The sequence below is a fragment of the Pseudomonas sp. BW7P1 genome (assembly GCF_024981055.1).
Classification (GTDB): domain Bacteria; phylum Pseudomonadota; class Gammaproteobacteria; order Pseudomonadales; family Pseudomonadaceae; genus Aquipseudomonas; species Aquipseudomonas bananamidigenes.
On sequence record NZ_CP103374.1, the window covers coordinates 567,740 to 625,410 of the forward strand.

Consider the following 57,671-nt stretch of genomic DNA (forward strand, 5'->3'; position numbering starts at 1 on the left):
GGTTGATCGACCTGGATATCCAATGCAAGGGCGATCTGCATATCGACGACCACCATACCGTGGAAGACGTCGGTATCACCCTCGGCCAGGCCTTCGCGCAAGCCATCGGCGACAAGAAAGGCATCCGCCGCTACGGCCACGCCTACGTGCCGCTCGATGAGGCGCTGTCGCGTGTCGTGATCGACTTCTCCGGCCGTCCGGGCCTGCAGATGCACGTGCCGTACACCCGCGCCACCGTTGGCGGTTTCGACGTGGATCTGTTCCAGGAGTTCTTCCAGGGCTTCGTCAACCACGCGCTGGTCAGCCTGCACATCGACAACCTGCGCGGTACCAACACTCACCACCAGATCGAAACCGTGTTCAAGGCTTTCGGCCGCGCGCTGCGCATGGCCGTCGAGCTGGATGAGCGCATGGCCGGCCAGATGCCTTCGACCAAGGGCGTGCTGTGATGCAGACGGTAGCAGTCATCGATTACGGCATGGGCAACCTGCACTCGGTGGCCAAGGCCCTCGAGCACGTTGGCGCCGGCAAGGTGCTGATCACCAGCGATGCGGACGTGATCCGCGAAGCCGACCGCGTGGTTTTCCCCGGTGTCGGCGCGATTCGCGATTGCATGGCGGAGATCCGTCGTCTGGGCTTCGACTCGCTGGTACGTGAAGTCAGCCAGGATCGCCCGTTCCTCGGCATCTGTGTCGGCATGCAAGCCTTGCTCGACACCAGCGAAGAAAACGACGGCGTCGACTGCATCGGCCTTTTTCCGGGGGCGGTGAAGTTCTTCGGCAAAGACCTGCATGAAGACGGCGAGCACCTGAAAGTCCCGCACATGGGCTGGAACGAAGTGAAGCAGTCGGTGGATCACCCGCTGTGGCACAACATTCCGGACCTGGCGCGTTTCTACTTCGTGCACAGCTACTACATCGCCGCCGGTAACCCACGCCAAGTGGTCGGCAGCGGTCATTACGGCGTCGATTTCGCTGCGGCGCTGGCTGAAGGTTCGCGTTTCGCCGTGCAGTTCCATCCGGAGAAGAGCCATACCCATGGCCTGCAATTGCTGCAGAACTTCGCAGCGTGGGACGGTCGCTGGTAAATGGCCGCCAGAAAGAAACCGCCGATCCTGACCCTCACGCCGGAGCAGGAAAGCGACGCCAACCGCAAGATCCAGCGGTTCATGGCGGATCGATTCGAACTGGACCTGGGTTCGTTCGAGGCGGCGGAAATTCTTGAGCTGTTTACCCGTGAAATTGCTCCGCACTATTACAACAGGGCGATTTTCGATGTGCAGGCCCAGCTCAAGGAGCGGTTTGAAAGCATCGAAAGCGACCTGTGGGCGCTCGAAAAAAACTGATTTCCGAGCCAAGCTGAACATTCAAATTTGAAGGTTTGCCAGATGCTGATTATTCCCGCTATCGATCTAAAAGACGGTGCCTGCGTTCGTCTGCGCCAGGGCCGCATGGAAGATTCCACAGTGTTCTCCGATGACCCGGTGAGCATGGCTGCCAAGTGGGTGGAAGGCGGTTGCCGTCGTCTGCATCTGGTCGATCTGAATGGCGCTTTCGAAGGTCAGCCGGTCAACGGCGAAGTGGTGACCGCGATTGCCAAGCGCTACCCGACCCTGCCGATCCAGATCGGCGGCGGCATCCGTTCGCTGGAAACCATCGAGCACTACGTCAAGGCGGGCGTGAGCTACGTGATCATCGGTACCAAGGCTGTCAAAGAGCCTGCGTTCGTTGCTGAAGCCTGCCGTGCATTCCCGGGCAAGATCATCGTCGGCCTCGATGCAAAAGACGGTTTTGTCGCCACCGACGGCTGGGCCGAGATCAGCCAGGTGCAGGTCATCGACCTGGCCAAACAGTTCGAAGCCGACGGCGTGTCCTCGATCGTTTATACCGACATCGCCAAAGACGGCATGATGCAGGGCTGCAACGTACCGTTCACCGCCGCACTCGCTGCGGCCACCAAAATCCCGGTGATCGCCTCCGGCGGCATTCACAACCTGGGTGACATCAAGTCGCTGCTCGACGCCAAGGCGCCGGGCATCATCGGCGCCATCACTGGCCGGGCGATCTACGAAGGCACTCTCGACGTCGCCGAAGCGCAAGCTTTCTGCGACTCGTACCAAGGCTGAGGACTGACCATGGCACTGGCCAAACGCATCATCCCTTGCCTGGACGTAGACAACGGCCGGGTCGTCAAGGGCGTGAAGTTCGAAAACATCCGTGATGCCGGCGATCCGGTGGAAATCGCCCGTCGCTACGACGAGCAAGGTGCCGACGAGATTACCTTTCTCGATATCACCGCCAGTGTCGATGGCCGTGACACCACGCTGCATACCGTCGAGCGCATGGCCAGCCAGGTGTTCATTCCACTGACTGTCGGCGGTGGCGTGCGCACCGTGCAGGACATCCGCAACCTGCTCAATGCCGGTGCGGACAAGGTGTCGATCAACACCGCTGCCGTGTTCAACCCCGAGTTCGTCGGCGAGGCGGCGCAGCACTTCGGCTCGCAATGCATCGTCGTCGCCATCGACGCGAAGAAGGTGTCCGGCCCGGGCGAAACCCCGCGCTGGGAAATCTTCACCCACGGTGGCCGCAAGCCGACCGGTCTCGACGCGGTCGAGTGGGCGAAAAAAATGGAAGGCCTGGGGGCCGGTGAAATCCTCCTGACCAGCATGGATCAGGACGGCATGAAAAACGGTTTCGACCTCGGCGTGACCCGCGCCATCAGTGATGCGCTGGGCATTCCGGTGATCGCTTCGGGAGGTGTCGGCAACCTGCAGCATCTGGCCGATGGCATTCTTGAAGGCCACGCCAGCGCGGTGCTGGCAGCGAGTATTTTCCACTTTGGCGAATACACGGTTCAGGAAGCCAAAGCCTACATGGCTCACCGCGGTATCGTAATGCGTTAAACATCCATACAGGCCAGTGGACAGCATGGCGTACCCGAGGCACTCTTGGGCACGCCATGGATTTCGGTAGCCCGACATGATCAAACGCCTGCTTCTCGCCCTCGTCAGTGCCTCCGTGTTGTTGATCGACACTGGCCATGCCGCAGAAAGTCCCGACACCGATCTGGTGCTCCTCACCGAAAACTTCCCGCCATACAACATGGCGAAGAACGGCAAGAATTTCGCCCAGGACGAAAACATCAACGGTATCGCCACGGACATCGTGCGCGAGATGTTCAAGCGTGCGGGCATCACGTACAGCCTGACCCTGCGCTTCCCTTGGGAGCGGGTCTACAAGCTGGCGCTGGAAAACCCCGGTTACGGTGCCTTCGTGATGGCGCGCCTGCCGGATCGCGAGGCCTTGTTCAAGTGGGTCGGCCCGATCGGCCCGGACGACTGGGTCATGCTGGCCAAGGCCGACAGCAAGATCACCCTCGAAACCCTCAATGACGCGCGCAAATACAAGATCGGCGCCTACAAGGGCGATGCGATTGCCGAGACGCTGACCCGGCAGGGCCTGAAGCCGGTGGTGGTACTGCGCGATCAGGACAACGCGAAAAAGCTCGTCAGCGGCCAGATCGATCTGTGGGCCACCGGCGATCCTGCCGGGCGTTATCTTGCCCGGCAGGACGGCGTGACGGGGCTCAAGACCGTACTTCGCTTCAACAGCGCCGAACTGTATCTGGCGCTGAACAAGCAAGTGCCGGATGAGGCGGTTGTCAGGCTTCAGGCAGCGCTCGATCAGATGCGCAAGGACGGTGTGGTCGACGAGATCATGGGGCGCTATCTGTAACTCGAATTTCCTCTCTCATGGGTTGAGAAGCGGTATCGACATCTTCGTTCTCATTGTCTGCCGGGCCTTGGCTGGCGAAGGGTTCTGTCGCCAGTTGTGGAGTGAAGGTGAGCGTACTGTCGGTTTCCGGCGGATATTCGGTCAGGTAAAGGCTTTCGTCATCGGTATAACCAATGCTGATCCCCACCGGAGTGCCGTCCGCCCGCTTGAGCGTATAGAAACTCTGAATCTGATAGATCGCCACGGCCTTGTTTTTGGCAGCCATGGCGACGATGTCCAGTGGGCGGGCGTCTTCCCAGCCACGGGAGGATGTCTCGGTATAGGTAAAGTCCTTGTGCAGATGCGCCGAGAACCTGATGGCCCGGGCGCCGTTCGACGGCTTTGGCGGCCAAGCGGTGGCAACCTCGATGGACGTGAGAATGCTGAAAACCTGCAGCGTCTGCGAGTTCTGGGTCCGCAGTGCCCGCCATTTGAACGGACGAGGCCGCTGGCTGGTGTTGTGGCCATAACCTGCCAGTACATATTGATCAGACCGCTCCAGACGGTAGAACGCAGAGGTGCGCCATTGCTCCTCCGGGAGCAGATGATCGCTCACCGCGAACCAGGGAATCCGGACGGTCTGAGTGACCCCGGCCGGTTCCGGTTCCGGCGGTGCTCCATACCCTGACAGCTTCGGTGTCACGGGAGCGGGTAATGTCTGGCGAGGCATCTGCATCCGTAACGCATAGGCGTTGGACGTCTCGGGCCTGGAGTGGCTTTGGGCACCGAAAAACGTGCCCGGTGAAAAGTAGATTTCGCCTGCGGCAGCCTGAGGAGGATCAATGTTCCAGGCGCTGAAATTCTGTCTGGCGCCGCTGCCCTTATCGTCCCAGATCAGGTCGCTGACGCTGGCCGGGATGACCAGATCCTTGCGTACGCAACGGATCGCGTTGAGCAGGGGTTTGTCACGGCCGTTGGAGCAGACGAATCCCAGCGCCACATAACCGGCGGGAGGAAGCGGGCGCCATACCGTGCAATCGGCGGCGGCGCCGGAGTTGGAGTCACGCCAGACTCTTTCGTAGTCCATGGGTGGACTGAGTGCCTTGCCTTGAGAGGCGCCGTCATTTGATGTCTCGCCTTCGCAGACGACAGCCACGATCCGGTTACCGTTGACGTTGTCGTAGCCGGTCACGGCCAGGTCTCCCAGCGGGAAATATCCCGGCAGGAGATCGGGCGCAGGGGCCGGGCGCCAAAAGCTCCCGACCGCGGCGCCGGAGCCCCGGCTGTCCCAGACCCGGTGGAATTCACTGGTGAAACTGATCAGCAGGTTGCCGCACCTGATCGGTTCAGGTTGCCCGGCAGAGGTATTGCTGTTTTCGGTCGTCATGGTCAGTCCTGATGTTTGAAGGGTGACTTGCAAAGTCACCGACAGTTGCAGGACTGACTATCCAGACTCGGACGAGTCATCGGGCAGTAACTATATGTGGAGGGTGTTTCCAGACATTTATCGGTAGATGCCGTCCTTGCCGTGGGCGGTCGTTGCGCGATTGCTGCGCACACTGATCATCTGCCTGATGTCGATCCACTCGATGCCCTGGGCTTTCAGCTTCGGCAGCTCCCGCTCAAGTACGGCCAGCGTTTGTGGATAAGGATGGCCGATCATCACCGCCGAACCCTGTTTGCGCGCCAGGTTTATCGCGGTCTGCAACTGGGTGTAGATCGCCGCTTCGGTGCGTTCGTCATCGAGAAACACATCCCTTGAAACGCTTGCCAGATCGATTTTCTGTGCCTGCTGCGCCGCGACAGTCTGCGCGCTGGTGCGGCTGTCGACGAAGAACTTGTGGCGACGTTGCAGTTCGCCCATCAACCATGCCATCGCCACCGGTTGTGCCGTCATGCGGCTGCCCATGTGGTTGTTGATGCCGGCGGTGTAGGGGACCATTTTGAACGCGGCGTTCAGCCGTTTTTCGAGTTCTTCGACAGACAGTTCGGGGTGCCAGGCAAACGGGCCGGTGGCCGGGTCCATCGGCATGTGCAGGATCACGATCTTGCCGGCGCGATGGGCTTCGCGGGCGAATTCAGTGGCGTGCGGGGTGTCGGGCATGATCGCCGTGGTCACTGGCCCGGGCAGGGCCAGCACACGACGGTCCCGGGGCAGGTTCTGCCCCAGGTCGTCGATGATCAGCGTCAGATAGGCTTTTTGAGGTGCCGGTCTGGCGGATTCTGCGTAAGCAGCACCCGCCAGACAGCACAGCAGGGCAAGAACAAAACGCAAGGACATCCTCAACGGCCGGATGTGATGCTCAGGCCTTTGAGCAGGCTCAGCGCCTGGGCCAGTTGGTAATCGTCATCCTGTGGCATCGCCTTGGCCTTGCCGCCCGAACCGCTCGGACGATCCGCACCGCCGTTGCCGTTGCCGAGGTGACCCTGCAGGTCGGCTTCCTTGAAGTAGTCGCCGTCCGCTTCGTTGGTGATCTTGGCCTTGCGTACCTCTATGTCGGGGACAATGCCCTGGGCCTGGATCGAGCGGCCGTTCGGTGTGAAGTACAGCGCCGTGGTGATCTTCAGCGCACGATCGTTGTTCAGCGGCAGCACGGTCTGCACCGAGCCCTTGCCGAAACTGGTGGTGCCCATGACCACGGCGCGTTTCTGGTCCTGCAGGGCGCCGGCGACGATTTCCGAGGCCGAGGCACTGCCACCGTTGATCAGCACAACCATCGGCACTGCTTCGCTTTCGTCCTTGCCGGTGGCGGAGAAGCGCAGCTCGGAGTTGGCGATCCGGCCCTTGGTGTAGACGATCAGGCCCTTGGTGATGAAATGGTCGACCACTTCTACCGCCGCCTGCAGCACGCCGCCCGGGTTGTTGCGCAGGTCGAGGATGATGCCGTTGAGCTTCTTGCCGTTGTCCTTGCGCAGTTTGGCCAGGGCCTTGGAGACTTCCTCGCCGGTCTTGACCTGGAACTGGGTGATGCGGATCAGGCCGTAACCCGATTCCAGCAATTGCGCCTTGACGCTCTTCACCTGGATCACGGCGCGGGCCAGGGTCACGTCGAACGGCGTACCGCCGTCACGCACCAGAGTCAGGGTGATTTTCTGACCGATCTTGCCGCGCATTTTGTCCACGGCTTCGGTCATGGTCTGGCCGCGGGTCGGCTGACCGTTGATCTTGACGATGAAGTCACCGGCCTGGATGCCGGCCTTCGAGGCAGGCGTATCGTCGATTGGCGACACAACCTTGATGAAGCCGTCTTCCGAGCCGACTTCGATGCCCAGGCCACCGAACTCGCCGCTGGTGCTTTCCTGCAGTTCGGTGAAGTCTTCCGGACCGAGGTAGGCAGAGTGCGGATCGAGGTTGCTGAGCATGCCCTTGATGGCGTTTTCCAGCAGGGTCTTGTCGTCCACCGGTTCGACATAGGCCGCCTTGATCCGGTCCATCACCTCGGCAAAGGTGCGCAGCTCTTCCAGCGGCAACGGGGCCTTGGAAGTCGCGGCAGTGCCTGCCGGGGCGACAGCCGGAGCCGGTTGCGCGGCGAACGCCAGAGGCGCGCCGATCACCAGGGCGATCGTCAGGGCCAGCGAGGTAAGGCGGGACAAATGCAGCATGTCGAACGAACTCCTAATTTAGGTTGCCCGCGCTTATCCTTGCGCGCGGCACCATTGTGCCGGATCACTCGGGTGACCCTGCTGACGAATTGCGAAATACAGCGCTGGCGTGTCCTGCCCGCCACTGTTACCGACAGTGGAGATGGACTCACCGGCTTTAACCACGTCACCAGCCGACTTCAGCAGCGTCTGGTTATGACCGTAAAGGCTCAGAAAACCGTTGCCATGATCGAGGATCACCAGCAGTCCGGCACCGCGCAACCAGTCGGCAAACACCACGCGTCCGCCGTGTACGGCGTGTACCTGGCTGCCGGCGGAGGCGCTGATCATCACGCCGTCCCATTTGGTGCGGGCATCGTCGCCACGGGTTTCACCGAAACGTGCCAGCAGTCGACCATCAACCGGCCATGGAAGTTTTCCCCGAGTGGCGGCAAAAGGGCCGCCGAATGTCTCGCCGCCGCTGGATACCAGCGCGCCAGGTGTGGGTCTGGCCGGTTTGCGCGGGGCGTCGCTGGTGTCCGAGTCCGCATCGGCGCGGGCCTGGGCCTCACGTAAACGCTTTTTTTCGGCTTCCTGCTGGGCGATCAGCGCTTTCTGCCGCGCTTCTTCTGCCTCACGGGCCTGGCGGGCCAGGGTCTCTTCGATGGTTTTAAGGACTTTAGACAGGTCTGCCTGATCCTGCTCGCGGGCGGCCAGTTTCTGATCGCGGGCCTTCACGTCGTCGTTGAGCCTGGCCAGCACCTGCTGGCGCTCCTTGCGAACCTTGTCGAGGGCGTCACGCTGGGTGTCGAGGTCGGTTTTCTGTACCAGCAACTGGGCTTGTTGCGCGGAAATGTCCTTTTCGACATTGGCCAGCTGGCGCAGGGTTTCGTTGAAATTCTTCAGCTGCTCCAGGCGGGCCTGGCTCAGGTAGTCGTAATAGGTGAGGGTGCGGGCGAATTTCTCGGGATTCTGCTGATTGAGCAGCAGCTTGAGGTATTCCTGCCGACCATTCTGATAGGCCGCGCGAGCCTGGATGGCGATCAGTCGCTGCTGTTCAGTGCGCGCGCTCTGGAGTTTTTTTTTCTCCGCATCGAGCCTTTGCAGCTCGGATTCGCTCTTCTTCAGCTCCTTTTGCAGGGCATCGACCTGCTTTTCGAGCTTGCCCATCTCGGTTTCGGTGCCCTTGAGCTCTTTCTGCACGCCGGACTTTTCTTCCTGGAGCTTGCCCAGCAGCTTTTTCAGCTCGGCGATGTCCTGGCGCGTGGCGTCCAGTTGCTGTTGGGTTTGCGCGCGCTCATCCGCGAAGGCCGGTTGGAGCAGGCATGTCAGAGCGAGAGCGATCAGGACGCGGAGCATAAGGGCGGGCGGCACCAGGGTAAGGGACGGCCTAGTATGCCCGGCCCACGCGGCAAAAAAAACGCCCAATTGGGGCTGTGTGATAACTGGGGCAAGCAATAGGCCCGATTCCATTTCGAAAACTCCATAAACCACTGTGGGAGCTGGCTTGCCAGCGATGGCGCCTGCACATTCAACATAGATGTTGGCTGTCAGATTGCTATCGCTGGCGAGCCAGCTCCCACAGGGTTTTTCAGTGTTTCAGACGGGCGATTACACCAGAATCGAAGTGCCAGTCATTTCTGCCGGTTTTTCCAGGCCCAGCAGCTTGAGCATGGTCGGCGCTACGTCTGCCAGTACGCCGCCTTCTCGGACCTTGAGATCACGTTTGCCGACATAGATGAACGGCACCGGCTCGGTAGTGTGTGCGGTGTGCGCCTGGCCGGTGGCTTCGTCGGCCATTTGCTCGACGTTGCCGTGGTCGGCGGTGATCAGCGCTTCGCCGCCAACCTTTTCCAGGGCGTCGACGATACGGCCGACGCAGGTGTCCAGGCATTCCACGGCTTTCACGGCCGCTTCGAACACGCCGCTGTGGCCGACCATGTCGCCGTTGGCGTAGTTGACCACGATCACGTCGTAACGCTGGTGCTCGATGGCGTCGACGATACGGTCGGTGACTTCCGGTGCGCTCATTTCCGGCTGCAGGTCATAGGTGGCGACTTTCGGCGACGGGATCAGGATGCGCTCTTCGCCCGGAAACGGTTCTTCACGACCGCCGGAGAAGAAGAAGGTCACGTGGGCGTATTTTTCGGTCTCGGCAATGCGCAGCTGGGTCTTGCCGTTTTTTGCCAGGTAGTCGCCGAGCACGTTTTCCAGGCTGCCCGGCGCAAAGGCCGCGGGGGCCGGGATGCTGGCGGCGTACTGGGTCAGGCCGACGTACTGCACTTTTGGCTGGCGTGCGCGCTCGAATTCCTTGAAACCGTCTTCGACAAACACGCGGCTCAGCTCGCGGGCACGGTCGGCGCGGAAGTTCATGAACACCACGGCGTCGCCGTCTTCGACTTTCACCGGCTCACCGATGCAGGTGGCCTTGACGAATTCGTCGCTCTCGCCACGGGCGTACGCGGCTTCAAGGCCTTCCTGGGCGGTGGCGGCGCTGAATTCGGCGTGGCCGTCGACGATCAAATTGTAGGCCTGTGCCACACGGTCCCAACGGTTGTCGCGATCCATGGCGTAGTAACGGCCGATGAGGCTGGCGATGCGGCCCTTGCCCAGGGCCTGGAAGGTCGCGTCGAGCAGTTCGATCGACGAGGCGGCGCTTTTCGGCGGGGTGTCGCGGCCGTCGAGGAAGGCGTGCAGGTAGATTTTTTCGGCGCCACGCTTGAAGGCCAGCTCGGCCATGGCGATCAGGTGATCCTGATGGCTGTGCACGCCGCCGTCCGACAGCAGGCCCATGAAATGCACGGCCTTGCCGGCGGCCACGGCTTTGTCCACGGCGGCGCATATGGTCGGGTTCTCGAAGAACTCGCCGTCGCGGATCGCCTTGGTCACCCGAGTGAAGTCCTGATACACCACACGACCGGCGCCCAGGTTCATGTGACCGACTTCGGAGTTGCCCATCTGGCCGTCCGGCAGGCCGACGTCCATGCCGCTGCCCGAGATCAGGCCGTTCGGCACAGTGGCCCAGAGGCGATCCAGCACAGGCTTTTTGGCTGCGAAGACGGCATTGGATTCGGGGCTGTCGCTGTGACCGAAGCCGTCGAGAATCATCAGGACCAAAGGTTTAGGCGTGGTAGTCATGGAATCCACTCGTGGCTAATAAGAAGAGGGCGATGGAAAAGGGAGTGGCAGTTTAAAGCTAAGTTCCTGCGGCGTCACCGCCGGACGGGGTTTGGCCCACCATAGTGGCTGTGTATACTGGCCGACATTTTAACGCCCTGGATCCTCCTTCGATGGTTGCTCACCTGATTGAATTTGCCACTAACCACTACATTCTTGTCGGTATCTTCGTCGTACTGCTGGCCTTGCTGCTGGCGCACACGGTGCAGGGCGGCGGTAAAAGCCTGAGCACGGGCGAGCTGACCGCACTGGTCAACAAGGAAGCCGGCGTGGTGGTGGACATCCGTCCGAGCAAGGAATACGCCGCCGGTCATATCGTCGGTGCGTTGAACATTCCCCAGGACAAACTGGCCGCCCGTATCGGCGAGCTGGAAAAGCACAAGGCCAAGACCATCATTCTGGTCGACGCCCTGGGTCAGACTGCCGGCACCCATGCCCGCGAGCTGATGAAGTCCGGCTTTACCGCCGCCAAGCTGTCCGGCGGGATCTCCAGCTGGAAAGGCGACAACCTGCCACTGGTGAAGTGATATGAGTAACGTCATCGTCTACTCCAGCGATTACTGCCCCTACTGCTCGCGCGCCAAGCACCTGCTCGCGAACAAAGGCGTGGCCTTCGAAGAGATCAAGGTCGATGGCAAGCCGCAGGTGCGCGCCGCCATGGCCCAGAAGGCCGGACGCACGTCCGTGCCGCAGATCTGGATCGGCGACACCCACGTCGGCGGATGTGACGATTTGTACGCCCTGGAGCGCGCCGGCAAGCTCGACGCGCTGCTCAAGGCCTGAACTGCTGCACCTCACCAAGAACCCAAAAGACCCAAGATCAGAAAGGATCTGAGATGACTGACCAACAGAACACTGCAGCCAGCGAAGAAGAAACCGCACCGCAATTCTCCCTGCAGCGCATCTATGTACGCGACCTGTCCTTCGAAGCTCCGAAAAGCCCGGCGATCTTCCGCCAGCAGTGGGATCCGAGCGTCGGTCTGGATCTGAACACCCGCCAGAAGGCGCTGGAAGGCGATTTCTACGAAGTCGTGCTGACCCTGTCCGTGACCGTGAAAAACGGTGAAGAAGTCGCCTTCATCGCTGAAGTTCAGCAGGCCGGTATCTTCCTGATCAAGAACCTGGACGCGGCTTCGATGAGCCACACGCTGGGTGCGTTCTGCCCGAACATCCTGTTCCCGTACGCTCGCGAAACACTGGACAGCCTGGTGACCCGCGGTTCGTTCCCGGCCCTGATGCTGGCTCCGGTGAACTTCGACGCCCTCTATGCGCAAGAGCTGCAGCGCATGCAGGAAGCTGGCGAGACGCCGACCGTTCAGTAATCGGTCGATGCAACAACGAAAAAAGCGCCGTTACAGGCGCTTTTTTCATGGGCGATGATCGTTACTTGAAACCGTTCTGCCGCCACGCTTCGTACACGGCCACTGCCACGGTGTTGGACAGGTTCAGGCTGCGGCAGCCTTCACGCATCGGCAGGCGCAGGCGTTGTTCGCCGGGCAGGGCGTCCAGCACTTCCGGTGGCAGGCCACGGCTTTCCGGGCCGAAGATAAAGGCATCGCCCGGCACGAACGCGGCATCGTGAAACGGGCGTGAACCTTTGGTGGTGAAGGCGAACAGCCTTGGATGGCCAAGGCTTTCCAGGCAACTGGCGAGGTCGGCATGGCGTTGCAGCGTGGCGTACTCGTGGTAGTCGAGGCCGGCGCGGCGCAGGCGCTTGTCGTCCATCTCGAAGCCCAGCGGTTCGATCAAATGCAGGTGGCAGCCGCTGTTGGCGCACAGCCTGATAACGTTACCGGTGTTCGGTGGAATTTCCGGTTGAAAAAGGATGACGTGAAACATGCACGGCTCCGCAGGTAAAGATGACGCGCATTCTACGCCGCCAGCCGACCCGCGTTCGAAACTATTCCCGCGGGTCATGGGTTCGCTGGCGATTTTCGGCCTGATGGTCGGATTGATGATCGGCCGCTTGACCAACCCTGACCCCAGCGTATTGCAACAGGTCGAGGTGATCGATGGTGGCCTGGCGGTCTGGTTCAACAACGAACCGAAGCTGCACGGCGAGATGGTCGACGGCACCGTCGCATTGCTGTTCCAGGCCGAGGGGCCGGCTCGCAAAGGCCAGTTGAAGCTCAACGGCAAGGATGTGATCTGGCGGACTCGCCCGAGTGATGGCGGGTTGTTGCTGACGGTATTGGCAGCGCGGCCGCTGCAAGGGGAGTGGGCCGGCCAGGCGGTCGATGACCGCTGGCGGCTGGAGATCCATCTCCGGGAGCAATAAAAGAGGGAATCCCCGGCCTGCCTGTACCAAGGTTCCCGAAAGGGGCGGGCTCATCGCAGGGCGTGCTGAGCCGGTGTAAAGAGGGAACCCCTGACCTGCCTGTATCAAGGGCCCCAAAAGGGTGGCTCATCACGTTTGTGGTGTGAGCCGGCGTAAAGAGGGGAATCCCCGGCCTGCCTGTACCAAGGCCCCCGAAAGGGTGGGTGAATCGAATCACCTGAAGGGGATATTGCAGGGGGCGTGCCAGTTTTTGTCATTTTGAAACAAAAAAGCCTTCACCATGACGAAGGCCCCGCAATACGGGGCCTTCGTCTTTTCACCGGATGGTTTTTTCAGTGTGTTGTGACGTCAGATCGAGCCGGCTGCCGTGCCCGATTAAGGGTCACGGTGCCTTGCGGCGGTGCAGTCAGCCTTCTTCACCTTCGTCGTCATCCCCGCCATCGACCTTCATGCCGAGTTCCTTGATCTTGCGGGTCAAGGTGTTGCGGCCCCAGCCCAGCAGCACGGCGGCATCCCGACGACGACCGGCGGTGTGCTTCAGCGCGGTCTCGATCATGATCCGCTCGAACGCTGGCACTGCACTGTCGAGCAGGCTTGACTGACCCCGTGCCAAGGCCTGGTCGGCCCACTGGCGCAGCGCCTGTTCCCAGTTGGTCACCGGTGCCGAGTCCTGCGGCAGGCTCAGCAGTTCCGGTGGCAGGTCGCCGATGTGCACCTCACGTCCGGACGCCATCACGGTGATCCAGCGACAGGTGTTTTCCAGCTGTCGCACGTTGCCCGGCCACGGCAGGTTCTTCAGGTATTCCTCGGTCTCGCTTTTCAGCAGTTTCGGCTCGACCGCCAGTTCCTGTGCGGCGCGGCTGAGGAAATGTCTGGCCAGCGTCGGGATGTCTTCGCGTCGGTCCGACAGGCGCGGAATATGGATGCGGATCACGTTGAGGCGGTGGAACAGGTCTTCACGGAATTTACCGGCGTGAACCAGGGTTTCCAGATTCTGGTGGGTCGCGGCAATGATCCGCACATCGACCTTGACCGGCACATGCCCGCCGACGCGATAGAACTCGCCGTCGGCCAGCACCCGCAACAGTCGGGTCTGGGTATCCGCCGGCATGTCGCCGATTTCATCGAGGAACAGCGTGCCGCCATCCGCCTGTTCGAAACGACCGCGCCGCAGGTTGGCCGCGCCGGTAAATGCGCCTTTCTCATGACCGAACAGCTCGGACTCCATCAGGTCCTTCGGGATCGCCGCCATGTTCAGCGCAATGAATGGCGAGGCGGCACGCGGGCTGTGGCGGTGCAGGGCATGGGCCACCAGCTCTTTACCGGTGCCGGATTCGCCGTTGATCAGCACGGTGATGTTGGAGTGGCTCAGGCGCCCGATGGCGCGAAACACTTCCTGCATCGCCGGCGCTTCGCCGATGATTTCCGGGGTGCGGGTCAGGGCCGGCACCACTTCCAGACCTTGCTGTTCCTGGGCGTGCTGGTTGGCGCGCTTGACCAGCGAAACCGCTTCGTCGACGTCGAACGGCTTGGGCAGGTATTCGAACGCGCCGCCCTGATAGGAGGCGACAGCGCTGTCCAGATCGGAGTGAGCGGTCATGATGATGACCGGCAGTCGAGGGTGCTGCTCGCGAATCCGCGCCAGAAGGTCAAGACCGCTGGCACCCGGCATGCGGATGTCGGAGATGATCACGTCCGGTTGCTGGCGGGCCAGGCGGCTCATCACGCCATCGGCACTGTCGAAGCTCTGGGTGGTCATGCCTTCCTGTTGCAGGGCTTTTTCCAGGACCCAACGGATAGAACGGTCGTCATCGACGATCCACACGGTTTCACTACGGCTCATGTCGATGTGGCTCCTTGTTCCAGTGGCAGAAAGATCGAGAACGTGGTGTGGCCTGGATGGCTCTCGCACTCGATCAGGCCCTGGTGCTGGCTGATGATGTTCTGGGTGATGGCCAGGCCGAGTCCGGTACCGTCCGGACGTCCGCTGACCATGGGAAAGAAAATGGTTTCCTGGAGTTCCGCTGGAATCCCCGGGCCGTTGTCGATGATCTCGATCTTGGTCACCAGACGATGGCGGACATGGCCGATGGTGAACTGGCGCATGGTGCGGGTGCGCAGGCTGATGCGGCCCAGGCGCAGCTCGTTCTGGCTGCTGATCGCCTGCATCGCGTTACGGACGATGTTCAATACCGCCTGAATCATTTGCTCGCGGTCGATCAGCACGTCGGGAATGCTCGGGTCGTAATCGCGCACCAGCGTGATGCAACCCTGGCTTTCGGCCTCGACCAGTTGGCAGACACGCTCCAGTACTTCGTGAACGTTGCACAAGGCCAGCGACGGCAGTTTGTTCGAACCCAGCATGCGGTCGACCAGATTGCGCAGGCGGTCGGCCTCTTCGATGATCACGTTGGTGTAGTCGCGCAGGCTGTCTTCCGGCAGTTCCCGGGCCAGCAGTTGCGCGGCGCCACGGATGCCCCCCAGCGGGTTTTTGATCTCGTGGGCAAGGCCGCGAACCAGCATCTTGCTGGTTTCCTGTTTGGACAGTTGCGCCTCTTCCTTGGTGATTCGCAGCAAGCGATCGCGCGGGTGAACTTCCAGCAACAGTAGAGTCGCGCCGTTGCTGAGGATCGGTGTCACCGCGTAGTCCACGGTCAGGGTCTGGCCGGTGAGGGCGGTGAGCATCGCTTCGCGCTTGGTGAAGGGGTGCGCCTGTTCCACCGCCTGGCGCAATGAATTGAGCGCTTCGGTGGATTCGGTGAACAGCTCGCTGATGAACTGGCCATGGCTGCGCTGTCCGCTGATGGCCAGCAGCATCTCCGCCGCCGGGTTCATGTACTCGAGGCGCAATTCGGCGTCGAGCAGGATGGTGGCGGTGGTCAGGTTGTCGAGCAGCAATCGGTGGAGTGCGTCGCTTATGGTCATCAGGACCTCTTTTGGAGCAAGGCGTGCGCAAGAAACGAAGCGCCGGTGCGAGGAAAATGCAAAAACCAAACCAAGGCTCCGAAAAGAAGCGTTCATCCCCTGAAACAGGCGTTTGACGCTCGTTTGCGTGGCGACAGGCCGCCCCTGGCGGGTACTTTCGAACCAAAATGGGATGTTGTGTGGGTACGGTGCAATCTGTTGCACCAATATAGTGCGCAAAGCTGAACGGCGTTAGAAGAAACGCAGGAAGGGATTTTTGGGTTCGGCGGGTTTGTCTTTCAGCGGGCATTCCGGGCGCACGCCGTAGTCGTCGGTCGTGCAGGGTTTGACCTGACGTTTTTGCGCCAGCGAAATGCGTTGCATGTGGAACGGCTGATTGGCGGTGCGCTCGACGATGCGATCCTGTTCGTCAAGGATCTCCACCGACAGGTTATGGCTGCCACGATCGATATTGCTCAGCGGGAATACCGGGCTCAGACCGGGTTCGCCGGTGGCCTGGCCATCCAGCAGCAGGCGATAGCGATGGCCCTTCTGCAGGCCGGGTTCACTGGTGACACTGACGATCAGCTCGCCGGCGCTGCTGCGAAGGGTCGCGTCCGGTTCGGGCACCAGCACCCGCAGCATGTCGTAGCGAAACAGCGGTTGTTCCGGGGTTTTTTTCACCGGAGTGACGGGCGCCGCCCCGGTCGGGTTCGAGGCCATGCGATTGCTGGTGGCCAATGGCACACGCTTGGCGTTGCCACGCGGTTGATCGGTGTAGACCCGATTGCCCTGCGCGTCGACATAAGTAAAGACCTCGGCAGAGGCGCCACACGCGAGCAACGCCAGACATGCAGCGATCAACCCGCGAGTCATGGTTTGTGTACCCGCTGCACGGTAAAGACCACTGCAGGACTTTGCTGAATGATCGCCGCGCCATCGATCACCTGCACCGCCAGCCGATGCTCGCCCCGGTCGACGTTCACCAGTTGCAGGATCGGCACGTTGCTCGGTTGGCCATAAGGCGCGTCGTCGAGCAGCAGGCGCAATTGATGAGGTGCCTGCAGGCGCGGTTTGATCAGCACGCTGACGGTGAACGTGCCGTTGTTGGCGCGCAAGGCTTCTTCGGTGGGCAGGCCGGTCAGCTCCAGCACTTCGTAGGCATTGCGCACAGGTGTGCGGCCGTCTGTGTTCGACGACGGCGCACCCGGAGCCTGGGGCTGGACGCTGTTGAGTGGCGGCAGCTCAACCGGCTGCGCTTTCACGCCATCCGGCGAATGGTCGCTGTACACCGTGTTGCCGTTGGCGTCGGTGTACTTGTAGATCTGCGCGGAGGCGGTGTACGCGCAAATCAACGACAGAATCATCAGCAGTGGCCGCATTCGAACGTCCTGTGAGCAGCGGATATCACTCCGACAATGGAATGCCCTCGCCGCCAGCATAGAACACAACCAGCTCCACGGGTTCGTTTCCAGTGATGCCGCGATGACTGCGGTTGACCATTTCGGCGACGGCTTCTCCCTGTTTGAATCGTTTGCGGCGGCCATCTTCCCTGCGTTCGATGGTCAGTTCGCCGGAGAGAATATAGGCGGCGTTGGGAATGGGGTGGGTATGCCATTGGAGCGGCGTGTTGGCAGGGATGTTGAGCTTGAGCACCGACAGTCGGGGAGCGGCATCGGGGTAGTTCGTGTAGGCGGTCCCGTCCCACGATGTGCGGCTTTCAAGCAAAAGATTGCGCTCTATCTGTCCGGGTTCCCGGGGGGAGGTGCAGCCTTGCATGGACAGCGTCGCCAGAATGGCAAGCAGTATCTGGAAAAGGCATTGTTTCATCGTCTGATTCCTTGAGTGGCCGTAAGGGGGAAAAGGCTACGGGTCGCTCAAAGGGGTTGATGCCGGACGATGCTTCAGTTGCTTTCGGATATCTGGATGAAAGTTGTCGGAAATTTCCAAAAAAAAGGCCTCCCGAAGGAGGCCTCTCTTTTGTCACGCTGCGTAGCGCAGCGCTACCGGATCAGCAGCTGTAGTACAGCTCATATTCCAGTGGGTGTACGAAGGTGCGGACCTTGATTTCTTCTTCGGATTTCAGCGCGATGTAGGCATCGATGAAGTCATCGGAGAACACGCCGCCCTTGGTCAGGAACGCACGGCCCTTGTCCAGCTCTTCCAGGGCTTCTTTCAGGCTGCCGCAAACCTGCGGAATCTCTTTCGCCTCTTCAGGCGGCAGGTCGTACAGGTTTTTGTCTGCTGCGTCGCCTGGGTGGATCTTGTTCTGGATGCCGTCCAGACCGGCCATCAGCAGCGCTGCGAAAGCCAGGTACGGGTTGGCGGCCGGATCCGGGAAACGTGCTTCGATACGACGGCCGCGCGGGCTGTTGACGTAAGGAATACGGATCGAGGCGGAACGGTTGCGAGCCGAGTAGGCCAGCATCACCGGAGCTTCGAAACCTGGCACCAGACGCTTGTAGGAGTTGGTGGCCGGGTTGGTGAAGCCGTTCAGGGCCTTACCGTGCTTGATGATGCCGCCGATGAAGTACAGGGCGGTTTCGGACAGACCGGCATAGCCTTCGCCAGCGAAGGTGTTCTTGCCGTCTTTGGCGATGGACATGTGCACGTGCATACCCGAACCGTTGTCACCGTACAGTGGCTTCGGCATGAAGGTCGCAGTGCGGCCGTAGGCATCGGCCACGTTGTGTACAACGTATTTCAGAGTCTGAACTTCGTCAGCTTTCTTCACCAGGGTGTTGAACTTGACACCAATTTCGTTTTGACCGGCGGTTGCCACTTCGTGGTGGTGAACTTCAACGGTCTGACCCATCTCTTCCAGTGCGTTGCACATGGCGGTACGGATTTCGTGGTCGTGGTCGAACGGCGGAACCGGGAAGTAGCCGCCCTTGATACCTGGACGGTGGCCCTTGTTGCCGCCTTCCACGTCCTGGTCGGACATCCACGAGCCTTGCTCGGAGTAGATCTTGAACATCGAGCCGGAGATGTCGGACTTGAACTTCACTTCGTCGAAGATGAAGAACTCAGGCTCGGGACCGGCGAATACGGTGTCACCGATACCGGTGGTCTTCAGGTATTCCTCGGCGCGACGGGCGATGGCGCGTGGGTCGCGGTCGTAGCCCTGCATGGTCGAAGGCTCGATGATGTCGCACACCAGGATCAGGGTCGGTTCTTCGGTGAACGGGTCCAGAACGGCGGTTTCGTCGTCCGGCATCAGGATCATGTCGGAGGCTTCGATGCCTTTCCAGCCAGAGATGGAGGAACCGTCGAACATCTTGCCCGCTTCGAAGAAGTCGTCTTCCAGCGCATCGCGAGCCGGCATGGTCACGTGGTGCTGAGTGCCTTTGGTGTCCGTGAAGCGCAGATCAATCCACTTGACGTCATGATCTTTGATGAGTTGAACCGACTTCGACATAGTGTCCTCCGGGTGGCTTAGGGCTGGTAGTGGATGCCCTTAAATGTTGGTGATGCCGGCGCGAATATCTGCCAAGGCAACCTGCCTCACAAGGGAGCAAATTGCATGCCAGTGCCCCAGCATGGGTTTTCTGCCCCAAATTCACGCTTATAAGGGTGCAAAATGCACAAACGGTAAAAATCTCGCCCTTTAATGTAGCGCCTTGATTCGAAAATGACCTGTTTTGGTGCATGAAAAACCTTCTGCACATTAACTGGTTAAACCTTGAGCAATTTCCGCTATAATCCGCGCCCCCCTTTTTCGGCTGGCCCAGCGCGCGCTGTTTTCATGAAACTAATCGTTAAAGTCTTCCCCGAGATCACCATCAAAAGCCGACCTGTCCGGACGAAGTTCATCCGCCAGCTGGCCAAGAACATTCGCACCGTGCTCCGTGACCTGGATCCGGCCGTGGTGGTGAACGGCGTATGGGACAATCTCGAGCTGGAAACCCGCGTCACCGATCCCAGGGCCCTGAAAGAAATGGGTGAGCGCCTGACCTGCATGCCGGGCATCGCGCACTTTCTGCAGATCGACGAGTACCCGCTAGGTGACTTCGACGACATCACCGAAAAGTGCAAGCAGCACTTCGGTGACTTGCTGGCCGGGAAGATTTTCTCGGTGCGCTGCAAGCGTGCGGGCAAGCATTCGTTCAGCTCGATGGATGTCGAAAAATACGTCGGCAGCAAGCTGCGCCGTGAATGCGGAGCCGCCGGGATCGACCTGAAAGCGCCGGAAATCGAAGTCCGTATCGAAGTTCGCGACAAACGGTTGTTCGTGATCCACAGCCAGCACAATGGCATCGGCGGCTACCCGCTCGGTGCGCTGGAGCAGACGCTGGTATTGATGTCCGGCGGCTTTGACTCGACGGTTGCTGCGTACCAGATCCTGCGCCGCGGCCTGATGACGCACTTCTGCTTCTTCAATCTGGGCGGTCGTGCCCACGAGCTGGGCGTGATGGAAGTCGCGCATTTCATCTGGAAGAAGTACGGCAGCTCGCAACGCGTGCTATTTGTCAGTGTCCCGTTCGAAGAAGTGCTGGGCGAAATTCTCGGCAAGGTCGACGACAGTCATATGGGCGTCGTATTGAAGCGTATGATGTTGCGCGCAGCGTCGAGCATTGCCGAACGCCTGCACATTGATGCGCTGGTCACCGGTGAAGCGATTTCCCAGGTGTCGAGCCAGACGTTGCCGAACCTGTCGGTCATCGATTGCGTCACGGACAAGCTGGTCCTGCGTCCGCTGATCGTCGCCCACAAGCAGGACATCATCGACACGGCCGACCGGATTGGTACCGGTGACTTCGCCCGGCACATGCCGGAGTACTGCGGCGTCATCTCGGTCAACCCGAAGACCGCCGCCAAGCGTGGCCGGGTCGAGCACGAAGAGCAGGAATTCGATATGGCGGTGCTCGAGCGTGCGCTCGCAAACGCCAGACTGGTGCCGATCGATCGGGTGATCGACGAATTGGGCCAGGATTTGCAAATCGAAGAAGTCAGCGAGGCGCTGGCCGGTCAGATCGTCATCGACATCCGTCACCCGGATGCTGCCGAGGATGATCCGCTGGAACTCGCCGGCATAGAGGTACAGACGATGCCGTTCTACGCAGTGAACGCTCGTTTCAAGGAACTGGATCCGACTCGCCAGTACCTGCTGTATTGCGACAAAGGCGTGATGAGTCGCCTGCATGCCCATCATCTGCTCAGTGAGGGGCATGCCAATGTGCGCGTTTATCGACCGAGCTAAGTGCCCGGGGCTGTTTGCCTGTGGCCTGCGTCACCGGCCCCCCGACACTGCCGTCAAGCTGTAACGGCCATGCCGGACACTACTGCCAATCGCTGCCATGACTTGTCAGCAAACCGAATCCTCTGATCGAGATACACAAGTGATCGAAAATCTACGTAACATCGCCATCATTGCCCACGTTGACCACGGTAAAACCACCCTGGTAGACAAACTCCTGCGTCAATCCGGCACCCTGGAGCGCAACGAGCTCAACGACGAGCGCGTGATGGACTCCAACGACCAGGAAAAAGAGCGCGGCATTACCATTCTGGCGAAAAACACCGCCATCAACTGGAACGGCTACCACATCAACATCGTGGACACCCCGGGCCACGCCGACTTCGGCGGCGAAGTAGAGCGCGTCATGTCCATGGTCGACTCCGTGCTGCTGCTGGTCGACGCCCAGGACGGCCCTATGCCGCAAACCCGTTTCGTGACCAAGAAGGCGTTCGAAGCCGGTCTGAAGCCGATCGTCGTGATCAACAAGGTCGACCGTCCGGGCGCGCGTCCTGACTGGGTTCTGGACCAGATCTTCGACCTGTTCGACAACCTGGGTGCCACCGACGAACAGCTGGACTTCAAAGTCGTCTACGCCTCGGCCCTGAACGGCATCGCCGGTCTGGACCACACCGACATGGCCGAAGACATGACCCCGCTGTACCAGTCGATCATCGACAACGTTCCAGCGCCGGCCGTTGACCGTGACGGTCCGTTCCAGATGCAGATCTCCGCACTGGACTACAACAGCTTCCTGGGTGTGATCGGTGTTGGCCGTATCGCCCGTGGTCGCATCAAGCCGAACACTCCGGTCGTCGCCATCGACACCGAAGGCAAGCGCCGCAACGGTCGTATCCTGAAGCTGATGGGTCACCACGGTCTGCACCGCGTTGACGTCGAAGAAGCCCAGGCCGGCGACATCGTCTGCATCAGCGGTTTCGACGAGCTGTTCATCTCCGACACCCTGTGCGACATGAACACTGTCGAAGCGATGAAGCCGTTGACCGTCGACGAGCCGACCGTTTCCATGACCTTCCAGGTCAACGACTCGCCGTTCTGCGGTAAAGAAGGCAAGTTCGTGACTTCCCGCAACATCAAGGAACGTCTGGACAAAGAGCTGCTGTACAACGTTGCCCTGAAAGTCGAAGAAGGCGACTCCGCCGACAAGTTCAAGGTATCCGGTCGTGGTGAGCTGCACCTGTCGGTACTGATCGAAACCATGCGTCGCGAAGGCTTCGAGATGGCTGTGGGCCGTCCTGAAGTGATCATCCGCGAAGTGGGCGGCGTGAAGCAGGAACCGTTCGAAAACGTGACCATCGACATCCCTGAAGAATCCCAGGGCAAGGTCATGGAAGAGATGGGTCTGCGTAAAGGCGACCTGACCAACATGTCCCCGGATGGCAAGGGCCGTGTGCGCCTGGAGTACAACATCCCGGCTCGCGGTCTGATCGGTTTCCGTAACCAGTTCCTGACTCTGACCAACGGCGCAGGCATCCTGACCTCGATCTTCGATCGTTACGACACCATGAAGTCCGGCCACATGTCCGGCCGTCAGAACGGTGTTCTGGTATCGGTTGAAACCGGCAAGGCGCTGACCTACTCCCTGGAAACCCTGCAGGCGCGTGGCAAGCTGTTCGTGGAACACGGCCAGGAGATCTACAACGGTCAGATCGTGGGTCTGAACAGCCGTGACAACGACCTGGGCGTCAACCCTACCAAGGGCAAGAAGCTCGACAACATGCGTGCTTCGGGTAAAGACGAAACCATCGCCCTGGTTCCACCTGTCCGCTTCACCCTGGAACAGGCTCTGGAATTCATCCAGGATGACGAGCTGTGCGAAGTGACGCCGAAGTCCATCCGTCTGCGCAAGAAGATCCTGGACGAAGGCGAGCGCACCCGCGCTGCCAAGAAAGCCAAGGCATAAGCTTTAGCCAGGCATGAAAAAAACGCCCCCGGTCGAGAGACCGGGGGCGTTTTTGTTTGTCCGGGCTTTGCGTGGTATGTGTCCCGGCGCTATCGCGGGCAAGCCCGCTCCCACAGTGTCATGAGTCGTATCTGAAGTTTGCGTACAGCAAAAATCACTGTGGGAGCTGGCTTGCCAGCGAAGGCGGCCGATCAGTCGCCGGACATCTCAGGGCCGATCAGAACTTCTCGATCGACCGCGAATTCTGCACCCGCTCCACTTCCTTCGGCTTGTACGCGCAATACCCCGGGCGCGGGCCGATTTTCGGGTGGTTGCGGCAGGTATCCGGGCGCTTGTCATAAATGGTGCACAGCCGGCTCTTGCGATCCAGGTAGTAGCAATCGTTGTTGCTCATGCGCTGCAGGGTGAAGATCCCCGACTTCTGGTTGAAGCGCTCCACCAGACCTTCCTTTTGCAGGCGTTTGGCGATGTTTTTCGGCGGCTCGCCCAGTTCGAACTCGTCGACCACGCCGATGCGCACCAGGTCCTTTATCTTGACCTCGACCGGCAGTGTGCAGCAGCTGGAAACGCACGAGCCGCACATCGGGGCCGAGTATTTGGCCCAGGTTTCGAGGCGGTCGATCTCGGCGGCGGCGATCAGGTTGGGCTTCATCATCGGGGTTTACCAGGCGTGTGCGTCAGGGCGCGCGATCATACCGGGACGGGTGGATTTTTGAACAACCTTTCGCCGGTTTTTTCTTTCTGTCATCACCGAAGCCGACAATTCGGCATGGCCCCTGCATTCATTCAGGCATTCGCCAGGGTATTGCCGGACGAACGCTCACTCTCAGGAAAAACTGCCGAACCAGAGCCGCTACCGTCGGTCAGACCGTCTAGGCTCTGACAATTCCCCGCTTGCTCGAGGTCCTATCGATGACTCAAGAACCACTAGTTCGCGAAGCAGAGGTGGCCGCATTCCGCGACGCCGTCCTGACCAAGCTCACCTACGCGGTGGGCAAAGACCCGGATCACGCCTTCGACCATGACTGGTTCGAAGCCATCGCCCTGGCGGCGCGCGATCACATGGTCGAGCACTGGATGGATCACACCCGACAGATCTACCGCAAAGGGCAGAAGCGGGTGTATTACCTCTCGCTGGAGTTTCTCATCGGCCGTTTGCTGTACGACAGCCTGAGCAATCTGGGCTTGCTTGACGTCGCTCGCGAGGCGCTGACCGAGCTGGGCGTGGATCTGGAGCGCATCCGCCTGCTGGAGCCCGACGCCGCGCTGGGCAACGGCGGCCTGGGACGGCTGGCGGCGTGCTTCATGGAAAGCATGTCGACTCTCGGCATCGCCGGCCACGGCTACGGCATTCGGTATGAGCACGGCCTGTTCCGCCAGGCCATCGTCGACGGCTGGCAGCAGGAGCAGACCGAGCACTGGCTGGATTTCGGCAACCCGTGGGAGTTCGAACGGCCGGAGGTCGTCTATACCATTGGCTTCGGCGGCAGCGTCGAAACCGTCACCGATGTCACCGGCAAGAGCAAACAGGTCTGGCAGCCGGCCGAAACCGTGCGGGCGATTGCCTACGACACCCCGGTGGTCGGCTGGCGCGGGGCGAGCGTCAACACCTTGCGCCTGTGGCGGGCCCGGGCGATGGAAGATCTGCACCTGGAGCGCTTCAACGCCGGTGACCATTTGGGTGCCGTGGCCGAGGTGGCGCGCGCCGAAAGCATCTCCCGCGTGCTTTATCCGGCGGACAGCACCGAGGCCGGGCAGGAGCTGCGCCTGCGTCAGGAATACTTTTTCGTCGCCGCGTCGCTTCAGGATCTGCTGCGCCGTCATCGCAACATGCACACCTCGGTGCTGACCCTTGGCGATCACGCGTCGATCCAGCTCAACGACACTCACCCTTCGATTGCCGTCGCCGAACTGATGCGGCTGCTGGTGGATGTCTACGACGTGGCCTGGGATGCGGCGTGGCAAGTCACCGTCGATACGCTGTCGTACACCAACCACACGCTGCTGCCAGAAGCACTGGAAACCTGGCCGGTAGGGCTGATGGAGCGCATGCTGCCGCGGCACATGCAGATCATTTATTTGATCAACGCCCAGCACATCGATTCGCTGCGGGCCAAAGGCATTCACGATTTCGACGTGTTGCGGGCGGTTTCGCTGATCGAGGAAGACAACGGCCGTCGGGTGCGCATGGGCAACCTCGCGTTCCTCGGTTCCCACAGCGTCAACGGCGTGTCGGGCCTGCACACGCAACTGATGCGCAAGACCGTGTTTGCCGAACTGCACAAGCTGTATCCGGAGCGGATCAACAACAAGACCAACGGCATCACCTTCCGCCGCTGGCTGTACCAGGCCAACCCGGAGCTGACGTCGATGCTGGTCGATGCCCTCGGCCCGGATGTGCTGGACAACCCCGAAGAGCGTTTGCTGGATCTTGAACCGTTCGCCGAAAAAGCGGCCTTCCGCAAGGCCTTCGCCGAGCAACGGCTGCACAGCAAAAAAGCGCTGGCCTATCTGATTCACGAACGGCTGGGGATCGCAGTCAATCCGGCGGCGATGTTCGACGTGCAGGTCAAGCGGATCCACGAATACAAGCGTCAGTTGCTCAACCTGATGCATACGGTCGCGCTGTATCAGGCGATTCGCGCCCAGCCGGAAACCGACTGGGTGCCGCGGGTGAAAATCTTCGCCGGCAAGGCGGCGGCCAGTTATCACCAGGCCAAGCTGATCATCAAACTGACCAACGACATTGCCCGGGTGGTGAACAACGACCCGACCGTGCGCGGCCTGCTGAAGGTGGTGTTCCTGCCCAACTACAACGTCAGCCTGGCGGAGAGCATCATTCCGGCGGCGGATCTCTCGGAGCAGATCTCCACCGCCGGTTTCGAGGCGTCGGGTACCAGCAACATGAAGTTCGGCCTCAACGGCGCGCTGACCATCGGCACCCTCGACGGTGCCAACGTGGAAATGTGCGAGCGCATCGGTGCCGAGCACATGTTCATTTTCGGCCTGAGTGCCCAGCAGGTCGAAGCGCGCAAGCAGAACCACGAGTTCAGTGCCGCGCCGGACATCGCCGCCTCTCACCGTCTGAGCGATGTATTGCAGGCGATTCGCAGTGGTGTGTTCTCGCCGGATGACACCTCGCGCTACACCGGGCTGATCGATTCGCTGATGGACTACGACCGCTTCCTGGTCTGCGCCGACTTCGATGCGTACTGGGAAGCGCAGATGCGCGTCGATGCGCTCTGGCACGACTCGAACAACTGGTGGCGTTCGGCTGTGCTGAACACCGCGCGGATGGGCTGGTTCTCGTCGGACCGGACGATTCGCGAGTACGCCACGGATATCTGGAAGGCACTGGAGTAACTTTTAGCGACAAATGTGCGCCCGGCCCCACGCTCGTTGGGCCGGGCCGATATACTGAGCCCTGATTTCGCCCCGTTCCGGGGCTGCTCAGGGATATCGACCATGCAATGGATGTTCATGTTGATCGGGCTGCTGCTCGGTTGGCTGCTCGACGAGTCGTTCAGTTCTGCGCTGTTGGGCGCGCTGCTGGGCCTGGTGATCGGCCAGACGATCCGGATCGCCCGGCTTGGTTCGCAGAGTGCCGAACACAAGGTTCAACTTGAACAGGCGAAAATCGCCTTGCAGGCTGTCGAGCAGCGTTTGTTTCTGCTCGAAGGCGCCGGCGTGCGGGACACCTCACCGGGCGTCGAGCCCGCTCCAGAGACCGCTGTCGAACCGCTCCGGGTGACCGAAGAAGCCCCCGCCGCAGTACCCGAGCTGGTCTGGGAACTGCCGCCCGAACTCGAACCGGTCGCTGCCGAGGCCCGCGAAACCCATCAACCGTTGCCGGCCGATGTCTGGCAACTCGACGCCGTCACGCCTGAACCACAACCGCCCGCCGAACCCCGTGGCCCGAACCTCATCGAGCGTGGCATCAGCGCTGCGCGCAACTGGCTGTTCGGTGGCAACACCGTGCTGCGGGTGGGTGTGGTGCTGTTGTTCTTCGGCTTGGCGTTCCTGCTGCGTTACGCCACCGAAGGCATGGTGGTGCCGATCGAAATGCGCTACGCCGGAGTTGCCGCAGCCGCACTGGGACTGCTGGCGTTGGGCTGGTGGCTGCGCCATCGCAACAGCAGTTATGCACTGATGTTGCAGGGCACCGGGATTGCGGTGTTGTACCTGACGGTCTTCGCAGCGATGCGCCTGCATCCGCTGCTCGATCCATCCGCCGCCCTGGGTTTGCTGGTGGCCGTGACGGTGTTTTCGGCGATCCTGGCGATCACCCAGGATTCTCTGGCCCTGGCCTGCGCCGCCGCATTGGGCGGTTTCGCCGCACCGATCCTGACCTCCACCGGCGCCGGCAACCATGTCGCGCTGTTCAGCTATTTCGCGTTGCTCAATGCCGGCATTCTCGCCATCGCCTGGTTCAAGGCCTGGCGTCTGCTCAACCTGATCGGTTTCGCCGGCACTTTCGGCATCGGTTTCGCCTGGGGGGTGCGTTCGTATGCGCCGGAGCTGTTGTGGAGCACCGAGCCGTTCCTGATTCTGTTCTTCCTGATGTACTTGGCCATCGGCTTGTTGTTCGCCCGACGCAAGTTGCTGGACATGCCGGACGCCCCGGCAGACGGCGACCGTGAGGCGCTGCTGCATTGGTCGGCGCGCAAGGGCGACTACGTCGACGGCACCCTGCTGTTCGGTCCGCCGCTGGTGGGTTTCGGCCTGCAATTCGCGCTGGTGCAGCATCTGGAATTTGCCGCCGCGTTCAGCGCATTGGCGCTGGGCATGATTTACATGACCCTGGCTCGATTGTTGATGGGCGGTCGCGCCTTGTTGCTGGGCGAAACCTGCCTGGCGCTCGGGGTGATTTTCGCCAGCCTGGCGATTCCGCTGGGGCTGGATGCGCGCTGGACCTCTGCGGCCTGGGCGGTGGAGGGCGCGGGGATTTTCTGGCTTGGCTTGCGTCAACATCGCCCGTTCGCCCGAGTCTTTGCTTTGTTACTGCAACTGGGCTCGGCGCTTGCGTTTCTCGGTCAATTGCGCGTCGGCGAAAGCAGCCTGCTCGACGGAGCACCGCTGGGCGCGCTGATGCTTGGTATCGCGCTGCTGTTCAGTTTCCATCAGTTGCGCAAAGCCTCGGTGGACCACACCGCGGCGTGGGAGCGCCAGGGCCTGCCGGTGTTGGCGAGTCTTGGTCTGACTTTCCTCTATCTGTTGGCGCCGCTGTTTTTCTTCACCCATGGCACGGCAATCAGTTGGGCCTTGGCCGGTCTGGTGACGCTGTTCGCCGGCTTGCGCCTGCAATCGCGCACGTTCCTGTTCACCGCATTTGCCGTGCAACTGCTGGGTGGTGCGTTGTTCCTGTTGCGCCTGCAAGGGGCGGGCGAGGATTCGGCGGCGGTGTTCAGCGCCGGCTGGAGTGGTTTGCTCAGCGCATCGCTGATCGGTCTGGCACTGATCGCCGGCATGTTGCTGGCGGCGCGTGACGAGATGGTGCGCAGCGATGTGCGGCTGCTGCGCGGCTTGTCGGTGGTGCTGCTGGCGGGGCTGGTGCTGATCAATCTGGCGGTGTTGTTCGTGCTGCCGTGGCAGACGGCGAGTGCGGTGTGGGCAGCCAGTGGCTTGCTGATTATCTGGCTCAGTCTGTACCTCAAGCAGCGCGTGAGTTTTGTCTTCGGTCTGTTGTTGCAGTTGATCGGCGGCGCGGCGTTCTTGCTGGCCGGGCCCGAACTGCTCGGGCCTTTGTCCAGTGAAGGTCTGCGGCCGCTGGGTCATGGTGGATTCTGGACGCCATTGGTGCTTGGGCTGGCAGCGATGATCGGTGCGTGGCGCCTGCAACTGGGCAATCATGCTTCGGCGTTCGATGTGCTGAGTTTGCAGCGACTGTCCGAAGTGCTGCTGGTGTGGGGTGCCGGTTGGTGGGCGCTGGCGTGGGTCAGTGAGGTGCTGCGTTTTGCGCCGCTGAATCTGCAGGCGACGTTATTGCTGCTGGTCGCCGCGCTGAGTGTCGCCTTGTGGACGCTGTTGGCATCGCGCCTGAAATGGCCGTCGCTCGGGTTGCTCTGCACCTTGCTGATTCCGGCGGCCGGGCTGGTGTTGCTCGCCGCGTGGCACTCGCGTTATCACCCGGCGGCCAACGTCGGCTGGCTGGCGTGGGCGGCAGTGTTCGCGGTGCATTTCTTCAGCCTGCGGCGTCTGGCGTCGATGTTGCCGGCGCGGGCCTTGAGCACAGCCCATGTGCTCGGCTGCTGGTTGCTGATCGGCGTGCTGGCGCTGGAGTTGCGCTATGGCCTGCTGCTGTTGTCCGAGCAATACAACGCCTGGCGCTGGCTGGGCTGGGCGATTCTGCCGAGCGTGTATCTGTTGCTGATGGCCGCGCCGCGCAACTGGCCGTGGCCGGTGGCGGCGTTCGCTCGCGAGTACCGCTTGTACGCGGCGGCGCCGCTGGCGCTGTTGATGCTGATCTGGTTCTGGCTGGCGAACGGTGTCAGCGACGGCAATGCCGAGCCGCTGCCCTACGTGCCGCTGATCAACCCCCTGGAGCTGGGGCTGCTGATCGCGTTGTTCAGCGTTTATGTCTGGTCACGCAGCGCGGTGACCGAGCTGTCGATCCGCAAGAATTACGCCGCTCATGCCTCGCAACTGATCGCCGGTGTTTCGCTGTTCGCCTTCTGCACCGCGCTGGTGACCCGCGCCGCGCATCATTGGGCGGGAATCCCGTTCGAGCTGGATCTGTTGCTCGAATCGATGCTGGTACAGGCCGGATTGTCCATCGTCTGGACGCTGATGGCGCTGGGGCTGATGATCGGCGGGCACCTGCGCCATCGCCGCGAAGTGTGGCTGATCGGTGCGGCGCTGATTGCGCTGGTGGTGGCCAAACTGATTTTTGTCGAGTTGAGCAACCGTGGCGGTCTGGCCCGGATCGTCTCGTTTATCGGCGTCGGCGTGTTGCTGCTGGTGGTGGGTTATTTCGCGCCGCTGCCGCCCAAACGCGTCGAAGCTGCACCGGAGGCGGACAAACCGGCCCCGGAAACCGAAGGAGTGTCGTCTTGAGTCGCTTATTGAATCTGGGGTGGCTGTTGCTGAGTGTGGCCATGACGGCCGTCGGCCAGGAAAAACCGGCGGACTTTGCGGCGCAGGTGCCGTTGTCGGTCACTGGCGCGGGTCCGTGGTATCGCCTCGAACTGCCGCTGAACGTGCAGTTGCAGGCGCGTCAGACCGATCTCAGCGATCTGCGGGTGTTCAACGCCGCAGGTGAACCGCAGGCCTATGCGCTGGCCCGAGAATCGGCGCAGATCCGCGACGACGGTCGCTTGAACGCGGTGAAGTGGTTCCCGCTGTACAACTCGGCGGATGCCACAGAACGTGCTCCGAGTGTGCGGGTTCAGTCGACCACCACCGGCACGCTGGTGGAAGTGCAGCCATCCAGCCAGCTGGAAGCGGGGGAAGAGGTGCTGCGCGGCTGGTTGCTGGATGCCAGTGCAATCAAGGCGCCGTTGCAGCAACTGATCCTCGACTGGACCAGCGAGCGGGATGGCTTCCAGCGATTCAGCATCGAGGCCAGCGACGACTTGCAGCACTGGCAACCATGGGGTGAAGGCCAGATTGCACGCCTGACCTTTTCCGATGAGCGCATCGAACAGCATGAAGTCGCGCTGCCGGGGCAATCGGCGCGTTATCTGCGCCTGCTGTGGGATTCGCCCAATGCGGCACCAACGCTGACCTCGGCGCAACTGAAAAGCAGCGACCCGCAAAACCTGCCGTTGCCGCTGGTCTGGTCACCGGCGCTGGCCGGCAGCAGCACCAGGACCGGTGAATACACCTGGCAGCTGCCGATGGGGCTGAATGTCGAACGGGTTCAGGTCGAGTTGAAACAGCCCAACAGCCTGGCGCCGGTGACGCTGTCGGGACGCCGCGAAACCAGTCTGCCGTGGCAGACGATGAGCAGTGGTCTGCTTTATCGCCTGACCCAGAATGGCCAGGACGTGGTGCAGAACGAATTGCAGCTCTACGGGCAGACCGTACAGCAGTTGAAAATGACGGTCGACGAACGCGGCGGCGGTCTCGGCGAACAGGCCCCGAGCCTCAGGTACGCGGTGCGCGCCACTCAGGTGATCTTCCTCGCCCGCGGTGACGGGCCTTACAGCCTGGCCTTGGGCAATCCGACGGTGAGAACGGCGAATTTGCCGCTGAGCACGCTGATCCCCGATTTCAAACCGGAGAAACTGGCCACATTGGGCAAGGCCACGGTGCAAGGTGAAGCGGTGGCAACCCGGACAACGACGACTACCACCTCGGCCACGACGGACACCAACTGGAAGAAATTCGGCCTGTGGGCGGTGCTGCTCCTCAGCGTGCTGTTTCTGGCGGCGATGGCGTTCAGTCTGCTGCGCAAACCACCGGCCAAATCCTGAATCGGACGGGTGTGGCCGCTACACCCGTCGGGTTTGCGACTACGCTGAAAACCGTGCCTGAACTCTCCCGGTCCGATCACGTCTGATAGCAGGAATTGCACTCGACGCACGTTACCGGGCGTCATTGCTCGCTACGTTTTCAGACTCCCTGTAAACTGCGCGGGTTTTCAGCCCCCCATTCCACCGGAGCCGTCCATGTCCCGCGTTACCCTGAGTCGCTATTTGATTGAGCAGACCCGCAGCAACAACACTCCTGCCGATCTGCGCTTCCTGATCGAAGTGGTGGCGCGTGCCTGCAAAGAGATCAGCCACGCCGTGTCCAAAGGCGCCCTGGGCGGCGTGCTGGGCAGCATGGGCACCGAGAACGTCCAGGGCGAAGTGCAGAAGAAGCTGGACGTGCTGTCCAACGAAATTCTGCTCGAAGCCAACGAGTGGGGCGGTCACCTGGCCGGCATGGCGTCCGAAGAAATGGACAACGCCTACCAGATCCCGGGCAAATACCCGAAAGGTGCCTACCTGCTGGTGTTCGACCCGCTGGACGGTTCCTCGAACATCGACATCAACGCCCCGGTCGGTACCATTTTCTCGGTACTGCGCTGCCCGAACGAATACCTGAGCCAGAACGAAGCCCTGAACGAAAAGGCCTTCCTGCAGCCAGGCACCCAGCAGGTCGCTGCCGGTTATGCGATCTACGGTCCGCAGACCATGCTGATCCTGACCCTGGGCAACGGCGTGAAGGGCTTCACCCTGGACCGCGAAATGGGCAGCTTCGTCCTGACCCACGAAGACATCACCATTCCTGAAAGCACCCAGGAATTTGCGATCAACATGTCCAACCAGCGTCACTGGGAAGCCCCGGTACAGCGCTACGTTTCCGAACTGCTGGCCGGTGAAGAAGGCCCGCTGAAAAAAAACTACAACATGCGCTGGGTCGCGGCGATGGTGGCCGACGTACACCGCATCCTGACCCGTGGCGGTCTGTTCATGTACCCGCGCGACAGCCGTGAGCCGTCCAAGCCGGGCAAGCTGCGTCTGATGTACGAAGCCAATCCGATGTCGTTCCTGGTGGAACAGGCGGGTGGCGCTTCCACCGACGGTCACCAGCGCATCCTCGACATCCAGCCTGAAGGCCTGCATCAGCGCGTAGCGGTGTTCCTCGGCTCGAAAGAAGAAGTCGCCCGCGCCACGGCTTACCACAAGGAATAAACCATGACCGCGCCCTGGCAGCCGTTGCTCGATTGGTGGTTCGGCCATGCCGAGTCGGCTACTGAAGTGACGGCGCAACAGGGCAAGTTGTGGTTCGGCAAGAAAGACCGCCAGGACCTCGAAGCGCGTGAGCGTTTCGGGGTCCTTGTCGATCAGGCTCTCGCCGGCGGATTGACCGAGTGGACGCAACGTCCCGAAGGCTGGCTGGCGGTGGTGCTGCTGCTCGATCAGCTTCCTCGCATGATTTTTCGCGATACCCCCAAGGCTTTTTCCGGCGATCTGCGGGCGCAGAAGCTGGTTGCCCAAGGCATCGCGGCGGATTTCGACCGGCAGTTGAAACCGATTCAGCGACTCTTCATCTACCTCGTCTTCGAACACTGCGAAAACCTCGCGGTGCAGAACGAAGCAGTTTCGCGGTTCATCGAACTGGTGGCCGAACAGCCGGAAGCGGAGCGCGGGGTGTTTGCCGACAATCTGGATTATGCCGAGCGGCATCAGAAGGTGATTGCGCGATTTGGACGGTTTCCGCATCGCAATGCGGTGTTGGGAAGGGAGTCTACGGTGGAGGAGTTGGTGTTTCTTTCCGAGCCCGGGTCCAGATTCTGAATCTCCGTTGTTGCTGGGGCCGCTTTCGCGAGCAGGCTCGCTCCCACATTTGAAATACTTTTCAGTGTGGGAGCGAGCCTGCTCGCGAAGAGGCCTGCGGCAGTGCCTTAAATCCTGAAACTACCCACCAACTGCTTCAACCGCGCAGCCTGCTGCTCCAGATCCGCACAAGCGCGCAACGTCGCCTGCAGGTTCTCCACGCCTTCCTGGTTCAGCGTGTTGATCTCATTGATGTCGACGTTGATCGACTCGACCACCGCCGTCTGCTCTTCGGTCGCGGTCGCCACCGACTGGTTCATCCCGTCGATCTCGCCGATGCGCTGGGTCACGCTTTCCAGGCGTTCGCCGGCCTGGTTGGCGATGCCGACGCTGCTTTCGCTCTCGCGCTGGCTCTCGATCATGATGCCGACCGCCTGACGTGCGCCCACCTGCAATTCTTCGATCATGCTCTGCACTTGCTGCGCCGAATCCTGGGTGCGGTGCGCCAGATTGCGCACTTCGTCGGCGACCACGGCGAACCCACGACCGGCCTCACCGGCGCGGGCCGCTTCGATGGCGGCGTTGAGCGCCAGCAGGTTGGTCTGCTGGGAGATGCTGGTGATCACTTCCAGAATCTGCCCGATGTTCACGGTGTTGCTGTTCAGGGTTTCGATGTTGCCACAGGAGTCGCTGATCTTTGCCGACAGTTGCTGCATCGCATGGATGGTTTTATCCACAACCTGCTGGCCGTCGACCGCCAGGCTGCGTGCATCGCTCGAGTGTTGCGAAGCGAGGGCGGCGTTCTGGGCGATTTCCTGGGCGGCGGCGCCGAGTTGATTGATAGCCGCGGCGACGCTGTTGGTGCGCGAGGCCTGCTGATCGGAATTGAACATCGACGAGTTGGATGCTGCGACCACGCGCAGGGCGACTTCGTTGACCTGCCCGGTGGCCGAAGACACTTCGCGGATCGAAGTGTGAATACGCTCGACAAAACGGTTGAACGACAGACCCAGCGCGCCGAATTCGTCGTGGCCATGGATGGTCAGGCGTTTGGTCAGGTCGCCTTCGCCTTCGGCGATGTCATGCATGGCGCGGCCCATGGTCAGCAGCGGTTGCATCAGCACGCGGATCAGCATGCCGAGCAACGCGATGATGATCACCACGGCAATGACCATGGCGATCAATGCCGAGGTGCGGAACTCGCTGAGCATCGAGAACGCCGTGTCCTTGTCCAGCACCAGGGCCACGTACCAGTCGGCCGATGGCACGCCATTGACCCGGGTGAAGGAGATCAGTTGGGTCTTGCCGTCGAACTCGACTTCCTTCAGGCCCGGGCTGACTTTTGGCGCACCGTTGGGATAGGCCTCGGTCAGGGTCTTGAGCACCAGCTTGCTGTCCGGGTGGATCAGGATCTTGCCGTCGGCACTGACGATGAAGGCGTGGCCGTGGCCGCCGAAATTCAGCGAGTTGATGATCGCGCTGACGCTGGTCAGGTCGATGTCGGCGCCGGCCACACCGATCATCTGGCCTTGACGCTGCACCGGGGTGGCGATGGTGATCACCAGTTTGCCCGACGAGGCGGCGATGTAGGGCTCGGTGACGATGGTCTGCTGGGCGCTGTTCGCAGCCTTGTACCAGCCACGGGCGCGCGGGTCATAGTCCGGTGCGCGGTTGCCGGCCGGAATCGAGAACATCACGCCATCGGCGCCGCCGAAATAGCTCAGCTGGAAATTGCCGGTGTAGGCAGGCAGGTCGATGATGCGTTTCAGGCTGGCCGGAGCACTGCCATCGGCGACCACCTGCTGCGACATCGATTGCAGCAGCTGGATTCGGCTTTCCAGCCAGGTCTGGATGTTGCTGGTGGTCAGGCTGCCCAGTTCCTGCATCGAGGATTCGGTGCTGTTGCTCAGGGCTTCGCGTTGTCGATAGTCGTTGAACAAAATGAAACAGGCGAACGCAACGGCCACCACGAGGGCGGCAGCCAACAAGATCTTGTGGCTGAATTTCATGTTTCTGGTCATTAAGTGAGCTACCGCGAAGGGGCTGGTCAAGAAAGGGCGGCAATTTGCCACACTCTCGGGCTTTGCGCTGCTCTTATTTCGACCGCTGCGCGTCAAAGATGAGAACGCTTTCGTTAAAGGCGACGAAATGCTCAATAGCCCTACAAAGTGTCTGATTTATCGATGAAAGCCGGACGAGCGGGTCAATAAATAGCCGCCTGCCGAGGGAACCAGACAGGGGTTTTCTCTTCTAAGCTTCTGGTTGGCGCCAGGCCATCCCCCTTCCGTTCCAGGAGTTACACCATGTCGCTGCGATCTATCGCCCTTCTGTCGTTTTGCGTGCTGTTGGCCGCCTGCAGCAAGGTCAATCAGGAAAACTATTCGAAGCTCTCGACCGGCATGGCCAAGGCGGAAGTGGAAACGCTGCTCGGCAAACCCACCGATTGCTCGGGCGCGCTCGGCATGTCCAGTTGCACCTGGGGCGACAAGAACAGCTTTATCAGCGTGCAGTACGCCGGTGACAAAGTGCTGATGTTTTCCGGCCAAGGCCTGAAGTAAACCGGGGCTACGCGCCCACGGGAGAAAAACAATGAAGCGGTTATTGCTTATCCTTTTTGCCGGCCTGGTATTGGCCGGCTGCGCCACGACCGGTGAAGATCCGCTGGCGCCGAAGACAGTTCACAGCGTCAACCTCAAGCGTTACCAGGGCACCTGGTATGAGCTGGCGCGGCTGCCGATGTATTTCCAGCGCAACTGCGCCCAATCCGAAGCCCGGTATACCCTCGAGCCTGACGGCAACCTGGGGGTGTTCAACCGTTGCCTGACCAAGGACTGGCAATGGGAAGAGGTCAAGGGCAAGGCTTATCCACAGGTGCCGGGCAAGACCGACAAATTGTGGGTCGAGTTCGATACCTGGTTTTCGCGGCTGATTCCGGGTTTGGCCAAGGGCCAATACTGGGTGCTGTACGTCAGTGACGACTACAAGACCGCCATCGTTGGCGACCCGAGCCGACGTTACCTGTGGCTTTTGTCGCGCACGCCGACCGTCAATGGTGTCGTGCGTGAGGACCTGCTGAGCAAGGCGCGGCAGCAGGGGTACGACACCACGCGGTTGATCTGGCGGACGTCGGATCAGCAGATGGCCAGGACGTCCAACTGACGCATAACAAAAAACCTGTGGAGGATGTCCTCCACAGGTTTTTTTATGTCAGCCCAACAACTCTCGCAGCACCTGGGTGAAGGCGCGATCACTGTCTTCTTCCCCGGCATGCCGGCCTTCACGTACGACCCACTGACCGTTGACCAGCACATCGCGAACCTGACGGTCACTACCGGCAAACAGCCAGCGGTTGAGGATCCCGTCGCCGCTGGTGGTGGCCAGATACGGATCGTTGCCATCGAGCACGATCCAGTCGGCGCGTTTGCCGACCTCCAGCGCGCCGATCGGCTGGCCCAGTGCCTGAGCGCCACCGTCCAGGGCGGCGTCATACAGCGTGCGCCCGACCATCGGTTGATCCGCGCCATACAAGCGGTTGCGTCGCTGGTCGCGCAGACGCTGGCCGTATTCCAGCCAGCGCAATTCTTCCACCACGCTCAACGACACATGGCTGTCGGAACCGATGCCCATGCGTCCACCCTGAGCGAGGAAATCCACCGCCGGGAAAATTCCGTCGCCTAAATTGGCTTCGGTGGTCAGGCACAGGCCGGCAATGGCGCGACTCTTGGCCATCAGCGTGACTTCGTCCGGATTGGCGTGGGTGGCGTGCACCAGGCACCAGCGCTGATCGACTTCGGTGTTTTCGTACAGCCATTGCAACGGACGGCGACCGCTCCAGCTCAGGCAATCGTCGACTTCCTTCTGCTGTTCGGCGATGTGGATGTGCACCGGGCAATGCTTGTCGCTGGCCGCCAGCACTTCGCTGATCTGCTGCGGCGTGACCGCGCGCAATGAGTGGAAACACAATCCCAGCGACTGCGCCTTCTGCCGAGCGAGCAACGGCTGCAGGCGCGATTGCAGTTTCAGGTAGTTTTCGGTGCTGTTGATAAAGCGGCGCTGACCGTCGTTGGGCGTCTGGCCACCGAAACCGCTGTGGCTGTAGAGCACCGGCAGCAGCGTCAGACCGATGCCGGCGGAGCTGGCGGCCTGGCTGATGCGCAACGCGAGCTCCGCCGGGTCGGCGTACGGCTGGCCGCTTTGATCGTGATGAACGTAATGGAATTCGGCCACCGAGGTGTAACCGGACTTGAGCATTTCGATGTACAGCTGACGGGCGATCACGCCGAGCTGGTCCGGGCTGATTTTTCCGACGAGCCGGTACATCAAGTCGCGCCAGGTCCAGAAACTGTCGTTGGGATTGCCGGCCACTTCCGCCAGTCCCGCCATCGCTCGCTGGAATGCGTGGGAGTGCAGATTCGGCATGCCCGGCAGCAGCGGACCGCTCAGCCGTTCGGCGCCCTCTGCGGTGGAATCGGCCTGGATTCGGGTCAACACGCCATCGGCACTGACCTCGAGACGTACATTGTTGGCCCATCCGTTAGGCAGCAGTGCGCGTTCGGCAAAGAAGGCGGACATGGTTCAGCACCCCATCGTGTGTTATTTGTATATACATATACAGACGTTTGCCTGCCCGGTAAACTCCGGCAAGCTAGCAACCTTATCCAATGAACAGGGATCCATCGTGCCGACTCCGCCTCCAGTCTCTCCGTTGGCCGCGAACATGGGCGACAGTCCGGCGCCCTTGTACGCCCGCGTCAAACAGATGATCACCCAGCAGATCGACAGTGGTAACTGGCCGCCGCATTACCGCGTACCGTCGGAAAGCGAACTGGTCAGCCAGTTGGGCTTCAGCCGCATGACCATCAACCGCGCGTTGCGCGAGATGACCGCCGACGGTCTGCTGGTGCGCATGCAGGGCGTCGGTACCTTCGTCGCCGAGCCGAAGAGCCAGTCCGCGCTGTTCGAAGTGCACAACATTGCCGACGAAATCGCCTCCCGTGGCCATCGCCACACCTGCCAGGTGATCACCCTGGAAGAAGAAGCCGCCGGCTCCGAGCGCGCCCTGGCGCTGGACATGCGTGAAGGGCAAAAGGTGTTCCACTCGCTGATCGTGCATTACGAAAACGACATACCGGTGCAGATCGAAGATCGCTTCGTCAACGCGCTGGTCGCGCCGGAATACCTCAAGCAGGATTTCACCCTGCAAACGCCATATGCCTATCTGAACCAGGTTGCGCCGCTGACCGAAGGCGAACATGTGGTCGAAGCGATCCTCGCCGAGCCGTCCGAATGCAAATTGCTGCAGATCGAAAAGGGTGAGCCGTGCCTGCTGATCCGCCGCCGCACCTGGTCGGGCCGTCAGCCGGTGACCGCTGCGCGTCTGATCCACCCCGGTTCCCGTCATCGTCTGGAAGGTCGGTTTCATAAATAAAAAGCATAAACAGAGAGCATAAATGAGCGAGTTGAAGGTTCTACGCGCCGAAGGCTACCCGCGCATGCCGTGGAAAAACGGCGGCGGCAGCACCGAGGAAATCACCCGAGACGCCGGTGCCGGTCTCGACGGTTTCGGCTGGCGCCTGTCGATTGCCGACATCGCCGAATCCGGCGGTTTCTCGACGTTCAGCGGTTATCAGCGGGTGATCACGGTGTTGCAGGGCGACGGCATGACCTTGTGTGTCGACGGTGACGACACACGACCGCTGTTACCCCTTGACCCGTTCGCCTTCAGCGGCGAAAGCCAAGTGTCCTGTACGTTGCTCGGCGGAGCGATCCGCGACTTCAACCTGATCTACTCGCCGCAGCGTTACAGCGCGCGCTTGCAGTGGTTGGAGGGCGAGCAGCGGTTTTTCAGCTCCGCCGGCACGGTTCTCGTGTTCAGCGTCAGCGAGTCGTTGCAAGTGCAGACCGGTGACAGCGCTGCGCAACTTGGCCGACATGATTGCCTGCAACTGGACGGCAACACCGGTCTGGTGGAGATTGCTGTCAATGCCGGATGCTGCGTGATCGAGCTGACGACACGCTGATACATCTGCGCATGTAAAACACATTGTGGCGAGGGAGCTTGCTCCCGCTGGGCTGCGAAGCGGCCCCGGTCTGGAATTCGCCAGAACCGGGCGCCCTTCGGTCTTCAGCGGAAGCAAGCTCCCTCGCCACTTTTGCATTTCAAATCCTGTTTCCCCCGGCGCACCAACTTGTTACCGAACGCCCCAGCGTGGCGCAAAACCACACTTGTGTAACAGTCCCTCACTTGCACCAATCAACTCCGCAAAAAAAATCACACACGTCCCGGCCCTTGATTCAGGCGTCCTCCAGCGGTGCCTGGCGATTTTCTTGAACGATCCTTCAAAGAGTTGGCCGCTCGATTGCATATGCTTGTATGTACAAGTAAAGACGTATGCGTATGAGTCGTCAGCGATTCTCCGCAGCGTCCCTGATTCGCTTGTCGCGCATCGAAGCGCACAAGCCGCTTGCCCATCGCCAGGGTTGGTTTGAATTGATCGCTGAGGAGCCTTTTTCGTGACTGACGCAAAAACTACCAAATTCCGTGACGTCGAAATCCGCGCTGCCCGCGGCAACCAGCTGACCGCCAAGAGCTGGCTGAGCGAAGCGCCGCTGCGCATGCTGATGAACAACCTCGACCCGGAAGTGGCCGAGAACCCGAAAGAGCTGGTGGTCTATGGCGGCATCGGCCGCGCTGCGCGCAACTGGGAGTGCTACGACAAGATCGTCGAAAGCCTGACCAACCTGAATGACGACGAGACTCTGCTGGTGCAGTCCGGCAAGCCGGTCGGCGTGTTCAAGACCCACAGCAACGCGCCGCGCGTGCTGATCGCCAACTCCAACCTGGTGCCGCACTGGGCGACCTGGGAACACTTCAACGAACTCGATGCCAAGGGGCTGGCCATGTACGGCCAGATGACCGCCGGCAGCTGGATCTACATCGGCAGCCAGGGCATCGTCCAGGGCACCTACGAAACCTTCGTCGAGGCCGGTCGCCAGCATTACGACTCCAACCTCAAGGGCCGCTGGGTCCTGACCGCCGGCCTCGGCGGCATGGGCGGCGCCCAGCCGCTGGCCGCGACCCTGGCCGGTGCCTGCTCGCTGAACATCGAATGCCAGCAGACCAGCATCGATTTCCGCCTCAAGACCCGTTACGTCGACGAGCAGGCCAAGGACCTCGACGACGCCCTGGCGCGCATTGAGAAGTACACCCAAGAAGGCAAGGCGATCTCCATCGCCCTGTGTGGCAACGCCGCCGAAATCCTCCCGGAACTGGTCCGTCGTGGCGTGCGTCCGGACATGGTCACCGACCAGACCAGCGCCCACGATCCGCTCAACGGCTACCTGCCGGCCGGCTGGACCTGGGAGCAATACCGCGCCCGCGCCAAGACCGAACCGGCCGCAGTGATCAAGGCCGCCAAGCAGTCGATGGCGGTGCACGTCAAAGCCATGCTCGACTTCCAGAAGCAAGGCATCCCGACCTTCGACTACGGCAACAACATCCGTCAGATGGCCCAGGAAGAGGGCGTGGAAAACGCTTTCGACTTCCCGGGTTTCGTGCCGGCCTACATCCGTCCGCTGTTCTGCCGTGGCATCGGCCCGTTCCGCTGGGCGGCGCTGTCGGGTGATCCACAGGACATCTACAAGACCGACGCCAAGGTCAAGGAACTGATCCCGGACGACGCCCACCTGCACAACTGGCTGGACATGGCTCGCGAGCGCATCAGCTTCCAGGGTCTGCCGGCGCGGATCTGCTGGGTCGGCCTGGGTCTGCGCGCCAAACTGGGTCTGGCGTTCAACGAAATGGTCCGTCGCGGCGAGCTGTCGGCACCGATCGTGATCGGCCGCGACCACCTCGACTCCGGCTCGGTGTCCAGCCCGAACCGCGAAACCGAATCGATGCAGGATGGCTCCGACGCCGTCTCCGACTGGCCGCTGCTCAATGCCTTGCTCAACACCGCGAGCGGCGCGACCTGGGTCTCGCTGCATCACGGTGGCGGCGTCGGCATGGGCTTCTCCCAGCACTCGGGCATGGTGATCGTCTGCGACGGTACCGATGAGGCGGCCGAGCGCATCGCTCGCGTGCTGCACAACGACCCGGGCACCGGTGTGATGCGTCATGCCGATGCCGGTTACCAGATCGCCATCGACTGCGCCAGGGAGCAGGGGCTGAACCTGCCGATGATCACCGGCAAATAAAAATGCGGGAGCGAGCGTGCTCGTTCCCGCGCAAGCCAACACAACAACAAAACCCGGAACAATCCACAGAGGTTGAATCATGGCTGGCAACACCGATCGTGCAAGCAACAAACCGTTGATCGAAAGGCGTTCGATCGACTACATCCCGGAAGCGGAAAGACACGGTCGTCTATTCAGTCAGTTCACTCTGTGGATGGGTGCCAACCTGCAAATCACCGCGATTGTCACCGGGGCTCTGGCCGTGGTGCTGGGCGGCGATGTGTTCTGGTCGTTGATCGGTTTGCTGATCGGTCAACTGCTGGGCGGCGGCGTGATGGCGCTGCACGCGGCGCAAGGGCCGAAGCTGGGTCTGCCGCAGATGATCTCCAGCCGTGTGCAGTTCGGGGTTTATGGTGCGGCGATTCCCATCGTGCTGGTGTGCCTGATGTACCTGGGTTTCACCGCCACCGGCACTGTGCTGTCGGGGCAGGCGCTGGGCCAGTTGTTCGGGGTCAGCGACACGGTCGGCATCCTGCTTTTCGCCAGCGTCATCGTCGTGGTCACGGTGCTCGGCTATCGGGTGATCCACTGGATCGGCCGTATCGCCAGTGCCATCGGCGTGATCGCTTTCGTTTATCTGTTCAGCCGTCTGATGAGTCAGGTGGATGTCGGTGCACTCCTGCAGATCCGCCACTTCAGCTGGAGCAGTTTCCTGCTGGCGGTGTCGCTGGCGGCGTCCTGGCAGATCGCTTTCGGCCCCTACGTGGCGGACTACTCCCGCTACCTGCCGAGCCAGGTGTCCTCGGTGAAAACCTTCTTTGCTGCCGGTGCCGGCTCGGTGATCGGCGCGCAGGTGGCGATGATTCTCGGTGTGTTCGCGGCGGCTTCGGCGAACGGCCAGTTTGCCGGTCATGAAGTGGCTTACATCGTCGGTCTGGGCGGCACCGGGGCTACCGCAGCGTTGCTGTATTTCAGCATCGCGTTCGGCAAGGTCACCATCTCCACTCTGAACTCCTACGGCAGCTTCATGTGCATCGCGACCATCATCAGTGGCTTCCGTGGCCACCTGACGGTCAGCCGCATGCAGCGTCTGGTGTTCGTGCTGGTGATCGTCGGTGCCGCGACCCTGATCGCCCTGCTCGGCCAGCACTCGTTCCTCGGGGCGTTCAAGTCTTTCATTCTGTTCCTGCTGGCGTTCTTCACACCGTGGAGCGCGATCAACCTCGTGGACTACTACTGCATCACCCGTGAGCACTACGACGTCCCGGCGCTGGCCGATCCGAACGGTCGCTACGGCCGCTGGAACCTCCTCGGGATCAGCGTCTATGTGTTCGGTGTGCTGGTGCAGCTGCCGTTCATCTCCACCAAGTTCTACACCGGTCCGCTGGTGGCCGCGCTGGGGGATGTGGATATCTCGTGGATCATCGGTCTGGTGTTGCCTGCTGCGCTTTACTACGTATGCGCAAAAAAATGGCATGGCAGCGTACCCGACAAACTGATTCTGCCGGTCGAGCAGAACAGCGTTGCATCAACTGAAACAAGCGGGACCGGCCGCGCTGCGGCGCAGGCCTGACTGGACGTGGACAGGGCTGGATGCCTCTTGAACTGCCGTAAGCCAATTCATGATTAGGAGCGTCGCAACAATGAAATCGAACAAGACCCTGCTGACCACATTGCTGTCCATGGGCCTGCTGGCCAGTGCCGGCGCCACCCAGGCCGCCGGTTGGTGCGAATCCGGCAAACCGGTGAAATTCGCCGGCCTGAACTGGGAAAGCGCGATGTTGCTGACCGACGTGCTGCAGGTCGTGCTGGAGAAAGGTTATGACTGCAAGACCGACAGCCTGCCGGGCAACTCCATCACCATGGAAAACGCCCTGAGCAGCAACGATATTCAAGTGTTCGCCGAAGAGTGGGTCGGCCGCAGCGAGGTCTGGAACAAGGCCGAGAAGGCCGGCAAGGTCGTCGGAGTCGGCGCCCCGGTGGTCGGTGCGGTGGAAGGCTGGTACGTGCCGCGTTATGTGATCGAAGGTGATGCCAAGCGCAAGATCGAAGCCAAGGCGCCGGACCTGAAAAACATTGCGGACCTGGGCAAATACTCGGCGATCTTCAAGGATGCCGAAGAACCGTCCAAGGGCCGTTTCTACAACTGCCCGGCCGGCTGGACCTGCGAGCTGGACAACAGCGAAATGCTGAAAAGCTACGGCCTGGAAAACAGCTATACCAACTTCCGCCCGGGCACCGGCCCGGCGCTGGATGCGGCAGTGCTGTCGAGTTACAAGCGCGGCGAGCCGATCCTGTTCTACTACTGGTCGCCAACCCCGCTGATGGGCCAGATCGACGCGGTCAAACTGGAAGAGAAACCCGGCGTCGACAAGCGTGTGACCATCAAAGTGGGCCTTTCCAAGACCTTCCATGACGAAGCGCCCGAGCTGGTGGCCGTGCTGGAAAAGGTCAACCTGCCGATCGACCTGCTGAACCAGAACCTGGGTCGCATGACCAAGGAGCGGATCGAGTCGCCGAAACTGGCGAAAATCTTCCTCAAGGAACATCCTGAGGTCTGGCATGCGTGGGTCAGCGACGACGCTGCCAAGAAAATCGACGCGGCGCTGTAGGTCGATACCTCCCGGTCAACCGTGAGGCTGGCCGGGAGATTTGCCGTACTCGCTTGATTGAGATTTCTGATTGAGAGCCGCTTATGTTTCCCGAACGCTTTACGTTTTCCATCGCCGACTGGGTCAACGGTTGGGTCGATGCACTGGTCACCAACTACGGCGACGTGTTCCGCCATATCTCCGACACCCTGCTGTGGGCCATCGTCAACCTTGAAGGCCTGCTGCGCGCCGCGCCGTGGTGGTTGATGCTGGCCATCGTCGCGGGTGTGGCCTGGCACGCCACCCGCAAGGTCGTGACCACCGCCGTGATTGTCGGCCTGCTGTTCCTGGTCGGTGCCGTCGGCCTGTGGGACAAGCTCATGCAGACGCTGGCGCTGATGATGGTCGCCACGGTCATCTCGGTGCTGATCGGGGTGCCGCTGGGGATTCTCTCGGCCCGCAGCAACCGCCTGCGTTCGTTCCTGATGCCGTTGCTCGACATCATGCAGACCATGCCCAGCTTCGTGTACCTGATCCCGGTGCTGATGCTGTTCGGCCTGGGCAAGGTGCCGGCGATTTTCGCCACCGTGATTTACGCTGCGCCACCGCTGATCCGTCTGACCGATCTGGGCATCCGCCAGGTCGACGGTGAAGTGATGGAAGCGATCAACGCTTTCGGCGCCAACCGCTGGCAACAGCTGTTCGGCGTGCAACTGCCGCTGGCCCTGCCGAGCATCATGGCCGGGATCAACCAGACCACCATGATGGCCCTGTCGATGGTGGTGATCGCCTCGATGATCGGCGCCCGTGGCCTGGGTGAAGACGTGCTGGTAGGCATCCAGACCCTCAACGTCGGACGTGGCCTGGAAGCCGGTCTGGCGATCGTGATTCTCGCAGTGGTCATCGACCGCATTACCCAGGCATATGGTCGGCCACGGCACGAGGTGAGCAAATGAGCAACGCAACCGTGAGCAAGATTGAAGTCAGAAACGTCTTCAAGATTTTCGGCAACCGCGCCAAGGACGCCCTGGCGATGGTCGGTCAGGGCAAGACCAAGGAACAGGTGCTGAACGAGACCGGGTGTGTGGTGGGGGTCAATGACTTGTCCCTGAGCATCGGCACCGGCGAGATCTTCGTGATCATGGGCCTGTCCGGCTCCGGCAAATCCACGCTGGTGCGCCACTTCAACCGCCTGATCGATCCGACCAGCGGCGCGATCCTGGTGGACGGCGTGGACATCCTGCAATACGACATGGACGCCCTGCGTGAATTTCGCCGGCACAAGATCAGCATGGTGTTCCAGAGCTTCGGCCTGCTGCCCCACAGGACCGTGCTCGACAACGTCGCCTACGGCCTGAAGGTGCGCGGCGAGAGCAAGCAACTGTGTGCCGAACGCGCGCTGCACTGGATCAACACCGTGGGCCTCAAAGGCTACGAAAACAAATACCCGCACCAGCTCTCCGGCGGCATGCGCCAGCGTGTCGGCCTGGCCCGCGCCCTGGCGGCGGACACCGACATCATTCTGATGGACGAGGCGTTCAGCGCCCTCGACCCGTTGATCCGCGCCGAGATGCAGGATCAGTTGCTGGAGCTGCAAAAGACCCTGCACAAGACCATCGTCTTCATCACCCACGACCTCGACGAGGCCGTGCGCATCGGCAACCGCATCGCGATTCTCAAGGACGGTCGCCTGATTCAGGTCGGCACGCCCAAAGAGATCCTGCACTCGCCGGCGGACGAATATGTCGACCGGTTCGTGCAGCGGCGGGCGGCGGTGGTTTAACAGCACCGCTTGTGTGGCGAGGGAGCTTGCTCCCGTCGCAGGTTTTTTGGGTCTGCTCCGCAGCCCGGCGGGAGCAAGCTCCCTCGCCACAGGGTTACCTGCATCAACAGAATTGGTATGAGGTTCCAGATGTCCCAGGCTGAAAAAATCGTTATCGCCGACGCCCCGATGCGTTGGCAGGATGTGGTCGCGGTAGCCCGGCACGGTGCGCAGCTGGAGCTGTCGGCCCAGACCTGGGCACGCATCGAAAATGCTCAGGCCATCGTCCAGCGCATTGTCGCCAGCGGCGAGCGCGCCTATGGCGTCAACACCGGGCTGGGCGGTCTGTCCAACGTCTCGCTGAAAGACCAACAGCTGAGCCAGCTGTCGCGCAACACCTTGCTCAGCCATGCCTGTGGCGTCGGCCCGGTACTGGCCGACGAGCAGACCCGCGCCATCCTGTGCGCTGCGATCCGCAACTACAGCCACGGCAAATCCGGGATTCATCGGCAAGTGGTCGAAGCGCTGCTGGCGTTGCTCAATCGCGGTATCACCCCGCAAGTGCCGTCCCAGGGTTCGGTGGGTTACCTGACCCACATGGCCCACATCGGCATCGCGCTGCTGGGCGTGGGCAATGTCAGCTATCGCGGGCAAGTGATTTCCGCGCAGCAGGCGCTGGCTGAAGAAGGTTTGCAACCGGTGCAACTTGGGGCGAAGGACGGGTTGTGTCTGGTCAACGGCACGCCATGCATGACCGGCCTCGGCTGCCTGGCGATTGCCGATGCCACGCGTCTGGTGCAATGGGCCGACGTGGTCGGTGCCATGAGTTTCGAAGCCCAGCGCGGCCAGATCGCCGCGTTCGACGCCGAGATCATCGCGCTCAAGCCGCACCCGGGCATGCAACAGGTCGGCGTCAATCTGCGCGCGCTGCTCGATGGCAGTGAAGTGATTGCGTCGAGCAAAGGCATTCGCACCCAGGATGCGCTGAGCATCCGCTCGATCCCGCAGGTGCACGGCGCCGCCCGCGATCAACTGGCGCATGCAATCAAACAGATCGAAACCGAACTCAACGGCTGCACCGACAACCCGTTGCTGCTGGGCACACCGGACGAATTCCGGGTCATGTCCCAGGCCAACCCGCATGGGCAATCGGTGGCGCTGGCGGCGGATTTGCTGGCCATCGCGATGGCCGAAATCGGCTCGATTGCCGAACGGCGTCTGGATCGTCTGATCAATCCCCACGTCAGCGGCCTGCCGGCGTTTCTGGTGGCCAATCCGGGGGTGAACTCCGGGATGATGATCGTGCAATACGTCGCCGCGTCGCTGTGTGCGGAAAACCGCCAGCTGGCGCAACCGGCGGTGCTTGACAACTACGTCACTTCCGGCCTGCAGGAAGACCACCTGAGCATGGGCACCAGCGCCGCGCTGAAGCTGCATCGTGCACTGGAAAACTGCACGCAGATCCTTGCCATCGAGTACCTGCTGGCGGCCCAGGCGTTTGAGTTTCTCAAGGAACAGCGCTTCGGCGCGGGCACCGATGTGGCGTGGCGACTGCTGCGCGAGAAGGTCCCTGCCTATGATCAGGACCGCTGGCTGGCGCCCGATATTGCGGCGGCTGCGAGTGTGTTGAAAGACCCGGAACTGCTGCACAAGGCTCTGCCGGACCTGCACTGAAAACTACCCACGCCAGCGTGCCAAGGCGCGGCTCCCCAAAAGGGCAGACGCGACGGACAACGGACATCTCCGGAGCGTCTGGCGAGTTAACAAGAAACTCTCAAAAGGAGCACAAGATGACTGCGCTGAACCTGATCCCCGGCCAACTGAGCCTGTCGCAACTGCGTGACGTCTACCAGAACCCGGTCAAACTGACGCTCGACTACAGCGCCGCCGCGCAGATCGAAGCCAGCGTCGCCTGCGTCGAGCAGATCCTCGCCGAGAACCGCACCGCCTACGGCATCAACACCGGGTTCGGTCTGCTGGCCTCGACCCGCATCGCCAGCGCCGACCTGGAAAACCTGCAGCGCTCGCTGGTGCTGTCCCACGCCGCCGGCATCGGCGAGCCGATCAGTGATGAGCTGGTGCGCCTGATCATGGTGCTCAAGGTCAACAGCCTCAGCCGTGGTTTCTCCGGCATTCGTCGGGTGGTGATCGACGCGCTGATCGCGCTGATCAATGCCGAGGTTTATCCGCACATTCCGTTGAAAGGTTCGGTGGGGGCGTCCGGCGACCTCGCGCCATTGGCGCACATGTCGCTGGTGCTGCTGGGCGAGGGCAAGGCCCGTTACAAGGGCGAGTGGATGGAAGCCACCGAAGCGCTGAAAGTGGCCGGTCTGACCCCGCTGACTTTGGCCGCGAAAGAAGGCCTGGCGCTGCTCAACGGTACGCAGGTGTCCACCGCATTCGCCCTGCGCGGTCTGTTCGAAGGTGAAGACCTGTTTGCCGGCGCGCTGGCCATCGGCGGCCTGAGCGTGGAAGCGGTGCTCGGTTCGCGCTCGCCATTCGATGCGCGTATTCACGCAGCCCGTGGCCAGAAAGGCCAGATCGACACCGCCGCCGCTTACCGCGATCTGCTGGGCGAGCGCAGCGAGGTCTCCGATTCGCACCAGAACTGCGAGAAGGTTCAGGATCCGTACTCGCTGCGCTGCCAGCCGCAAGTCATGGGCGCGTGCCTGACCCAGTTCCGTCAGGCCGCCGAGGTGCTGGTGATCGAAGCCAACGCCGTCTCCGACAACCCGTTGGTGTTCGCCGCCGAAGGCGACGTGATTTCCGGCGGCAACTTCCATGCTGAACCCGTGGCCATGGCCGCTGACAACATGGCCTTGGCCATCGCCGAAATCGGTTCCCTGAGCGAACGCCGCATCTCGCTGATGATGGACAAGCACATGTCGCAACTGCCGCCGTTCCTGGTGGCCAATGGCGGCGTGAACTCGGGCTTCATGATCGCTCAGGTGACTGCGGCGGCGCTGGCCAGCGATAACAAGGCGCTGGCCCATCCGCATTCGGTGGACAGTCTGCCGACCTCCGCCAACCAGGAAGACCACGTGTCGATGGCCCCGGCCGCCGGCAAGCGCCTGTGGGAAATGGCCGAGAACACCCGCGGCATTCTCGCGGTGGAATGGCTGGCGGCGGTGCAGGGTCTGGACCTGCGCAACGGCCTGAAGACCTCGGCCAAACTGGAAAAGGCCCGGGGCATTCTGCGTCGCGAAGTGCCGTTCTATGAGAAGGACCGCTTCTTTGCGCCGGACATCAATGCGGCGATCGAGTTGCTGGCTTCTCGCACGCTGAATGAGCTGGTTCCGGCGAAGTTGCTGCCTAGCCTGTGATGGCCTCTTCGCGAGCAGGCTCGCTCCCACAGTTGAAATGCAATCCTCTGTGGGAGCGAGCCTGCTCGCGAAATCGATTTTGAATACTGTGGAGACTAAGGGATGAAAACCCTCTGGCAACACTGCCACGTCGCAACCATGGCGCAAGGCGTCTACTCGATCATCGAGGACGCGGCCATCGTGACGTCCGGTGCGCTGATCGAGTGGATCGGTCCGCGCAGCCAATTGCCGTCCGGCGAATACCCGGCGGTCAACGATCTGCAAGGCGCGTGGGTGACCCCCGGCCTGATCGACTGTCACACCCACACCGTGTTCGGCGGTAACCGCAGCGGCGAGTTCGAGAAACGCCTGCAAGGCGTCAGTTACGCCGAGATCGCAGCGGCCGGTGGCGGCATCGCCAGCACCGTGCGCGCCACCCGCGAAGCGTCGGAAGACGAGCTGTTCGCCAGCGCCGCCAAACGCCTGAAAAGCCTGATGCGCGATGGCGTGACCACGGTCGAAATGAAATCCGGCTACGGTCTCGATCTGGCCAGCGAGCGCAAGATCCTGCGGGTCATCCGCCGCCTCGCCGCCGAGCTGCCGATCAGCGTGCGCAGCACCTGCCTGGCCGCCCATGCGATGCCGCCGGAATACAAGGATCGCGCCGACGATTACATCGATCACATCTGTGCCGAAATGCTGCCGGCACTGGCCGCCGAAGGGCTGGTGGATGCAGTGGATGCGTTCTGCGAATACCTGGCGTTCTCGCCGGAGCAGGTCGAGCGGGTGTTCATCAGTGCGCAAAAACTCGGTCTGCCGGTGAAGCTGCACGCCGAACAATTGTCGTCGCTGCATGGTTCCAGCCTTGCGGCCCGCTACAAGGCGTTGTCCGCCGATCACCTGGAATTCATGGATGAAGACGACGCCATTGCCATGGCCAAGTCCGATACTGTCGCGGTGTTGTTGCCGGGCGCGTTCTACTTCCTGCGTGAAACCCAATTGCCGCCGATGGAAGCCTTGCGCAAACACAAGGTGAAAATCGCCATCGCCAGCGACCTCAACCCCGGCACTTCGCCGGCGCTGTCGTTGCGCCTGATGCTGAACATGGCCTGCACCTGCTTCCGCATGACCCCGGAAGAAGCCCTGGCCGGCGCCACAATTCATGCGGCGCAAGCCTTGGGCATGGCCGATACCCACGGCTCGCTGGAAGTCGGCAAGGTCGCGGATTTCGTTGCCTGGCAGATCGACCGGCCAGCGGATCTGGCGTACTGGCTGGGCGGTGAGCTCGACAAGCGCGTCGTGCGTCACGGCGTTGAATCAAGTCTGTAGGAGAGCGGTTGTGGAAAAGGTTCTGAACTTCAAACAAGGCCGCGTGCCGCTGCTGATCAGCATGCCGCATGCCGGCGTGCGCCTGACCCCGGCGGTCGAGGCCGGATTGATCCCGGACGCGAAAAGCCTGCCGGACACCGACTGGCACATTCCGCAGCTCTACGATTTTGCTGCCGAACTGGGCGCCAGCACCCTGGCAGCGGAATACTCGCGGTTCGTCATCGACCTGAACCGGCCTTCCGACGACAAACCGCTGTACGCGGGCGCGACCACCGGGCTGTATCCGGCGACGCTGTTCGATGGCATTGCGTTGTTCAAGGAAGGCAAGGAACCTTCGAAAGAAGAACGGGCGACGTACCTGGAGCAGATCTGGGCGCCCTACCACCGTACCTTGCAGGAAGAACTGGCGCGGCTGAAGGCCGAGTTCGGTTACGCACTGCTGTTCGATGCGCACTCGATCCGTTCGATCATCCCGCACCTGTTCGACGGCAAGCTGCCGGACTTCAACCTCGGCACCTTCAACGGCGCCAGTTGCGATCCTCAACTGGCTTCGCAACTGGAAGCGATCTGCGCCCGTCACGGCAATTACAGCCATGTGCTCAACGGTCGCTTCAAGGGCGGTCACATCACCCGTCACTACGGCAATCCGGCCGAGAATATCCACGCCGTGCAACTGGAACTGGGCCAGTGTACGTATATGGAAGAGTTCGAACCCTTCCGCTACCGCGCCGATCTGGCGGAGCCGACGCGGGTGGTGCTCAAGGAGTTGCTGCAGGGGCTGCTCGCCTGGGGCGAAAAGCACTATCAGCGCTGAAATACCTTGTGGCGAGGGAGTTTGCTCGCGCCGGGCTGCGAAGCGGCCCCGAAACCGGGATTCATCGGCTAAATCCGGCCACCCGGTTTTGCGACGGCTTCGCCGCCGAGCGGGAGCAAGCTCCCTCGCCACAGGTTCGCTTCATTCCGGGTAGAGGGTCGCCACCGTGCAAATCCCGGTCGCCACAGTTCGCTTTTCCGTCTCGCCTGCTGCGTAATGTTTCGGCCACGGTGCAAGAAGACACCGATCCGAACAATAAACCGCTGCCGCACGAGACGACCCCACATGAAAAGACTGTTCACTCGTTGTGCGTTAATCCTCACCGGCAGTGCGCTGCTCAGCGCCGGCGCCATGGCTTCCGACGATGCCTCCTGCAAAACCGTGCGCATGGGCGTGGTCAACTGGACCGACGTGATCGCCACCAGCGGCGTGGCCGACGTGCTGCTCAACGGTCTCGGCTACGAAAGCAAACAGACCAGCGCCGTGCAGCAAATCATCTTCGCCGGCATCCGCGACAAGCGTCTGGATATTTTCCTCGGCTACTGGAAACCGGCGATGGACAAGAACATTGCGCCGTTCCTCGCCGCCAATCAGGTCAAGGTCATGGACAAGCCCAGCCTGGCGGATGCCCAGGCAACGCTGGCAGTGCCGGACTACGTCGCGGCGGCAGGGCTGAAAACCTTTGGCGACATCGCAAAATTCAAGGATCAGCTCGGCGGCAAGATTTACGGCATCGAGCCCGGCAGCGGCGCCAACACCACGATCAAGACCATGATCGAGACCAACCATTTCGACCTGAAGGATTTCAAGATCATCGAGTCCGGTGAGGCCGGCATGCTTGCCGCCGTACAGCGGGCGATGAATCGCAAGGAGTTCGTGGTATTCGTCGGCTGGACCCCGCACCCGATGAACATCAACATGAAAATCACCTACCTGACCGGCAGCGAAGACGTCTACGGCCCCAACGAAGGCGCTGCCACCGTTTCCACCGTCACCGCGCCGGACTACGCCGAACGTTGCCCGAATGTCCATCGCTTGCTGGAAAACCTGACCTTCACCGCCGCCCAGGAAAGCCAGTTGATGGTGCCGATCATGGAGCGCAAGACACCTCAGGACGTGGCGAAGACCTGGTTGCGTGAGCATCCCGAAGACCTGCAACGCTGGCTGGCGGGGGTCAGCAGTTTCGACGGCAAGGACGGAGTGGCCACGGTTCAGGCCAGTCTGAAAAACTGATGAGCACTTATCCACTGTCGCCGGCGATGGCCGCGTTCGTCGTCAGGACCGAAAGCTTTGCCAGCGATGACAGCAGTCTCGCGGGGTTGCGCAGGTCCTACGACGAGATGTGCCGGGCTTTCACGCCTTCGAGGCCGGCAGGGCTGGATGTCGTGGATTTTCAGTTGAGCGGGGTGGCGGTGCGCTCGTATCGCCCGCCCGTCAAACCAGCGTCCGGCGGCTGGCCGTGCGTGTTGTACCTGCACGGCGGTGGCTGGGTGGTGGGCGGGCTGGATTCTCACGACTTCATTTGCAGCGAACTGGCCATGACACTGGGGGCGATGGTGGTGGCGGTGGATTACCGGTTGGCCCCGGAACATCCGTTCCCGGCCGGGTTCGACGATTGCCTGAGTGTCTGGCGTGCATTGCGCAGCGGGCCGTTCTGGTTCGATCCCGAACGCATGCTGGTGGCCGGCGACAGCGCCGGAGGCAATCTGGCGGCCGCGTTGTGCGTGGCCTTGCGTGATGCCGGCGAGCCGCTGCCCACGGCCCAGGTGTTGATCTATCCCGGGTTGGGTGGTGGTGAAACGCTGCCGTCGCGCAGCGAATGCGCCGATGCGCCGCTGCTGTCCAGCAGTGACGTGGATTGTTATCACGCGTTGTACCTGCGCGGCACGCCACAATCCAATGCCCGTGCCATGCCGTTGCTCGCCGATGATTTCAGCGGACTGCCCCCGGCCTGGATCGCCGTGGCGCAGTTCGATCCGTTGCGCGACGACGGTGTGCTTTACGCCGAACGATTGGCCGCCGCCGGGTGCGAAGCCACGCTGTATTACGGTGAAGGGCTGGTTCACGGCTGCCTGCGGGCCCGCCATCAGGTGGCCGAAGTCGATCGTCTTTACGAAAACCTGCTGGGGTTCATGGCTGACAAAATGTGACAGCGCGCGGGCATGCTCATTGACGTAAATCGGGTTTATGATGCCGGACGGCAGAATAATAGAAGTCCCCCCAGGGATGACCTCGACCCTTACGGAGCGCGCAATGCAGACTTTGTTTCCGCAGATCAAACCTCACGCACGGCACGATCTGGCCGTCGACGACACCCACACGCTGTATGTCGACGAAAGCGGTTCACCGGAAGGTTTGCCGGTGGTGTTCATCCATGGTGGTCCCGGTGCCGGGTGCGATGCCCAGAGCCGTCGCTACTTCGATCCGAATCTGTATCGCATCGTCACCTTCGACCAGCGCGGCTGCGGACGCTCCACCCCGCATGCCAGCCTGGAAAACAACACCACCTGGGATCTGGTCGAAGACCTCGAGCGCATCCGCAAACACCTGGGCATCGATAAATGGGTGCTGTTCGGCGGCTCCTGGGGTTCGACCCTGGCGCTGGCTTACGCGCAGACCCACCCGGAGCGTGTGCATGGTCTGATCCTGCGCGGGATCTTTCTCTGCCGTCCGCAGGAAATCGAATGGTTCTACCAGGCCGGTGCCAGCCGTCTGTTCCCCGATTACTGGCAGGACTACATTGCGCCTATCCCGCTGGACGAGCGCGACGACCTGCTCGGCGCGTTCCACAAACGCCTGACCGGCAATGACCAGATCGCCCAGATGCATGCCGCCAAGGCCTGGTCGATCTGGGAAGGACGCACCGCGACCCTGCGCCCGAACCCGCTGGTGGTCGACCGTTTCTCCGAGCCGCAGCGCGCCCTGTCGATTGCGCGGATCGAGTGCCACTATTTCACCAACAACGCCTTCCTCGAACCGGACCAGTTGATCCGCGACATGGGCAAGATCGCCCATCTGCCGGGCGTGATCATCCATGGCCGCTACGACGTGATCTGCCCGCTCGACAATGCCTGGGAGCTGCATCAGGCCTGGCCGAACAGCGAGCTGCAGGTCATCCGCGATGCCGGGCACGCCGCGTCCGAACCGGGTATCACCGATGCGCTGGTGCGCGCCGCCAGCAAAATGGCCCGGCGCCTGCTCGACCTGCCGCCCGAAGAAGCATGAAGGGGCTTTTGCAGCGCGTGAAGGGCGCGCGGGTCGAAGTGGCGGGAGAGGTGGTCGGCAGTGTCGATCAGGGGCTGCTGGTGCTGGTGGCGGTCGAACCCGACGACACGCAGGCCAGCGCCGACAAACTTCTGCATAAGCTGCTTAACTATCGTGTATTCAGTGACGCCGAAGGCAAGATGAATCTGTCTTTGGCGGATGTGGGCGGCGGGCTGCTGCTGGTCTCTCAGTTCACCCTGGCTGCCGACACCAAAAGCGGGTTGCGCCCGAGTTTCTCGACCGCCGCCCCTCCGGCACTGGGCGAGGAATTGTTCGACTATCTATTAAGTAAAGCGAAACAGATGCATGGCACTGTGGCATCAGGTAGATTCGGCGCGGATATGCAGGTGCACCTGGTCAACGACGGCCCGGTAACCTTCCTGTTACAGACATGAAAGTGCTTGAAACAAGTTTTTAAGGGCTTTTCGACTGAAAACAGGGAATTTTCGCGATAAATACTTTGTTACCCCTGATGCGTTGTCACGCGGGCTGCTAGATAATCGCGCGCTACGGGGATCAGCGTTCGTTGGTCCATTTTGACTTAGGTAGAGACTTGTCCGGATCCGATTGGGGAATCATTTTGCCCCAGCGGAGTCGGAACAATGCTCGCCAACTTGGCAAGGGTGTTCTGCAGGAGCGGTTTTTTTGTACCGGATCCCTGACAGACACTTCATCTGGCCGTTGGTTTTTTGATCTGTTTTCGGCGAGGGTTGCTCGTGATTGTTAGTCCCTGTAATGCAGCAAAATTGTCTGCCAAACGCTTGCGAAGCGCTCTGGTAGCGGGCTCGGCACTCGTCTGCCTGCTCAGCGCCGGTCAGCTTTGGGCATTCAATCTTGACGATGTGTCGGCCAAGGCCAAAGAGCTGGCCGGGCAGAAATTCGAAGCCCCGCGCAGCAACCTGCCAAACGAATTCCGCGACATGAAATTCGCGGACTACCAGAAAATTCGTTTCCGCACCGAAAAAGCCGAATGGGCCGACCAGAAGACGCCGTTCAAGCTGTCCTTCTATCATCAGGGCATGCACTTCGATACGCCGGTGAAAATCAACGAAATCACGGCAAACACCGTCGAAGAGATCAAATACGATCCGTCCCGTTTCGATTTCGGCGATCTGCAGTTCGATCCGAAGGCCACTGAACAACTGGGCTACGCCGGTTTCCGTGTCCTGTACCCGATCAACAAGGCCGACAAGCAAGACGAAATCATGACCATGCTGGGCGCGAGCTACTTCCGCGTCGTCGGCAAGGGTCACACCTATGGTCTGTCTGCCCGTGGCCTGGCCATCGATACCGCTTTGCCGTCCGGCGAAGAATTCCCGCGTTTTCGCGAGTTCTGGGTGCAGCAGCCAAAACCGGGCGACAAGCACCTGGTGATCTTCGCCCTGCTGGACTCCCCGCGTGCCACCGGTGCGTACCGTCTGATCGTGCGTCCGGGCAGCGACACCATCGTCGACGTCAAAGGCCAGATGTTCCTGCGTGACAAGGTCGGCAAGCTCGGTATCGCGCCGCTGACCAGCATGTTCCTGTTCGGCGCCAACCAGCCGTCGAAAGTGCTCAACTACCGTCGCGAACTGCACGACTCCAGCGGTCTGTCGATCCATGCCGGCAACGGTGAGTGGATCTGGCGTCCATTGAACAACCCGAAACACCTGTCCGTGAGCCAGTTCAGCGTCGAGAACCCGCGTGGTTTCGGTCTGCTGCAGCGTGGCCGCGACTTCAGCCACTACGAAGACCTCGACGACCGCTACGACAAGCGTCCGAGCGCCTGGATCGAGCCGAAGGGCGAGTGGGGCAAGGGTACTGTCGATCTGGTAGAGATCCCGACTGCCGACGAAACCAACGACAACATCGTTGCCTTCTGGAACCCGGAAAAACAGCCGGAGCCGGGCCAGCCGCTGGACTTCGCCTACCGCATGCACTGGACCAACGACGAATCCAAAATTCACGCCATCGACAGTGCCTGGGTCGAGCAGACCCTGCGTTCGACCGGTGACGTCAAGCAATCGAACCTGATCCGTCAGCCGGATGGCACCGTGGCCTACCTGGTGGACTTCGCAGGTCCGTCCTTGGCGGCGTTGTCGCCGGATGCCGATGTGCGTAGCCAGGTCAGCGTCGGCGACAACGCCGAGCTGGTCGAGAACAGCGTGCGTTACAACCCGGAAACCAAAGGCTGGCGCCTGACCCTGCGTCTGAAGGTCAAGGACGCGAGCAAGGCCACCGAAATGCGTGCGGCGCTGGTGCAGCACGTAATTCCTGTGGATCTGGCCAAGACCTCGTTGCCGGCGTCGAACTCCTCCGTTGCCAAGGCTGACAAGGTTGCCGCCAAGCAGCAGGAAAAAACCGACAAGGACGCCCAGGCGGCCGAAGCCAAACAGGCCGAAGCCAAACAGGCCGACGCCAAGCCGGCGGCACAAGCCAAGGACAAGGCCAACAAAGACGCCAAGCAGCCAGCCGCTGCAGAAGCGGCCCCAGCCACACCGGAACCGGCCGCGACTGAACAAGTCCTGACCGAGACCTGGAGCTATCAGTTGCCTGCCGATGAGTAATTCTCAAGTACAGCCAGAGTCTCTGTCCGAGTACCTGGCGCATCTGCCGATGACCGACGAGCAGCGCGCGGAACTCGCGGGCTGCCAGTCCTTCAGCGAATTGCATCAACGCCTGTCGTCCTCGACGTTCGACGCCCCGACCGAAGCCGCCCAGGCTTCGGTGGGCAAGCGCCTGACCCTGAGCACTGCCGAAGAGCTGGAAGACGCGGAAATGCTGGTGCTCGATGCCAGCGGCCGGGTCAGCCTCAAGGCCACGCCGCCGATTCGTCGGACCAAGGTCGTGCCGGAGCCGTGGCGCACCAACATCCTGGTGCGTGGCTGGCGTCGCCTGACCGGCCGGACCAATCCGCCGCAGCCGCCCAAGGACCAGAACGTGCTGCCGGCCGCCCGCTGGCGCACCGTCGGTTCGATCCGTCGCTACATCCTGCTGCTCCTGATGCTCGGCCAGACCATTGTCGCCGGCTGGTACATGAAAGGCATCATGCCGTATCAGGGCTGGTCGTTCGTCGACCTGGAAGAAGTCCTGCATCAACCGTTGCTGCAAACCGCCACGCAAGTGCTGCCGTATGCATTGCAGACCAGCATCCTGATCATGTTCGGGATTCTGTTCTGCTGGGTGTCAGCCGGTTTCTGGACTGCGCTGATGGGCTTCCTCGAGTTGCTCACCGGCCACGATAAATACCGGATCTCCGGTAAAAGTGCCGGTAACGAGCCGATTCCGAAAGACGCACGCACCGCGCTGGTGATGCCGATCTGCAACGAAGACGTGCCTCGGGTGTTCGCCGGTCTGCGGGCGACCTTCGAGTCCGTCGCGGCCACCGGTGACCTGGATCGCTTCGACTTCTTCGTGCTCAGCGACAGTAACG

General features: G+C 61.4%; 51 protein-coding genes (2 of these 51 running past the window's edge). 36 read left to right on the forward strand and 15 right to left on the reverse strand.

What is annotated here, in order from left to right; translation table 11 throughout:
* The 6 genes from hisB to NWV16_RS02590 all read left to right on the forward strand — a co-directional run.
* Positions 1-449: the 3' portion of an imidazoleglycerol-phosphate dehydratase HisB gene (gene hisB / locus NWV16_RS02565; protein ID WP_039764670.1), read on the forward strand. The gene continues 145 nt to the left of window position 1, outside the view; the window shows 449 of its 594 coding nt (coding positions 146-594); the start codon falls outside the window, past its left edge; the stop codon is at positions 447-449.
* Positions 449-1,087 carry an imidazole glycerol phosphate synthase subunit HisH gene (gene hisH, locus NWV16_RS02570; protein ID WP_085712765.1) on the forward strand — a complete coding sequence of 213 codons (639 nt, stop codon included), beginning with the start codon at positions 449-451 and terminating at the stop codon, positions 1,085-1,087. The genes hisB and hisH overlap by 1 nt, the downstream gene beginning before the upstream one ends.
* A complete protein-coding gene (locus NWV16_RS02575) occupies positions 1,088-1,345 on the forward strand; it encodes a DUF2164 domain-containing protein (protein ID WP_260521850.1) in 258 nt (85 codons plus the stop codon). It abuts the gene before it with no gap.
* Between the two features lie 42 nt (positions 1,346-1,387).
* Positions 1,388-2,125, forward strand: a complete 738-nt coding sequence (gene hisA / locus NWV16_RS02580) for a 1-(5-phosphoribosyl)-5-[(5-phosphoribosylamino)methylideneamino]imidazole-4-carboxamide isomerase (protein ID WP_085712767.1) — start codon at positions 1,388-1,390, stop codon at positions 2,123-2,125.
* Positions 2,126-2,134: 9 nt separating this feature from the next.
* Positions 2,135-2,905, forward strand: a complete 771-nt coding sequence (gene hisF, locus NWV16_RS02585) for an imidazole glycerol phosphate synthase subunit HisF (protein ID WP_007897430.1) — start codon at positions 2,135-2,137, stop codon at positions 2,903-2,905.
* A gap of 76 nt (positions 2,906-2,981) precedes the next feature.
* Positions 2,982-3,737 (forward strand): ABC transporter substrate-binding protein, encoded by a 756-nt coding sequence (locus NWV16_RS02590; RefSeq protein ID WP_260521851.1) that lies wholly within the window; start codon positions 2,982-2,984, stop codon positions 3,735-3,737.
* On the opposite strand, the gene NWV16_RS02595 is transcribed toward NWV16_RS02590, so the two are convergent.
* The 5 genes from NWV16_RS02595 to gpmI all read right to left on the reverse strand — a co-directional run bounded on the left by NWV16_RS02595 (position 3,718) and on the right by gpmI (position 10,436).
* A complete protein-coding gene (locus NWV16_RS02595) occupies positions 3,718-5,103 on the reverse strand; it encodes a Vps62-related protein (RefSeq protein ID WP_260521852.1) in 1,386 nt (461 codons plus the stop codon). The genes NWV16_RS02590 and NWV16_RS02595 overlap by 20 nt on opposite strands.
* A gap of 117 nt (positions 5,104-5,220) precedes the next feature.
* Positions 5,221-5,997: a divergent polysaccharide deacetylase family protein gene (locus NWV16_RS02600; protein ID WP_260521853.1), complete on the reverse strand. Its 777-nt coding sequence runs from the start codon at positions 5,995-5,997 to the stop codon at positions 5,221-5,223.
* Positions 5,998-5,999: 2 nt separating this feature from the next.
* Positions 6,000-7,319: a S41 family peptidase gene (locus NWV16_RS02605; protein WP_260521854.1), complete on the reverse strand. Its 1,320-nt coding sequence runs from the start codon at positions 7,317-7,319 to the stop codon at positions 6,000-6,002.
* A gap of 33 nt (positions 7,320-7,352) precedes the next feature.
* Positions 7,353-8,657 carry a murein hydrolase activator EnvC gene (locus NWV16_RS02610; RefSeq protein WP_260521855.1) on the reverse strand — a complete coding sequence of 435 codons (1,305 nt, stop codon included), beginning with the start codon at positions 8,655-8,657 and terminating at the stop codon, positions 7,353-7,355.
* Between the two features lie 252 nt (positions 8,658-8,909).
* A complete protein-coding gene (gene gpmI, locus NWV16_RS02615; RefSeq protein WP_260521856.1) occupies positions 8,910-10,436 on the reverse strand; it encodes a 2,3-bisphosphoglycerate-independent phosphoglycerate mutase in 1,527 nt (508 codons plus the stop codon).
* A gap of 152 nt (positions 10,437-10,588) precedes the next feature.
* Between gpmI and NWV16_RS02620 the strand changes: the two genes are divergently transcribed.
* Genes NWV16_RS02620 through secB form a run of 3 tightly spaced genes read left to right on the forward strand, consistent with a single transcriptional unit; the run spans position 10,589 to position 11,797 of the window.
* Positions 10,589-11,002, forward strand: coding sequence for a rhodanese-like domain-containing protein (locus NWV16_RS02620; protein WP_260521857.1), 414 nt, complete (start codon positions 10,589-10,591; stop codon positions 11,000-11,002).
* Between the two features lies 1 nt (position 11,003).
* Positions 11,004-11,258 carry a glutaredoxin 3 gene (grxC, locus tag NWV16_RS02625; protein ID WP_065257700.1) on the forward strand — a complete coding sequence of 85 codons (255 nt, stop codon included), beginning with the start codon at positions 11,004-11,006 and terminating at the stop codon, positions 11,256-11,258.
* A gap of 53 nt (positions 11,259-11,311) precedes the next feature.
* Entirely contained in the window at positions 11,312-11,797 is a 486-nt protein-coding gene (secB, locus tag NWV16_RS02630) for a protein-export chaperone SecB (protein ID WP_065257699.1), read from the forward strand.
* A gap of 61 nt (positions 11,798-11,858) precedes the next feature.
* On the opposite strand, the gene NWV16_RS02635 is transcribed toward secB, so the two are convergent.
* A complete protein-coding gene (locus NWV16_RS02635) occupies positions 11,859-12,314 on the reverse strand; it encodes a tRNA (cytidine(34)-2'-O)-methyltransferase (protein WP_065257698.1) in 456 nt (151 codons plus the stop codon).
* Between NWV16_RS02635 and NWV16_RS02640 the strand changes: the two genes are divergently transcribed.
* The gene (locus tag NWV16_RS02640) at positions 12,313-12,753 is read left to right on the forward strand and encodes a hypothetical protein (protein ID WP_260521858.1); all 441 of its coding nucleotides are present in this window, start codon (positions 12,313-12,315) and stop codon (positions 12,751-12,753) included. The genes NWV16_RS02635 and NWV16_RS02640 overlap by 2 nt on opposite strands.
* A gap of 406 nt (positions 12,754-13,159) precedes the next feature.
* Here NWV16_RS02640 and ntrC read toward each other — a convergent pair whose 3' ends face one another.
* The 6 genes from ntrC to glnA form a co-directional block, all read right to left on the reverse strand.
* Entirely contained in the window at positions 13,160-14,596 is a 1,437-nt protein-coding gene (ntrC, locus tag NWV16_RS02645) for a nitrogen regulation protein NR(I) (RefSeq protein WP_065261568.1), read from the reverse strand.
* Positions 14,593-15,678 carry a nitrogen regulation protein NR(II) gene (gene glnL / locus NWV16_RS02650; RefSeq protein WP_260521859.1) on the reverse strand — a complete coding sequence of 362 codons (1,086 nt, stop codon included), beginning with the start codon at positions 15,676-15,678 and terminating at the stop codon, positions 14,593-14,595. The genes ntrC and glnL overlap by 4 nt, the downstream gene beginning before the upstream one ends.
* Positions 15,679-15,909: 231 nt before the next feature.
* Complete coding sequence (locus NWV16_RS02655) at positions 15,910-16,533, reverse strand: DUF4124 domain-containing protein (protein ID WP_260521860.1); 624 nt, start codon at positions 16,531-16,533, stop codon at positions 15,910-15,912.
* Complete coding sequence (locus tag NWV16_RS02660) at positions 16,530-17,039, reverse strand: DUF4124 domain-containing protein (RefSeq protein ID WP_260521861.1); 510 nt, start codon at positions 17,037-17,039, stop codon at positions 16,530-16,532. Before NWV16_RS02660 ends, NWV16_RS02655 begins: the two co-directional genes overlap by 4 nt.
* A gap of 25 nt (positions 17,040-17,064) precedes the next feature.
* A complete protein-coding gene (locus NWV16_RS02665; RefSeq protein ID WP_260521862.1) occupies positions 17,065-17,487 on the reverse strand; it encodes a cupin domain-containing protein in 423 nt (140 codons plus the stop codon).
* Positions 17,488-17,668: 181 nt separating this feature from the next.
* A complete protein-coding gene (gene glnA, locus NWV16_RS02670) occupies positions 17,669-19,075 on the reverse strand; it encodes a glutamate--ammonia ligase (protein ID WP_260521863.1) in 1,407 nt (468 codons plus the stop codon).
* A gap of 327 nt (positions 19,076-19,402) precedes the next feature.
* Between glnA and thiI the strand changes: the two genes are divergently transcribed.
* Positions 19,403-20,857: a tRNA uracil 4-sulfurtransferase ThiI gene (gene thiI / locus NWV16_RS02675; RefSeq protein ID WP_260521864.1), complete on the forward strand. Its 1,455-nt coding sequence runs from the start codon at positions 19,403-19,405 to the stop codon at positions 20,855-20,857.
* Positions 20,858-20,996: 139 nt separating this feature from the next.
* On the forward strand, positions 20,997-22,817 hold the full coding sequence (typA, locus tag NWV16_RS02680; RefSeq protein WP_260521865.1) for a translational GTPase TypA: 1,821 nt from the start codon (positions 20,997-20,999) through the stop codon (positions 22,815-22,817).
* Between the two features lie 217 nt (positions 22,818-23,034).
* Here typA and NWV16_RS02685 read toward each other — a convergent pair whose 3' ends face one another.
* Positions 23,035-23,472 (reverse strand): YkgJ family cysteine cluster protein, encoded by a 438-nt coding sequence (locus NWV16_RS02685; RefSeq protein ID WP_260521866.1) that lies wholly within the window; start codon positions 23,470-23,472, stop codon positions 23,035-23,037.
* Positions 23,473-23,729: 257 nt separating this feature from the next.
* Here NWV16_RS02685 and NWV16_RS02690 point away from each other — a divergent pair, with 257 nt between their 5' ends.
* From NWV16_RS02690 to NWV16_RS02710, 5 genes are all read left to right on the forward strand, one after another.
* Positions 23,730-26,180: a glycogen/starch/alpha-glucan phosphorylase gene (locus NWV16_RS02690; RefSeq protein WP_260521867.1), complete on the forward strand. Its 2,451-nt coding sequence runs from the start codon at positions 23,730-23,732 to the stop codon at positions 26,178-26,180.
* A 102-nt stretch (positions 26,181-26,282) separates the two neighbouring features.
* Positions 26,283-29,870, forward strand: a complete 3,588-nt coding sequence (locus NWV16_RS02695; protein WP_260521868.1) for a DUF2339 domain-containing protein — start codon at positions 26,283-26,285, stop codon at positions 29,868-29,870.
* On the forward strand, positions 29,867-31,231 hold the full coding sequence (locus NWV16_RS02700; protein WP_260521869.1) for a DUF3999 domain-containing protein: 1,365 nt from the start codon (positions 29,867-29,869) through the stop codon (positions 31,229-31,231). The genes NWV16_RS02695 and NWV16_RS02700 overlap by 4 nt, the downstream gene beginning before the upstream one ends.
* 195 nt (positions 31,232-31,426) lie before the next feature.
* Complete coding sequence (locus NWV16_RS02705; protein WP_065261556.1) at positions 31,427-32,437, forward strand: class 1 fructose-bisphosphatase; 1,011 nt, start codon at positions 31,427-31,429, stop codon at positions 32,435-32,437.
* Between the two features lie 3 nt (positions 32,438-32,440).
* Positions 32,441-33,043, forward strand: coding sequence for a DUF924 family protein (locus NWV16_RS02710; RefSeq protein ID WP_260521870.1), 603 nt, complete (start codon positions 32,441-32,443; stop codon positions 33,041-33,043).
* Between the two features lie 107 nt (positions 33,044-33,150).
* Here NWV16_RS02710 and NWV16_RS02715 read toward each other — a convergent pair whose 3' ends face one another.
* On the reverse strand, positions 33,151-35,043 hold the full coding sequence (locus NWV16_RS02715; RefSeq protein WP_260521871.1) for a methyl-accepting chemotaxis protein: 1,893 nt from the start codon (positions 35,041-35,043) through the stop codon (positions 33,151-33,153).
* Positions 35,044-35,325: 282 nt separating this feature from the next.
* On the opposite strand from NWV16_RS02715, the gene NWV16_RS02720 reads away from it, so the two are divergent.
* Both NWV16_RS02720 and NWV16_RS02725 read left to right on the forward strand, forming a co-directional pair.
* Complete coding sequence (locus NWV16_RS02720) at positions 35,326-35,580, forward strand: hypothetical protein (protein ID WP_119428670.1); 255 nt, start codon at positions 35,326-35,328, stop codon at positions 35,578-35,580.
* Between the two features lie 31 nt (positions 35,581-35,611).
* The gene (locus NWV16_RS02725; protein ID WP_260521872.1) at positions 35,612-36,181 is read left to right on the forward strand and encodes a lipocalin family protein; all 570 of its coding nucleotides are present in this window, start codon (positions 35,612-35,614) and stop codon (positions 36,179-36,181) included.
* Positions 36,182-36,229: 48 nt separating this feature from the next.
* On the opposite strand, the gene NWV16_RS02730 is transcribed toward NWV16_RS02725, so the two are convergent.
* Positions 36,230-37,594, reverse strand: coding sequence for a formimidoylglutamate deiminase (locus NWV16_RS02730; protein ID WP_260521873.1), 1,365 nt, complete (start codon positions 37,592-37,594; stop codon positions 36,230-36,232).
* A gap of 145 nt (positions 37,595-37,739) precedes the next feature.
* Here NWV16_RS02730 and hutC point away from each other — a divergent pair, with 145 nt between their 5' ends.
* From hutC to mdoH, 17 genes are all read left to right on the forward strand, one after another.
* Positions 37,740-38,450, forward strand: a complete 711-nt coding sequence (hutC, locus tag NWV16_RS02735) for a histidine utilization repressor (protein ID WP_162803449.1) — start codon at positions 37,740-37,742, stop codon at positions 38,448-38,450.
* 22 nt (positions 38,451-38,472) lie between these two features.
* Positions 38,473-39,042 carry a HutD family protein gene (locus NWV16_RS02740; RefSeq protein WP_260521874.1) on the forward strand — a complete coding sequence of 190 codons (570 nt, stop codon included), beginning with the start codon at positions 38,473-38,475 and terminating at the stop codon, positions 39,040-39,042.
* Positions 39,043-39,535: 493 nt separating this feature from the next.
* Positions 39,536-41,218, forward strand: a complete 1,683-nt coding sequence (hutU, locus tag NWV16_RS02745; protein WP_260521875.1) for a urocanate hydratase — start codon at positions 39,536-39,538, stop codon at positions 41,216-41,218.
* 79 nt (positions 41,219-41,297) lie between these two features.
* Positions 41,298-42,770 (forward strand): purine-cytosine permease family protein, encoded by a 1,473-nt coding sequence (locus NWV16_RS02750; RefSeq protein WP_260521876.1) that lies wholly within the window; start codon positions 41,298-41,300, stop codon positions 42,768-42,770.
* Positions 42,771-42,840: 70 nt separating this feature from the next.
* Complete coding sequence (locus NWV16_RS02755; RefSeq protein ID WP_065261547.1) at positions 42,841-43,809, forward strand: ABC transporter substrate-binding protein; 969 nt, start codon at positions 42,841-42,843, stop codon at positions 43,807-43,809.
* Between the two features lie 83 nt (positions 43,810-43,892).
* Positions 43,893-44,744, forward strand: coding sequence for an ABC transporter permease (locus tag NWV16_RS02760; RefSeq protein WP_085711027.1), 852 nt, complete (start codon positions 43,893-43,895; stop codon positions 44,742-44,744).
* Positions 44,741-45,571, forward strand: a complete 831-nt coding sequence (locus NWV16_RS02765) for a glycine betaine/L-proline ABC transporter ATP-binding protein (protein WP_065261545.1) — start codon at positions 44,741-44,743, stop codon at positions 45,569-45,571. The genes NWV16_RS02760 and NWV16_RS02765 overlap by 4 nt, the downstream gene beginning before the upstream one ends.
* 129 nt (positions 45,572-45,700) lie before the next feature.
* The gene (hutH, locus tag NWV16_RS02770; protein WP_260521877.1) at positions 45,701-47,224 is read left to right on the forward strand and encodes a histidine ammonia-lyase; all 1,524 of its coding nucleotides are present in this window, start codon (positions 45,701-45,703) and stop codon (positions 47,222-47,224) included.
* Between the two features lie 116 nt (positions 47,225-47,340).
* Entirely contained in the window at positions 47,341-48,873 is a 1,533-nt protein-coding gene (hutH, locus tag NWV16_RS02775) for a histidine ammonia-lyase (protein ID WP_260521878.1), read from the forward strand.
* A gap of 102 nt (positions 48,874-48,975) precedes the next feature.
* Positions 48,976-50,181 carry an imidazolonepropionase gene (gene hutI, locus NWV16_RS02780; RefSeq protein WP_260521879.1) on the forward strand — a complete coding sequence of 402 codons (1,206 nt, stop codon included), beginning with the start codon at positions 48,976-48,978 and terminating at the stop codon, positions 50,179-50,181.
* A 10-nt stretch (positions 50,182-50,191) separates the two neighbouring features.
* Complete coding sequence (gene hutG / locus NWV16_RS02785; protein WP_260521880.1) at positions 50,192-50,995, forward strand: N-formylglutamate deformylase; 804 nt, start codon at positions 50,192-50,194, stop codon at positions 50,993-50,995.
* Between the two features lie 285 nt (positions 50,996-51,280).
* Positions 51,281-52,228, forward strand: a complete 948-nt coding sequence (locus NWV16_RS02790) for a choline ABC transporter substrate-binding protein (protein ID WP_260521881.1) — start codon at positions 51,281-51,283, stop codon at positions 52,226-52,228.
* A complete protein-coding gene (locus NWV16_RS02795) occupies positions 52,228-53,145 on the forward strand; it encodes an alpha/beta hydrolase (protein WP_260521882.1) in 918 nt (305 codons plus the stop codon). Before NWV16_RS02790 ends, NWV16_RS02795 begins: the two co-directional genes overlap by 1 nt.
* A gap of 103 nt (positions 53,146-53,248) precedes the next feature.
* Positions 53,249-54,220, forward strand: a complete 972-nt coding sequence (gene pip, locus NWV16_RS02800) for a prolyl aminopeptidase (RefSeq protein WP_260521883.1) — start codon at positions 53,249-53,251, stop codon at positions 54,218-54,220.
* The gene (dtd, locus tag NWV16_RS02805) at positions 54,217-54,654 is read left to right on the forward strand and encodes a D-aminoacyl-tRNA deacylase (protein WP_065260939.1); all 438 of its coding nucleotides are present in this window, start codon (positions 54,217-54,219) and stop codon (positions 54,652-54,654) included. The genes pip and dtd overlap by 4 nt, the downstream gene beginning before the upstream one ends.
* Positions 54,655-54,975: 321 nt before the next feature.
* The gene (locus NWV16_RS02810) at positions 54,976-56,805 is read left to right on the forward strand and encodes a glucan biosynthesis protein G (protein WP_312846917.1); all 1,830 of its coding nucleotides are present in this window, start codon (positions 54,976-54,978) and stop codon (positions 56,803-56,805) included.
* A protein-coding gene (mdoH, locus tag NWV16_RS02815) for a glucans biosynthesis glucosyltransferase MdoH (protein ID WP_260521885.1) crosses the window boundary here: on the forward strand, positions 56,798-57,671 show its start. Its footprint extends 1,697 nt past the window's final position; the window shows 874 of its 2,571 coding nt (coding positions 1-874); the start codon lies at positions 56,798-56,800; the stop codon falls past the right edge of the window. The genes NWV16_RS02810 and mdoH overlap by 8 nt, the downstream gene beginning before the upstream one ends.

Coding starts and splice junctions, on each gene's coding strand:
- hisH (WP_085712765.1), top strand. CDS start 449: ATGCAGACGGTAGCAGTCATCGATTACGGCATGGGCAACCTGCACTCG.
- NWV16_RS02575 (WP_260521850.1), top strand. CDS start 1,088: ATGGCCGCCAGAAAGAAACCGCCGATCCTGACCCTCACGCCGGAGCAG.
- hisA (WP_085712767.1), top strand. CDS start 1,388: ATGCTGATTATTCCCGCTATCGATCTAAAAGACGGTGCCTGCGTTCGT.
- hisF (WP_007897430.1), top strand. CDS start 2,135: ATGGCACTGGCCAAACGCATCATCCCTTGCCTGGACGTAGACAACGGC.
- NWV16_RS02590 (WP_260521851.1), top strand. CDS start 2,982: ATGATCAAACGCCTGCTTCTCGCCCTCGTCAGTGCCTCCGTGTTGTTG.
- NWV16_RS02595 (WP_260521852.1), bottom strand. CDS start 5,103: ATGACGACCGAAAACAGCAATACCTCTGCCGGGCAACCTGAACCGATC.
- NWV16_RS02600 (WP_260521853.1), bottom strand. CDS start 5,997: ATGTCCTTGCGTTTTGTTCTTGCCCTGCTGTGCTGTCTGGCGGGTGCT.
- NWV16_RS02605 (WP_260521854.1), bottom strand. CDS start 7,319: ATGCTGCATTTGTCCCGCCTTACCTCGCTGGCCCTGACGATCGCCCTG.
- NWV16_RS02610 (WP_260521855.1), bottom strand. CDS start 8,657: ATGCTCCGCGTCCTGATCGCTCTCGCTCTGACATGCCTGCTCCAACCG.
- gpmI (WP_260521856.1), bottom strand. CDS start 10,436: ATGACTACCACGCCTAAACCTTTGGTCCTGATGATTCTCGACGGCTTC.
- NWV16_RS02620 (WP_260521857.1), top strand. CDS start 10,589: ATGGTTGCTCACCTGATTGAATTTGCCACTAACCACTACATTCTTGTC.
- grxC (WP_065257700.1), top strand. CDS start 11,004: ATGAGTAACGTCATCGTCTACTCCAGCGATTACTGCCCCTACTGCTCG.
- secB (WP_065257699.1), top strand. CDS start 11,312: ATGACTGACCAACAGAACACTGCAGCCAGCGAAGAAGAAACCGCACCG.
- NWV16_RS02640 (WP_260521858.1), top strand. CDS start 12,313: ATGCACGGCTCCGCAGGTAAAGATGACGCGCATTCTACGCCGCCAGCC.
- NWV16_RS02635 (WP_065257698.1), bottom strand. CDS start 12,314: ATGTTTCACGTCATCCTTTTTCAACCGGAAATTCCACCGAACACCGGT.
- ntrC (WP_065261568.1), bottom strand. CDS start 14,596: ATGAGCCGTAGTGAAACCGTGTGGATCGTCGATGACGACCGTTCTATC.
- glnL (WP_260521859.1), bottom strand. CDS start 15,678: ATGACCATAAGCGACGCACTCCACCGATTGCTGCTCGACAACCTGACC.
- NWV16_RS02655 (WP_260521860.1), bottom strand. CDS start 16,533: ATGACTCGCGGGTTGATCGCTGCATGTCTGGCGTTGCTCGCGTGTGGC.
- NWV16_RS02660 (WP_260521861.1), bottom strand. CDS start 17,039: ATGCGGCCACTGCTGATGATTCTGTCGTTGATTTGCGCGTACACCGCC.
- NWV16_RS02665 (WP_260521862.1), bottom strand. CDS start 17,487: ATGAAACAATGCCTTTTCCAGATACTGCTTGCCATTCTGGCGACGCTG.
- glnA (WP_260521863.1), bottom strand. CDS start 19,075: ATGTCGAAGTCGGTTCAACTCATCAAAGATCATGACGTCAAGTGGATT.
- thiI (WP_260521864.1), top strand. CDS start 19,403: ATGAAACTAATCGTTAAAGTCTTCCCCGAGATCACCATCAAAAGCCGA.
- NWV16_RS02685 (WP_260521866.1), bottom strand. CDS start 23,472: ATGATGAAGCCCAACCTGATCGCCGCCGCCGAGATCGACCGCCTCGAA.
- NWV16_RS02690 (WP_260521867.1), top strand. CDS start 23,730: ATGACTCAAGAACCACTAGTTCGCGAAGCAGAGGTGGCCGCATTCCGC.
- NWV16_RS02695 (WP_260521868.1), top strand. CDS start 26,283: ATGCAATGGATGTTCATGTTGATCGGGCTGCTGCTCGGTTGGCTGCTC.
- NWV16_RS02705 (WP_065261556.1), top strand. CDS start 31,427: ATGTCCCGCGTTACCCTGAGTCGCTATTTGATTGAGCAGACCCGCAGC.
- NWV16_RS02710 (WP_260521870.1), top strand. CDS start 32,441: ATGACCGCGCCCTGGCAGCCGTTGCTCGATTGGTGGTTCGGCCATGCC.
- NWV16_RS02715 (WP_260521871.1), bottom strand. CDS start 35,043: ATGACCAGAAACATGAAATTCAGCCACAAGATCTTGTTGGCTGCCGCC.
- NWV16_RS02720 (WP_119428670.1), top strand. CDS start 35,326: ATGTCGCTGCGATCTATCGCCCTTCTGTCGTTTTGCGTGCTGTTGGCC.
- NWV16_RS02725 (WP_260521872.1), top strand. CDS start 35,612: ATGAAGCGGTTATTGCTTATCCTTTTTGCCGGCCTGGTATTGGCCGGC.
- NWV16_RS02730 (WP_260521873.1), bottom strand. CDS start 37,594: ATGTCCGCCTTCTTTGCCGAACGCGCACTGCTGCCTAACGGATGGGCC.
- hutC (WP_162803449.1), top strand. CDS start 37,740: ATGGGCGACAGTCCGGCGCCCTTGTACGCCCGCGTCAAACAGATGATC.
- NWV16_RS02740 (WP_260521874.1), top strand. CDS start 38,473: ATGAGCGAGTTGAAGGTTCTACGCGCCGAAGGCTACCCGCGCATGCCG.
- NWV16_RS02750 (WP_260521876.1), top strand. CDS start 41,298: ATGGCTGGCAACACCGATCGTGCAAGCAACAAACCGTTGATCGAAAGG.
- NWV16_RS02755 (WP_065261547.1), top strand. CDS start 42,841: ATGAAATCGAACAAGACCCTGCTGACCACATTGCTGTCCATGGGCCTG.
- NWV16_RS02760 (WP_085711027.1), top strand. CDS start 43,893: ATGTTTCCCGAACGCTTTACGTTTTCCATCGCCGACTGGGTCAACGGT.
- NWV16_RS02765 (WP_065261545.1), top strand. CDS start 44,741: ATGAGCAACGCAACCGTGAGCAAGATTGAAGTCAGAAACGTCTTCAAG.
- hutH (WP_260521877.1), top strand. CDS start 45,701: ATGTCCCAGGCTGAAAAAATCGTTATCGCCGACGCCCCGATGCGTTGG.
- hutH (WP_260521878.1), top strand. CDS start 47,341: ATGACTGCGCTGAACCTGATCCCCGGCCAACTGAGCCTGTCGCAACTG.
- hutI (WP_260521879.1), top strand. CDS start 48,976: ATGAAAACCCTCTGGCAACACTGCCACGTCGCAACCATGGCGCAAGGC.
- NWV16_RS02790 (WP_260521881.1), top strand. CDS start 51,281: ATGAAAAGACTGTTCACTCGTTGTGCGTTAATCCTCACCGGCAGTGCG.
- NWV16_RS02795 (WP_260521882.1), top strand. CDS start 52,228: ATGAGCACTTATCCACTGTCGCCGGCGATGGCCGCGTTCGTCGTCAGG.
- pip (WP_260521883.1), top strand. CDS start 53,249: ATGCAGACTTTGTTTCCGCAGATCAAACCTCACGCACGGCACGATCTG.
- dtd (WP_065260939.1), top strand. CDS start 54,217: ATGAAGGGGCTTTTGCAGCGCGTGAAGGGCGCGCGGGTCGAAGTGGCG.